Origin of the sequence: Rhodococcus sp. JG-3, assembly GCF_000482405.1 — a bacterium.
Classification (GTDB): Bacteria; Actinomycetota; Actinomycetes; order Mycobacteriales; family Mycobacteriaceae; genus Rhodococcoides; species Rhodococcoides fascians.
The window spans coordinates 4,160,325-4,217,995 of sequence record NZ_KI519398.1 but is presented as its reverse complement, the minus strand read 5'-3'; the positions used below and the strand labels follow the sequence as shown (position 1 = coordinate 4,217,995).

General features: G+C 64.3%; 52 protein-coding genes, 1 pseudogene and 1 riboswitch (2 of these 54 cut by a window edge). Of the genes and pseudogenes, 18 read left to right on the top strand and 35 right to left on the bottom strand.

Annotation, left to right across the window (positions count from 1 at the left end):
- The 5 genes from K414_RS0121245 to K414_RS0121225 all read right to left on the bottom strand — a co-directional run.
- Positions 1 to 546 carry the 5' portion of a GPR1/FUN34/YaaH family transporter gene (locus tag K414_RS0121245; RefSeq protein WP_051365212.1) on the bottom strand. 24 nt of this gene lie to the left of the window's left edge, so the window shows 546 of its 570 coding nt (coding positions 1–546); the start codon lies at positions 544 to 546; its stop codon lies off the left edge, out of view.
- Positions 547 to 815: 269 nt separating this feature from the next.
- Positions 816 to 1,625 carry an ABC transporter ATP-binding protein gene (locus K414_RS0121240; protein ID WP_027497770.1) on the bottom strand — a complete coding sequence of 270 codons (810 nt, stop codon included), beginning with the start codon at positions 1,623 to 1,625 and terminating at the stop codon, positions 816 to 818.
- Positions 1,626 to 1,634: 9 nt separating this feature from the next.
- The gene (locus tag K414_RS0121235; RefSeq protein ID WP_027497769.1) at positions 1,635 to 2,663 is read right to left on the bottom strand and encodes an ABC transporter substrate-binding protein; all 1,029 of its coding nucleotides are present in this window, start codon (positions 2,661 to 2,663) and stop codon (positions 1,635 to 1,637) included.
- 34 nt (positions 2,664 to 2,697) lie between these two features.
- Positions 2,698 to 3,567 (bottom strand): ABC transporter permease, encoded by an 870-nt coding sequence (locus K414_RS0121230; protein ID WP_027497768.1) that lies wholly within the window; start codon positions 3,565 to 3,567, stop codon positions 2,698 to 2,700.
- A 115-nt stretch (positions 3,568 to 3,682) separates the two neighbouring features.
- A complete protein-coding gene (locus K414_RS0121225) occupies positions 3,683 to 4,711 on the bottom strand; it encodes a LacI family DNA-binding transcriptional regulator (RefSeq protein WP_027497767.1) in 1,029 nt (342 codons plus the stop codon).
- A 211-nt stretch (positions 4,712 to 4,922) separates the two neighbouring features.
- On the opposite strand from K414_RS0121225, the gene K414_RS0121220 reads away from it, so the two are divergent.
- From K414_RS0121220 to K414_RS0121205, 4 genes are read left to right on the top strand one after another with little or no spacing between them, the layout of a single operon-like run.
- Positions 4,923 to 6,080 (top strand): Gfo/Idh/MocA family oxidoreductase, encoded by a 1,158-nt coding sequence (locus K414_RS0121220; RefSeq protein WP_027497766.1) that lies wholly within the window; start codon positions 4,923 to 4,925, stop codon positions 6,078 to 6,080.
- On the top strand, positions 6,077 to 7,258 hold the full coding sequence (locus K414_RS0121215) for a dihydrodipicolinate synthase family protein (RefSeq protein ID WP_027497765.1): 1,182 nt from the start codon (positions 6,077 to 6,079) through the stop codon (positions 7,256 to 7,258). Before K414_RS0121220 ends, K414_RS0121215 begins: the two co-directional genes overlap by 4 nt.
- Entirely contained in the window at positions 7,255 to 8,106 is an 852-nt protein-coding gene (locus K414_RS0121210; protein WP_027497764.1) for a sugar phosphate isomerase/epimerase family protein, read from the top strand. Before K414_RS0121215 ends, K414_RS0121210 begins: the two co-directional genes overlap by 4 nt.
- Positions 8,103 to 9,185 carry a glycerate kinase gene (locus K414_RS0121205; RefSeq protein WP_027497763.1) on the top strand — a complete coding sequence of 361 codons (1,083 nt, stop codon included), beginning with the start codon at positions 8,103 to 8,105 and terminating at the stop codon, positions 9,183 to 9,185. The genes K414_RS0121210 and K414_RS0121205 overlap by 4 nt, the downstream gene beginning before the upstream one ends.
- 447 nt (positions 9,186 to 9,632) lie before the next feature.
- Here the strand turns inward: K414_RS0121205 and K414_RS29790 are convergent, their stop codons facing one another.
- Entirely contained in the window at positions 9,633 to 9,764 is a 132-nt protein-coding gene (locus K414_RS29790) for a hypothetical protein (RefSeq protein WP_272913803.1), read from the bottom strand.
- Positions 9,765 to 9,926: 162 nt separating this feature from the next.
- Positions 9,927 to 10,223 (bottom strand): hypothetical protein, encoded by a 297-nt coding sequence (locus K414_RS28335; protein ID WP_152530457.1) that lies wholly within the window; start codon positions 10,221 to 10,223, stop codon positions 9,927 to 9,929.
- Between the two features lie 3 nt (positions 10,224 to 10,226).
- Here K414_RS28335 and K414_RS0121190 point away from each other — a divergent pair, with 3 nt between their 5' ends.
- From K414_RS0121190 to K414_RS0121180, 3 genes are all read left to right on the top strand, one after another.
- Positions 10,227 to 11,045, top strand: a complete 819-nt coding sequence (locus K414_RS0121190) for a DUF3558 domain-containing protein (protein ID WP_231578172.1) — start codon at positions 10,227 to 10,229, stop codon at positions 11,043 to 11,045.
- A gap of 13 nt (positions 11,046 to 11,058) precedes the next feature.
- Positions 11,059 to 11,460, top strand: a complete 402-nt coding sequence (locus K414_RS28330; protein ID WP_051365210.1) for a hypothetical protein — start codon at positions 11,059 to 11,061, stop codon at positions 11,458 to 11,460.
- 183 nt (positions 11,461 to 11,643) lie between these two features.
- A riboswitch (SAM riboswitch) is annotated at positions 11,644 to 11,762 on the top strand.
- Positions 11,763 to 11,789: 27 nt separating this feature from the next.
- Positions 11,790 to 12,218: a hypothetical protein gene (locus K414_RS0121180; protein ID WP_027497761.1), complete on the top strand. Its 429-nt coding sequence runs from the start codon at positions 11,790 to 11,792 to the stop codon at positions 12,216 to 12,218.
- A 78-nt stretch (positions 12,219 to 12,296) separates the two neighbouring features.
- On the opposite strand, the gene K414_RS27585 is transcribed toward K414_RS0121180, so the two are convergent.
- The 3 genes from K414_RS27585 to K414_RS0121165 form a co-directional block, all read right to left on the bottom strand.
- Complete coding sequence (locus K414_RS27585) at positions 12,297 to 12,674, bottom strand: hypothetical protein (RefSeq protein WP_032364353.1); 378 nt, start codon at positions 12,672 to 12,674, stop codon at positions 12,297 to 12,299.
- Between the two features lie 61 nt (positions 12,675 to 12,735).
- Entirely contained in the window at positions 12,736 to 14,046 is a 1,311-nt protein-coding gene (codB, locus tag K414_RS27580) for a cytosine permease (RefSeq protein ID WP_037219455.1), read from the bottom strand.
- The gene (locus K414_RS0121165; protein WP_027497760.1) at positions 14,043 to 14,507 is read right to left on the bottom strand and encodes a nucleoside deaminase; all 465 of its coding nucleotides are present in this window, start codon (positions 14,505 to 14,507) and stop codon (positions 14,043 to 14,045) included. Before K414_RS0121165 ends, codB begins: the two co-directional genes overlap by 4 nt.
- A gap of 144 nt (positions 14,508 to 14,651) precedes the next feature.
- On the opposite strand from K414_RS0121165, the gene K414_RS0121160 reads away from it, so the two are divergent.
- The 3 genes from K414_RS0121160 to K414_RS27575 all read left to right on the top strand — a co-directional run bounded on the left by K414_RS0121160 (position 14,652) and on the right by K414_RS27575 (position 18,254).
- Entirely contained in the window at positions 14,652 to 16,205 is a 1,554-nt protein-coding gene (locus K414_RS0121160) for a PucR family transcriptional regulator ligand-binding domain-containing protein (RefSeq protein ID WP_027497759.1), read from the top strand.
- Between the two features lie 117 nt (positions 16,206 to 16,322).
- Positions 16,323 to 17,666: an NADP-specific glutamate dehydrogenase gene (gene gdhA, locus K414_RS0121155; RefSeq protein ID WP_027497758.1), complete on the top strand. Its 1,344-nt coding sequence runs from the start codon at positions 16,323 to 16,325 to the stop codon at positions 17,664 to 17,666.
- A 261-nt stretch (positions 17,667 to 17,927) separates the two neighbouring features.
- Positions 17,928 to 18,254, top strand: coding sequence for a GreA/GreB family elongation factor (locus K414_RS27575; protein WP_051365209.1), 327 nt, complete (start codon positions 17,928 to 17,930; stop codon positions 18,252 to 18,254).
- 33 nt (positions 18,255 to 18,287) lie between these two features.
- Here the strand turns inward: K414_RS27575 and K414_RS0121145 are convergent, their stop codons facing one another.
- The 16 genes and pseudogenes from K414_RS0121145 to K414_RS0121070 all read right to left on the bottom strand — a co-directional run bounded on the left by K414_RS0121145 (position 18,288) and on the right by K414_RS0121070 (position 41,367).
- Entirely contained in the window at positions 18,288 to 19,124 is an 837-nt protein-coding gene (locus K414_RS0121145; RefSeq protein ID WP_027497757.1) for an NmrA family NAD(P)-binding protein, read from the bottom strand.
- Between the two features lie 9 nt (positions 19,125 to 19,133).
- Positions 19,134 to 21,050, bottom strand: a complete 1,917-nt coding sequence (locus K414_RS0121140; RefSeq protein WP_237606541.1) for a hydantoinase B/oxoprolinase family protein — start codon at positions 21,048 to 21,050, stop codon at positions 19,134 to 19,136.
- 14 nt (positions 21,051 to 21,064) lie between these two features.
- Positions 21,065 to 23,164, bottom strand: a complete 2,100-nt coding sequence (locus tag K414_RS0121135; RefSeq protein ID WP_027497755.1) for a hydantoinase/oxoprolinase family protein — start codon at positions 23,162 to 23,164, stop codon at positions 21,065 to 21,067.
- Between the two features lie 249 nt (positions 23,165 to 23,413).
- Entirely contained in the window at positions 23,414 to 24,079 is a 666-nt protein-coding gene (locus K414_RS0121130; RefSeq protein ID WP_027497754.1) for a carbon monoxide dehydrogenase subunit G, read from the bottom strand.
- Positions 24,076 to 26,556 carry an aerobic carbon-monoxide dehydrogenase large subunit gene (gene cutA, locus K414_RS27570; RefSeq protein WP_051365208.1) on the bottom strand — a complete coding sequence of 827 codons (2,481 nt, stop codon included), beginning with the start codon at positions 26,554 to 26,556 and terminating at the stop codon, positions 24,076 to 24,078. Before cutA ends, K414_RS0121130 begins: the two co-directional genes overlap by 4 nt.
- Positions 26,553 to 27,191, bottom strand: a complete 639-nt coding sequence (locus tag K414_RS0121120; RefSeq protein WP_027497753.1) for a (2Fe-2S)-binding protein — start codon at positions 27,189 to 27,191, stop codon at positions 26,553 to 26,555. The genes cutA and K414_RS0121120 overlap by 4 nt, the downstream gene beginning before the upstream one ends.
- On the bottom strand, positions 27,191 to 28,105 hold the full coding sequence (locus K414_RS0121115; RefSeq protein WP_027497752.1) for an FAD binding domain-containing protein: 915 nt from the start codon (positions 28,103 to 28,105) through the stop codon (positions 27,191 to 27,193). The genes K414_RS0121120 and K414_RS0121115 overlap by 1 nt, the downstream gene beginning before the upstream one ends.
- Positions 28,106 to 28,185: 80 nt before the next feature.
- A complete protein-coding gene (locus K414_RS0121110) occupies positions 28,186 to 29,646 on the bottom strand; it encodes a solute carrier family 23 protein (protein WP_027497751.1) in 1,461 nt (486 codons plus the stop codon).
- A 129-nt stretch (positions 29,647 to 29,775) separates the two neighbouring features.
- Positions 29,776 to 31,380, bottom strand: coding sequence for a helix-turn-helix domain-containing protein (locus tag K414_RS0121105; protein WP_237606251.1), 1,605 nt, complete (start codon positions 31,378 to 31,380; stop codon positions 29,776 to 29,778).
- 56 nt (positions 31,381 to 31,436) lie between these two features.
- Positions 31,437 to 32,579 carry an XdhC/CoxI family protein gene (locus K414_RS0121100; protein WP_027497749.1) on the bottom strand — a complete coding sequence of 381 codons (1,143 nt, stop codon included), beginning with the start codon at positions 32,577 to 32,579 and terminating at the stop codon, positions 31,437 to 31,439.
- A 141-nt stretch (positions 32,580 to 32,720) separates the two neighbouring features.
- A complete protein-coding gene (locus K414_RS0121095; RefSeq protein WP_027497748.1) occupies positions 32,721 to 34,097 on the bottom strand; it encodes an amidase in 1,377 nt (458 codons plus the stop codon).
- Positions 34,098 to 34,118: 21 nt separating this feature from the next.
- On the bottom strand, positions 34,119 to 35,837 hold the full coding sequence (locus tag K414_RS0121090; RefSeq protein ID WP_027497747.1) for a PucR family transcriptional regulator: 1,719 nt from the start codon (positions 35,835 to 35,837) through the stop codon (positions 34,119 to 34,121).
- Between the two features lie 42 nt (positions 35,838 to 35,879).
- Positions 35,880 to 37,328 carry an amidase gene (locus K414_RS0121085; RefSeq protein ID WP_027497746.1) on the bottom strand — a complete coding sequence of 483 codons (1,449 nt, stop codon included), beginning with the start codon at positions 37,326 to 37,328 and terminating at the stop codon, positions 35,880 to 35,882.
- A 105-nt stretch (positions 37,329 to 37,433) separates the two neighbouring features.
- Positions 37,434 to 38,540 (bottom strand): ring-opening amidohydrolase, encoded by a 1,107-nt coding sequence (locus K414_RS0121080; RefSeq protein ID WP_027497745.1) that lies wholly within the window; start codon positions 38,538 to 38,540, stop codon positions 37,434 to 37,436.
- A 78-nt stretch (positions 38,541 to 38,618) separates the two neighbouring features.
- A pseudogene (locus K414_RS27565) lies at positions 38,619 to 40,198 on the bottom strand (carboxyl transferase domain-containing protein).
- A complete protein-coding gene (locus K414_RS0121070; RefSeq protein ID WP_027497744.1) occupies positions 40,195 to 41,367 on the bottom strand; it encodes a CoA transferase in 1,173 nt (390 codons plus the stop codon). The pseudogene K414_RS27565 and the gene K414_RS0121070 overlap by 4 nt, the downstream one beginning before the upstream one ends.
- Positions 41,368 to 41,570: 203 nt before the next feature.
- On the opposite strand from K414_RS0121070, the gene upp reads away from it, so the two are divergent.
- The gene (upp, locus tag K414_RS0121065; protein ID WP_027497743.1) at positions 41,571 to 42,194 is read left to right on the top strand and encodes a uracil phosphoribosyltransferase; all 624 of its coding nucleotides are present in this window, start codon (positions 41,571 to 41,573) and stop codon (positions 42,192 to 42,194) included.
- Positions 42,195 to 42,339: 145 nt separating this feature from the next.
- On the opposite strand, the gene K414_RS0121060 is transcribed toward upp, so the two are convergent.
- Complete coding sequence (locus tag K414_RS0121060; RefSeq protein WP_027497742.1) at positions 42,340 to 42,600, bottom strand: helix-turn-helix domain-containing protein; 261 nt, start codon at positions 42,598 to 42,600, stop codon at positions 42,340 to 42,342.
- 293 nt (positions 42,601 to 42,893) lie between these two features.
- Between K414_RS0121060 and K414_RS0121055 the strand changes: the two genes are divergently transcribed.
- Both K414_RS0121055 and K414_RS0121050 read left to right on the top strand, forming a co-directional pair.
- Positions 42,894 to 44,639 carry a TerD family protein gene (locus tag K414_RS0121055; RefSeq protein ID WP_027497741.1) on the top strand — a complete coding sequence of 582 codons (1,746 nt, stop codon included), beginning with the start codon at positions 42,894 to 42,896 and terminating at the stop codon, positions 44,637 to 44,639.
- A gap of 130 nt (positions 44,640 to 44,769) precedes the next feature.
- Entirely contained in the window at positions 44,770 to 45,057 is a 288-nt protein-coding gene (locus K414_RS0121050; protein ID WP_027497740.1) for a hypothetical protein, read from the top strand.
- 2 nt (positions 45,058 to 45,059) lie between these two features.
- On the opposite strand, the gene K414_RS0121045 is transcribed toward K414_RS0121050, so the two are convergent.
- Complete coding sequence (locus K414_RS0121045) at positions 45,060 to 46,685, bottom strand: long-chain fatty acid--CoA ligase (protein WP_027497739.1); 1,626 nt, start codon at positions 46,683 to 46,685, stop codon at positions 45,060 to 45,062.
- Between the two features lie 106 nt (positions 46,686 to 46,791).
- Between K414_RS0121045 and K414_RS0121040 the strand changes: the two genes are divergently transcribed.
- Positions 46,792 to 47,190 carry a PPOX class F420-dependent oxidoreductase gene (locus K414_RS0121040; RefSeq protein WP_027497738.1) on the top strand — a complete coding sequence of 133 codons (399 nt, stop codon included), beginning with the start codon at positions 46,792 to 46,794 and terminating at the stop codon, positions 47,188 to 47,190.
- A 44-nt stretch (positions 47,191 to 47,234) separates the two neighbouring features.
- Here K414_RS0121040 and K414_RS28650 read toward each other — a convergent pair whose 3' ends face one another.
- The 5 genes from K414_RS28650 to K414_RS27560 all read right to left on the bottom strand — a co-directional run bounded on the left by K414_RS28650 (position 47,235) and on the right by K414_RS27560 (position 52,677).
- On the bottom strand, positions 47,235 to 47,861 hold the full coding sequence (locus K414_RS28650; RefSeq protein WP_237606249.1) for a DUF4352 domain-containing protein: 627 nt from the start codon (positions 47,859 to 47,861) through the stop codon (positions 47,235 to 47,237).
- A gap of 358 nt (positions 47,862 to 48,219) precedes the next feature.
- Positions 48,220 to 49,281 (bottom strand): alpha/beta hydrolase, encoded by a 1,062-nt coding sequence (locus tag K414_RS0121030; protein ID WP_027497736.1) that lies wholly within the window; start codon positions 49,279 to 49,281, stop codon positions 48,220 to 48,222.
- Positions 49,282 to 49,350: 69 nt separating this feature from the next.
- Positions 49,351 to 50,235 (bottom strand): tagatose-bisphosphate aldolase, encoded by an 885-nt coding sequence (locus tag K414_RS0121025; RefSeq protein ID WP_027497735.1) that lies wholly within the window; start codon positions 50,233 to 50,235, stop codon positions 49,351 to 49,353.
- Positions 50,236 to 50,306: 71 nt separating this feature from the next.
- A complete protein-coding gene (locus K414_RS0121020) occupies positions 50,307 to 51,662 on the bottom strand; it encodes an FGGY family carbohydrate kinase (RefSeq protein WP_027497734.1) in 1,356 nt (451 codons plus the stop codon).
- 10 nt (positions 51,663 to 51,672) lie between these two features.
- Complete coding sequence (locus K414_RS27560; RefSeq protein ID WP_037219450.1) at positions 51,673 to 52,677, bottom strand: LacI family DNA-binding transcriptional regulator; 1,005 nt, start codon at positions 52,675 to 52,677, stop codon at positions 51,673 to 51,675.
- Positions 52,678 to 52,751: 74 nt separating this feature from the next.
- Here K414_RS27560 and K414_RS28325 point away from each other — a divergent pair, with 74 nt between their 5' ends.
- Positions 52,752 to 53,324 carry an AAA family ATPase gene (locus tag K414_RS28325; RefSeq protein ID WP_051365207.1) on the top strand — a complete coding sequence of 191 codons (573 nt, stop codon included), beginning with the start codon at positions 52,752 to 52,754 and terminating at the stop codon, positions 53,322 to 53,324.
- Here K414_RS28325 and K414_RS0121005 read toward each other — a convergent pair.
- Positions 53,317 to 54,324 (bottom strand): LacI family DNA-binding transcriptional regulator, encoded by a 1,008-nt coding sequence (locus tag K414_RS0121005; protein WP_027497732.1) that lies wholly within the window; start codon positions 54,322 to 54,324, stop codon positions 53,317 to 53,319. The genes K414_RS28325 and K414_RS0121005 overlap by 8 nt on opposite strands.
- A gap of 30 nt (positions 54,325 to 54,354) precedes the next feature.
- On the bottom strand, positions 54,355 to 55,080 hold the full coding sequence (locus K414_RS0121000) for an SDR family oxidoreductase (protein WP_027497731.1): 726 nt from the start codon (positions 55,078 to 55,080) through the stop codon (positions 54,355 to 54,357).
- 407 nt (positions 55,081 to 55,487) lie between these two features.
- Here K414_RS0121000 and K414_RS0120995 point away from each other — a divergent pair, with 407 nt between their 5' ends.
- The 3 genes in view from K414_RS0120995 to K414_RS0120985 are tightly spaced (at most 54 nt apart) and all read left to right on the top strand, a layout consistent with a single transcriptional unit that may run on beyond the window.
- Positions 55,488 to 56,267 carry an ATP-binding cassette domain-containing protein gene (locus K414_RS0120995; RefSeq protein ID WP_027497730.1) on the top strand — a complete coding sequence of 260 codons (780 nt, stop codon included), beginning with the start codon at positions 55,488 to 55,490 and terminating at the stop codon, positions 56,265 to 56,267.
- Positions 56,264 to 57,361 (top strand): ABC transporter permease, encoded by a 1,098-nt coding sequence (locus tag K414_RS0120990; RefSeq protein ID WP_032364378.1) that lies wholly within the window; start codon positions 56,264 to 56,266, stop codon positions 57,359 to 57,361. Before K414_RS0120995 ends, K414_RS0120990 begins: the two co-directional genes overlap by 4 nt.
- Before the next feature lie 54 nt (positions 57,362 to 57,415).
- A protein-coding gene (locus K414_RS0120985; protein ID WP_037219444.1) for an ABC transporter substrate-binding protein crosses the window boundary here: on the top strand, positions 57,416 to 57,671 show its start. The gene runs 716 nt beyond the window's last position; 256 of the gene's 972 nt are visible here — the first part of the coding sequence; its start codon is at positions 57,416 to 57,418; the stop codon falls past the right edge of the window.

Below are 57,671 nucleotides of genomic sequence, written 5' to 3'. Positions count from 1 at the left end.
TGGCAGACCTCGTCCACCGGTTGCACGGCTCATCGAGTCGAGGAACAGGTACGCGCCCACCGCGACGAAGGAGAACACCAGGTAACCGCCGATGGATGTCTGAGTTGTACTGCTGTTGGCGGCACCGAGGAAGACGAAGAGCACGGCGAAGTCGATGAGGGTGAAGAGCAGGGTGAAGGCGAACGGGAGTCGGATGCTGGCGATGGTGAGGAGAACGATGATGATCAACCAGGTCAGCAGGAAGAGTTTCTGTGTTTGTACTGCGTCCTCGGCGACTACCCCGAACCAGTTGTTGGTCAGACCAAGTACGAGCAGGGCGTAGCTGATCCAAAAGCCGGTGAAGATACCGAACACGCTCGCTACGGCGTTCTGGTCGCGGCTGGCGGCCCAGATCGCGGCGACGAGCTGGCCGATTCCTGTCGCGGCCAGGATGATCGGGATCGACGCGCCGGTTGCCTCCACGGGCACATAGCCGATCAGTACGAGTCCCAGCGCGATGGAGCCGGCCAGGAAGGTCGGGACGCCGATCAGCGCGGGATCCGCCACCGGGGGTGGTTCGAGATTAGTTGTGGCGGTTGCAGATTCATGATCGTTCACGTGTGTAGTTGTCATGCGCGTCAACGTAACACCGCAGATCCCATAGCTGACCCCGCCGATACCTGGCCACAAGGATAGGTCGTGGGGGGTAGCTATTGCCGCGGATGAGGGATCGGACTCGAGGTACGACACATGACCGGCCTTCGATATCTGCCACCATGACGACGAAAGGCCCTGTAGACCGAACAGGTCTACAGGGCCGAATGCGGCAATGGCACTCAATCCGCGCTCGTCGTCGCTCCGAGTAGATCTCGCACAGTGTTCGCGACACTGATGAATTCGGGCTTCTCCATCGTTGCGCTGTAGTCCCGATGCACAGGAAGGTCGACGTCGAGGATATCGACTATTCGTCCGGGCCGTGGGCTCATGACGACCACTCGGTTGGCGAGGTAGACCGCTTCGGCGACGGAGTGGGTGACGAGCATGACCGTCGTCCCGGTTTCCCGCCAGATGCGGTGCAGCTCGACGTTCATCTTCTCGCGGGTGAGGGCGTCCAGCGCTCCGAAAGGCTCGTCCATGAGCAATACTTCGGGCTCGTGAAGCAATGCACGGCAGAGGGATACGCGCTGCTGCATACCGCCGGACAGCTCATGGGGAAGTGCCCCCTCGAAACCGGTCAACCCGGTCATCTCTATGAGCTGATCGGCCCTCGCGGCCGCCGCCTTCTTGTTCATCCCGCGCATCTCACCCTGCAGCAGAATGTTCTTCCGCACCGTCCGCCATTCCAGCAGGGCCGCGCGTTGGAAGACGTAACCGATGTTGCGCTGGGGGCCGTGCACCTCCTTGCCTGCCAGCTCCACCGAACCGCGAGAGGCACCGGTGAGACCGGCGACCACCTTGAGAAGGGTGGACTTGCCGCAGCCGGACGGCCCTGCGATGGAGACGAATTCGCCCCTGCCGACCTGGAGGTCGACGTCGGAGAGAGCGGTGACGTCACCTCGCTTGGAGGAGAACTGGACGGTCAGGTTGTCCACCGATACCGCGGTGTCGGTCATCGTTGTCGGCCGTTCACTGGTGATGGCGTTCATGATTGCGTCTCATTCCTCGTTGGAGGTGAAGCTGGAGTCCCAGTACGTCGACGCCTCGGCTCCGGTCTCGGTGAGTCCGGCATCGCTGAGGATGCTGATGGTGTTGGCCCAGTCCTGGTCGCTGTTGACGCCCGGTGCCATTCCTTCGGTGTTCTCGGTCGTGAGCAGTGGGATCGTCTCTTGCCACTGCTGCAGCAACACCGACTCCGGCGGAGTCTGCGGGTCCTTACCGACCATCGATGCCACGGCTGCTTCAGGATTGGCGATGGCTGCCTCGAACGATTCGCGGGTGGCGTCGACCATGGCCTGAACGAGTTCGGGGGAGCGTTCGATGGTCGACGTGTTGGCGATGAGGCCGTTGCTGTAGAAGTTCAGGCCCTCGTCGGAGTAGCGGAGATAGCGCATCTCGCGTCCGGACTTGTTCGCGATGTTGGGCCCTTGGTCGTGCGCGAAGCCGATGAGACCGTCGACCTGACCCGAGAGCATTGCGGCGATCTTGCCTGCGGAGTCCAGACTCTGCTGCTGAACCTGGTCCTCGGAAACGCCGGCGCGGTCGAGGAAGATGGGGAATGTGGTGGTGGGGGCGTCGCCGGCGGACACGGCGATGGTCTTGCCTGCGAGATCGGCGGTGGTCTGGATCGGTCCGTCCGCGTAGACCTGCACAGCCGACGGCGTCGTCTGCAGGAATACGCCGAGGCTCTTGACCTTCACGCCCTTGTCGATGTTGGACATCACGGCCGCGGTGTCGGCCCAGCCGAAGTCGGTTTGGTTCGAGCCCGCAGCCTGGGCTGTCTTGGTGGATCCTTGTCCGGCGGTGATGGTGAGGTCGATACCGTGCTCGGCGAAGATTCCCTCCTGCACGCCGTAGTAGAACGGGGCGTGCTCGCCGTAGGGGTACCAGTTGAGCATCAGCGAGGTCGCGGTGGTCTCACCGTCGGTGCCAGGGGCCTTTTCCTCGCCGCCACCTCCTCCGCTGCATCCGGCGAGTACCAGAGCGGACGACGCGACGGTCGCCACCAGAACGTTCTTGAGCTTCATGGAATGTGTCCTTCGATGTAGGGAGAGCATGCGGTCACACAGCGCCGACGGACGCGGTGGAGCGACGCGATGCGTGCCAGGGGATGAGGAATTTCTCGGCGATCTCGATGATCAGGAAGAGGAGAATTCCCAGTAGAGACATGATGATGAGTGCAGCGAAAAGCATTGCTGTGTCGATGTTTCCGTTGGCCTGGAGGATCACGTACCCCAGACCTTCGTTGGCACCGACGAATTCGCCGACCACCGCTCCGGTCACTGCGAGTGTTGCGGCGATCTTCAGGCCGGACATCAGCTGGGGCAACGACGCGGGAAAACGAACCTTGCAGAACGTCTTCCACTTGCTCGCACCCATGGTCGAGGTGAGTTCGAGGATCTCGGGATCGACGGAACGCAGTCCCGCCATTCCGGCGATGACGATGGGGAAGAACGCCATCAGAACGGCCACGAGGATCTTGGGGCTGGGGCCGAAGCCGAGCCACACGACGAAGAGGGGCGCGATGGCGATCTTCGGGATCACCTGCGCGAACAGGATGAGCGGATACATCGTCTTCTCGATCGAGGACGAGTAGATCATAACCACCGCGACGGCGATGCCGACCACCGAGGCGATGACGAAGCCGGCGATGGTTTCGTAGGTGGTCACCCAGGTGTGACCGGCGAGGTAGGACGCGTTGTCCACCATCGTCGACCACGTGTCACCGGGTGACGGAAGGATATAGGGCGCAACGAGTTCGGAGGCGGTGACGGCCCACCAGGCGGCGATGAGCACGGCCACGAGGGCCAGGGGTCGCCAGAGGCCGGACCAGGTATTGCGGAGCGAAGGGAACCGTCGACGACGGGTCGGTGCGGGTTGAGGAACCGACGCGGTGGCAGAACGGACTTCGACCGACGATGTTGTCGTCATATGGAGTCCTCGATCTAGTAGGAGGCGGGTCCGTCTACTCCCGCTGGAATGCGCTTTCCGAAGCTGACGCCCAACGTAGTGTGATCGCGCCCACAGTGTCAAGCAATTCGGACAATCAGCTGTTCAGAGCGGTGCTACGCCGCAGGACGACGGTGCCCGGTGCCCACTCCCGGCTTCCCGGGTGACTTTCCGGATCGAGGGCGAGTCGAACGGCTCGCTCGCCGATATCCACCAACGAGAGAGCGACGGTGGTCAGGCTCGGGGAGTGATCGCGCAGCGTGGGGATATCGTCGAACCCGGCTATGCAGACGTCTTCCGGCACGCTCAGGCCCAGCTCACGCCAGGCTGCGATTGCTCCGATGGCCATGACGTCGGTGACTGCGAATACGCACGGTGGAACGCCGTGGCCGGGGGAGAGCTCGAGTGCAGCCGCCAGGCGTCGCGCGGCGCTGTAGCCACCGTCTCGCGAGAAGTCCCCGGCCACTTCGATTTCCGGTGTAGCGCCGTATGTGCACAGCGTCTCGACGAAGCCGTTGCGACGATCGGCTGAGGTCCGGATGTTTCCAGGGCCGCCGATGATGGCAAAGCGACGATGGCCGTGCTCGTGCAGGGCCTGCGCCAAAGCTGCAGATGCGGCGAAGTTCTCCGGTTCGACCGCAGAGGCGAACGGCACCGGTTGTCCGATCACCACCACCCTGCCGCCGTTGTCGCGGTATGCCGCGAACTCCTGTCCCAACGCTCGGTCCAAGTCGCCGCTCTGCCTCGAGCCGGCCAGGATGATGGCATCGGCGCGGTGCGAGATGAAGGTGGCGACCGACTGCCGCTCGAGAGCGAAATCGCGCTCGGTACTGGCCAGGAGCACCAGTTTGCCTGCGTCGCGCGCCTCGTTCTGCACGCCGCGAACGATGGAGGAGAAGTACGGATCGGCCACATCGTGCACCACGAGCCCGATCAGTCCGGTCGACGACCGAGCCAGCGCCTGGGCCTGCGCGTTGGCGATATAGCCGAGATCCGCCGCCGCTGCACGGACGCGATCGGCCACACCCTCGCCGGGCACTCGTGACGAGCCGTTGAGCACCCGCGACGCTGTGGCCTGCGAGACGCCGGCCGCCGCAGCCACATCGCTGAGTCGTACTGCCGCCATAAACCCCTCACCCCCTGCGAAATCGTTGTGATCGACGGTCGCACTTGACCGATCGACATCGACAGCATAGCTTGGAAAGCGCATTCCGAAGCTGACTTTCCCTGACGACGCGTAGTGGACTTTCCGCCACACCGTCGCCGCGGCCCCATCCGTCATGGCTCGCCGTCGTCCCACGTCCTTCGTCATCAGTGCACAGAAAGGGCAATCTCTCATGCCCACACCCACCCGTACCTTGCGCATCGCCATGAACGGCGTCACCGGCCGCATGGGCTACCGTCAGCATCTTCTTCGCTCCATCCTGCCCATCCGCGACGCCGGAGGGCTCCTCCTCGACGACGGTTCGCGCATACAGGTCGAGCCGATCCTGGTCGGCCGCAACGAAGCCAAGCTCCAAGAGCTCTGCAGCCGACACGGTATCGCCGAGTACACCACCGACAGCGCATCGGTCATCGACGACGCGTCCGTCGACATCTACTTCGACGCTCAGGTCACTTCGCGGCGCGCCGAGGCGCTCTCGTCGGCGATGAAGGCCGGCAAGCACATCTTCACGGAGAAGCCGACAGCCGAAACGCTGACGCAAGCCATCGAACTGGCCCGCATCGGGCAGAACGCGGGCATCACGGCCGGCGTTGTTCACGACAAGCTCTACCTCCCAGGACTGGTCAAGCTCAAGCGGCTTGTCGACGAAGGATTCTTCGGCCGCATCCTCTCCCTGCGAGGTGAATTCGGCTACTGGGTCTTCGAGGGCGACGGTCAGCCCGCCCAGCGTCCCAGCTGGAATTACCGGGCCGAGGACGGCGGCGGCATTGTCGTCGACATGTTCTGCCACTGGAACTATGTGCTCGAAGGCATCCTCGGCAAGGTCGAGACCGTCATTGCGAAAACCGCCACCCACATCCCGACGCGCTGGGACGAGCAGGGCAACGAATACGCCGCCACCGCCGACGACGCCGCTTACGGCATCTTCGAGATGGAGAACGGCGTTGTCGCCCAGATCAACTCGTCGTGGGCAGTGCGAGTGTTCCGAGACGAACTGGTCGAATTCCAGATCGACGGCACGCACGGATCGGCGGTCGCGGGGTTGCGCAACTGCGTCGCCCAGCATCGTTCGCACACCCCGAAGCCTGTATGGAATCCAGATCTGCCCGTCACCGAACCGTTCCGCGACCAGTGGCTCGAGGTTCCCGCGAACGCGGACTTGGACAACGGGTTCAAGTTGCAATGGGAAGAGTTCCTGCGCGACGTCGTCGCTGAACGGCCGCACCGCTACGGTCTGCTCTCCGCTGCCCGCGGTGTGCAGCTGGCCGAGCTCGGTTTGCGATCCTCCGCCGAGGGCCGTCGCCTCGAGGTCCCGGAGATCGCGCTGTGACCGCCGTCGACTCCAGGGTGTCGATCACCCTCCCCGGCCGCGGGGTCTACGCGCTCGGCGAACCGGGTGAGTGGACCAAGCCCACCGCCCCCATCACCTCACGCGTCGCATATGCCGCAGCGCACGTGATCCCCAGGGCCACAGGAGACAACACCCCGGGGGCACCCGCCGACATCGACTGGGACGCCACCATGGCGTACCGCCATGAACTCTGGTCCTACGGATTGGGTGTCGCCGATGCGATGGACACCGCTCAGCGCGGCATGGGCCTGGACTGGGCCGCTACGTCCGAGCTGATCAGTCGCTCTGGAGCCGAGGCCGCTCGCGTCGGAGGATCACTCGCCTGCGGCGCGGGAACGGACCAACTCGACTTGAACGCGCTGCCGTCGGGCAAAGACGGTCTCGCTGCTGTGCTCGACGCCTACCGCGAGCAGATCTCGGTGGTCACCGAGTCGGGAGCAAAGGTCATCGTCATGGCTTCACGCGCCCTGGCTCGGGTGGCGACGTCACCCGACGACTATCTGCACGTCTACTCGACATTGCTCGACGAAGTCGAACAGCCTGTCGTATTACATTGGCTCGGAACGATGTTCGATCCCTCGCTCGCCGGATACTGGGGTAGCGCTGACATTTCGTCCGCTACGGGTACCTTCCGCGGGCTGATCGAGTCGCACGCAGCCAAGGTCGACGGAGTGAAGGTGTCGTTGCTCGACGCTCAGCACGAGATCGAACTACGAGCCGGGCTGCCCGCAGGCGTCCGCCTCTACACCGGCGACGACTTCAACTACCCCGAGCTGATCATCGGCGATGGACAGCATCATTCGGATGCACTACTCGGCATCTTCGCCGGCATCTACCCGGCGGCGTCGACGGCGTTGCAGGAGCTCGACCGCGGGAACACTGCACGCGCCGAGACCATTCTGCGTTCGACGCAGGAGCTCGGCCGCCATATCTTCGCCGCGCCCACCTATTACTACAAGACCGGGATTGCGTTCCTGTCGTGGCTCAACGGCAAGCAACCGGGCTATTCGATGGTGGGCGGTCTGTCGTCGGGTCGCAGTGTGGAACACCTGACCACGCTGTTCGTCCTCGCCGATCGCGCCGGGCTCTTGTCGGATCCGTCGCTGGCTGCGCATCGTATGGGGCTATACCTCGAACTGAACGGGGCAGCGTCGTGAGTATCGCACCGTCCGACCTCGACAACCCCTACGCTGCACTGTCTCTCAACACCAAGACGACGAATAGCTGGACGCTGAAGCAAGCCGTCGACGGGGCCGCGCGAGCCGGGCTGGGTGCGGTGGCCCCGTGGCGGGATCGGATTCAGGAGGCGGGCGTCAGCGAATCGGCCAAGCTCATTTCCGATGCCGGTCTGCGGGTGTCGAGCCTCTGCCGCGGTGGGTTCCTCACGGCAATCGACGACGACGGTCTCGATGACAACCGTCGCGCTCTCGACGAAGCCGCCGAACTCGGAGCGCCCGAGCTCGTGATGGTCATGGGTGGCATCCCCGATCGCGACCTCGTCGGAGCGCGGGCTCGGGTGGAAGAGAGGCTGGCTCTGCTCGTTCCGTATGCACTCGAGCGGGGGGTTCGCATAGCGCTCGAACCTCTGCACCCGATGTTCGCGGCCGACCGTGCTGTCATCTCCACACTGGGACAGGCTTTGTCGATGGCCGAGCCGCATCCGGTGGAAGCGGTAGGCGTCGTGGTCGACACCTTTCACGTGTGGTGGGATCCGGACCTGGAGTCATTGATCCGAACGGCAGGTGACCGTGGCCGCATCAGCTCGTACCAGGTGTGCGACTGGCTGGTGCCGATGGAGGCCGACCCGCTTCTGTCGCGCGGAATGATGGGAGACGGTGTGATCGACTTCGAATCCATCGGCCGATGGATTCAGGACGCTGGGTACCGAGGTGATGTCGAAGTGGAGATCTTCAACGCTGCCGTGTGGGCGACCGATGGAGACCAGGTGATCGAGACGATGAAGCAGCGCTACCGCGATCTGGTTCTTCCCAGTCTGATCGCATGAGAGTTCTCTTCGCCCCCGATTCCTTCAAAGGCACCATCGACGCTGTGGATGCCGCCGCGGCATTGATCGAGGGGTGGGCGGCTGTCCGCAAGGGTGACGACCTGGTGTCGATGCCGCAGGCAGATGGGGGCGAAGGGACGCTCGACGTGCTCGCAGCGTGCTCGGCAGACTCGACGTGGTCATCGGTGCGCGGTGTCTGCGGCCCGGACGGTCGGCCGGTCGACGCGCGATGGTTGATGCTCGACAACGGCCGGGCGGTGATCGAGCTTTCGGAGTCGTCGGGCATCGCGATGATGGAGTCGCTGAATGCATTTGCTGCGACCACCCGCGGGCTCGGTGAGGTCATTCGAGGCTGCGGTTCGGATCGAATTACGGTAGCGCTGGGGGGCTCGGCGTCGACCGACGGCGGGCTAGGAGTGCTTCGGGCGCTTGGCGTTCGGGTGCTGGACCAATCGGGTCAGGACGTTCCGGAGGGCGGTGCAGGTCTGGTGGCCGCCCGGTCGGTGGATGCGTCGGGCCTCGCGGGGGTGCCGTCCGATATCGAATTGCTGACCGATACGCGCGCGGTCTTGTTCGGACTCGACGGTGCCGCACACATCTTCGGGCCGCAGAAGGGTGCGTCGGCCGCTGACATCGAGTCTCTCGACGAAGCGTTGGAGTATTGGGCCGATCTGCTCGCCGATGCGGGCTTGCCGGCCGACCCGTCCATGCCGGGAACCGGTGCTGCGGGAGGGGTCGCATTTGGGCTGTGCGCGCTGGGGGCTCGTGTATCCGCCGGAGCGCAACGGGTGTCGGACCTGACGGGACTGTCGGCTGCTGTCTCTTCCGCCGACCTCGTGGTGACGGGTGAGGGCACCTTCGATCGCACGTCGCTGACGGGCAAACTGGTCGGATATGTAGTTCAGATGTGTTCGGACGCTTCGGTTCCGGTAGTGGTGGTCGCCGGGGCGGTGAAGTCGGACGTCGAGGTGCGGACCGTGTCGCTGACGGACCTTGCCGGCAGCAGTGAGGCCGCCATGGCGGATCCGCGACAATGGTTGATCGACGCTGGACGGCGTCTGGCACACGAAGTTCGATAGCGAGGGGCACCGAAAACGCCGTCGGATCGGATGGTGCCCGCTGCTGCGGCACCGGCGCTGAGGATGAAGTTGTGCCGTACTTCGTTGCGGAAAACCATCTGCATCGGCAGGAGCCAGAATCTATCCTCGTCGGTGAAGTCGGAACTGAGAATCTGGAAACCGCGTTGATTGACAGTGTCTTCGCCCTTGGCGTCGAGAACCCCCAGAGTCGCGGGAAGTCCTTACCGATGTCGTCGGGTCCCGGCTGCGACAGTGCGGCCAGCCGGCATTAGAGCCTGCGGGTTTCGTGTGGGACGGTGCAGGTTTCCGCCGAGGACGTCGAGCATGTCTGCACTGACTCGCGCCTACTTCGCGAAGAACAATCCGGTGATGATCATCGGCTCGCTCGCTCGCTCGTTCGTGAATTGCCCTCAGGCTAAACGATCTCGGCGGTAGATCTTCGAGCGCCTATGCCGTCGTACGCAACGCCCACGCCCGAGCGAGCGCGAATGTTGCCACGAGTACGCACAGCACCGCCACCATCACCGCGACGAAAGTGGATACCGTCGTGGAGAATCCGAGAATCCAGGCGGTCCCCATTCCAGCGAGGGTAGCGAGGACACCTCCGATCGGGAGAAAGACAGCTACAACCTTGGTTGTCCGAGACGACAACGGATCATGAGTTGCCCTGAGCAGCAACCGGACCGAGGCAATTCCAAGCACGTAAGCGAAAACTGCGGTGCCTGCATAGATCGGGAGCACTTAGTCGGTTGATAAGCCCGAACTTGAACCGAAGAAGCTCGTGCCGACGAGGATCAGCACTGGCATCATCCCCAGCGTCACTCCGACCAGACCGGCAACGACTACGAGCCCCACGCGCCGAGAGGGTTCGACGATGAATCGACAGCCACACAGGTGCAGCACCAGCCCTGCGAACATGCCGATCACCGCGCCGGTCGAAGCGGCGACGACGGGTCGCACCCATAGCCCCAGCGTGGTGTCGGGTCCATAGAACGATTCGCCGGAGACGTACGCCGCGTACCCCGAAGTTCCGGTCACTGCGTGACCCAGTACCGCGATCACAGCGCCGAGCAAAGCAAAACAAGTTGCCTGTTTTATCACGCATCAATGATGACGGATGTCCGATCTACGTCGAGAACCTCGGCCGGAGTGGTGCCCGTTCATCACTGGGATCATTCGGTCCACAGCGCGTCGCACCTATCGGCAAACGCAGGGCATGCTCGCCTCCGATCCAATGGAACCGATGCGTCGCTAGCTGCGTCCAACATCAAGGATGGCTTACCTGGATGGAGTGCTGTGAGCAAGATGCGATTGCTGATCGCGGGTGCGGTCGGGGTGATGCTGGCGGTAACCGGATGCGGACGGGCGACCGAAGGCATGCCTGTTGCGTCGCCGTTGACGACCTCGGTGTCGACAACCGCACCGGCAGATGGTGCATGGGATCCGTGCACTATCCCGGACTCGGCCATCGAGGACGCAGGCTTGGCAGTCGAGACGAAGTCCTCGAACTTGGTAGGAGATCTGCCAATTTCGGAAGACTGGATGACGTGCTTTTGGACGAACCCTCTGCCGACGCCGTGGTATCGCGTCGGCATCTTTTCTTCCACGGAAAGTCTGGACTACTTGCGTGAGCGGGGACCGTTCGAGAATTTCGAGCCCATCGAGGGTTCCGACGGCATGCGCTTCCAGCGGACCATCAAGTACGACGAGGTCAACTGCGGCGTCGCCTTCGGCCACCCGGGTGGCGTCGTCTACCTGAATCTCGACGGGTTGGTGATGACACCACCTCTTGAAAATCCGTGTGTTGAGGTCGAACGGTTGGCGCGTTCGCTCCGACTGTCCTTGCCGTCGGAAGAATAGGTGGATGTAATCGATGGGTTCGGAGACCAACGAGCTGGCGTCGTCGATGCAGCAGTGGCAGGCGCTGTCGATGCAGGCAGATTCCGGGCAGCTCGAGATTCCAGAAGGCGTGGCGTTCCGGTGTGACGAGGTGTGTGCTGCCTACATCCGGCACTTGAAAGACATGGTGGTAAAGACGCAAAACTTGGTCGACGTCAGGGCATTCGGCTCCTTGGATTCGGCCAGGCAGCTCGGCGAAAAGTTCGAGAGGATTGCCTACAGCGGTGATCGCTCGCTGCGCGTCGTGCTGACGCAGCACATCGAGGTCATCGAATTGATGCGGTCGGTGTTCAAGCGCTACTTCGATGAAGCCGAGTACGCCGATCAGCGGACGTTGACGTCCATCGCGGAGATCGGTGAGCGTCTGGGCAGGTGACCTTTCAGGTCCGAGGCCCAACGCGATCGGTGCCACCGGTCCGTCTGGACAGATACTGCGCCGCTGCGCAGTTGGTGTGCGAGCTGAAGTGCGGGTCCCGATCTGGATGCGAATTTCGTCGGAAGATGCTCCGCTGACCCACAGGATTGTCGCAGCCGTACCCCTCGGCTATTGTCGAGGAAGGTTCAAGAGCGACAGCCGTAGGTACCTGGCCGGCTGTCCGGCAACCCCGTCTCCATCGACAGGGTGCCCCAGGGGAAGAACCGGCGCATCTCGCGACCGCGGGTGCGCAAGTCGATGGAGGTCGCACCTCCAGGACGAGGTGAAAAATGTCTGCAGATGACGGACTCGCAGCAGCACAAGCCAAATGGGAACCCATTCCGCCGGATCGTCGTCGTGCCTGGTGCCAGACGCTGCTGAGCTATCCGCCGATATGGTTCGGGGTGTTCCCGATGCTCGAGACCCGGAGGCTGGTACTCGAGGGTGGATATGCGAACAGTGAAGCCTGGATCGACCTTGCGAAACGTGCTGAAGCAGTGGGTTTCTCACCGCGAACGTGGCTGATCTTTCGGCAGAGCCTCGAGCCGGCCTATTTGAAGGATCGGTTCCCGTCGCATCCCGAGAACAAGCCAAAGCGGCGGGGAAACGGCCGCGTGGAGACGGTAGTGGTCGATCCAGAGGACTTCTCCGAGTGGCCATGGCTGTTCGAGGCAGGATATCGCGCGGGAGAGGCGACCCTGCACGCGTTGTCCCGCTGAGTGGGTCGACTAGCAGTCAGGCGTCTTGTCCCGGCTGCGGGCGCTCTAGTAACTGACCGAAAGCCTCTTACCGCTCGATTAACCGAACGCGATGCGAAGCCCTACGCTCGCTGTGGCTTCACCGGCGCTGAGGATGAAGTTGTGCCGTCCTTCGTCGCGGAACACCATCTGCATCGGCAGGAACCAGAATCGATTCTCCCCGGTAAATCCGGCACCGGGGATCTGGAGACCACGTTGATTGACGATGTGTTCGCCCTTCGCGTCGAGCACTTCGAGCGTCGCGGGGAAGTCCTTACCGATGTCGTCGGGCCCCGTCTGCAGTAGCGCCACGAGACGGCATTCGAGCATTCGGGTGTCGCGAGGAACCGTGCAGGTATCCCATACACCGCCGAGAATGTCGAGCATGTCTTCGCTGACTCGCGCGTACTCCGCGAAGAACAATCCGGTGATGATCATCGGCTTCGGCCACCTCTTTCGCCCAACACTGGCCTCGGGGTTGACAGTCGTGTCGACAACCCTAAGCGGCCACGGAGCCACTTGCTGACGCCGCGGCACGTCGATGCAGAACCACCGTCAGCGCGATGGCGACCACGATGCCGATCAGGGGTGGTATTCCGAATTCGAGTTCCCCGGACAGCCACGCAAGGAATGCCGCGAAGGCGTAGACCGCGAGATGTCGCCAATGCACGAGCGGGGGAGTGTGCCCCTCGGGTATGCCCTGACGCCAGCGGCACAGGAAGTCCCCGATGAGAACACCGCCCAACGGGGGAATGAAGGTGCCGAGCAGGCTCAGGTAGTCGACCAGATGGTTGTGCACACCGACGAGCGCGAGCAGGGTCCCGATGACGCAGCCGCCGATGATGAACGGTGCCTTCCGGGGATGACGGAACATTTCCGCGCCGGCGACGCCGAAGGCATATGCGGTGTCCGCGTTGCTCTTCCACAGGTTACCGAAGAGCAGAATCAGGCCCCAGCCGACGAGTCCCAGGTTGTAGAGAACCAGAACGAAATCGCCCTCACCGAAGGTGATTGCTCCGATTGCTCCGAACAGAATCATCATTCCGTTGCCGAGAAGGAACCCGATGATGCACGCCCACGCCGCTTGCGACCCGGATCGTGCGAATCGAGTCCAATTGGGTGCCTGTGTCCCCGCGGAGACGAAAGTGCCGACGACCGTCGTGATGGCGAGCGTGACCGTCATGGTCGTCGTGGGTGCGATCGACGTCAGACCGGAGAACCCACCGACCTCGTCGAGAGAGCGGGAGACCACCCAACACGCCAAGGCAATAATCAATGGCGTCGACACGACCGAGACCCAGTACATCCCGCGGTATCCGTAGCAGGCGGTGATGCACATGAGGATGCTCGCACCGATCATGACCGCCGCCCGCGCGGCATAGGACTCCCAGCCCAATGCTTGCGAGGTGAGCTCACCGATGGTGCCGATGATGACGCCATACCAACCAATCTGCGTACCACCGAGGAGCAACGACGCGAGCTTGGATCCACGGGTGCCGAAGCTGTAACGCGCCATGAGCACGGTCGTCAAACCCGTACGTGCACCGGCAAATCCCATCATGGCCACGTACGCGCCCAGAATCGCCGAGCCGGCGACGATCACCAGGATGAGGGTCCAGAAACTGAACGCCGTGCCGAGTGCAGCGCCGGCCAGCATTGTCGGAGTGAAGATGGTGAAGCCCAGCAGCACGATGGCCAACGAGAAGAACGGCTTGCGGGCACTGCGGGGCACTGGCGTGACGGGGTAGTCCAGGTCTACCGGTTCGTCGGCCTTCTGTGCGGTGGACTCGTGATCGGCTCGGTTGCTCATGCCTCCTCGCCGATGTCTTCGAGCCACAGGCCCGGGCGCTCCGCCAACATGCGTTCCATGAGCTGCAGACAGGCGGGGTCGTCGACGACGTCGAGCTGTACCCCATGCTCGCGCAACAGACTCTCCGACATCTCGAAGGAGCGGTTCTCGCCGATGACGATTCGCGGAATCTCGTACAGCAATGCGGTTCCCGCACACATGAAACACGGGGACAGGGTGGTGTAGAGAACGGACTTGCGGTACACCGAAGCCGGTAGCCGCCCCGCTCGCTCGATGCAGTCGGTTTCGCCATGACGAATTGCGCTGTCCATCTGCACGCGCCGGTTCCGTCCCACCGCCAGTACTTGGCCGTCGTGCACGAGTGCCGCGCCGATGGGAACGCCGCCCTCCTCCCAGCCAACCTGTGCCTGTTCGAGTGCAAGTCCGAGGAAGTACTCGTCGGTGTGCGCGGGATCGGTCAAGGGGTCCTCCTGAAGCGTCTACGAACGGTGAGGGTGATGCGTGTCATCAGTCGACCAGGCCTCGCACAGATTGCCAAGGGACAACGTGTCACTCGAGCAATAGTCGATCTGGAGCACTGTGTCCCGTCGGCGGAGCATGAACGAATGCTGCCGACTCTGCGAAACGTTCTGGCGCTGCCGTCTTTCGAAGCGGCGGCTGTCGAGGTACTCACGGGCTCACCCGACACCGTGGTCGTCCGCTGGGTGCATTCGTCCGAGGTCTACGAGATGGGCGGCTTGCTGTCGGGCGGAGAGCTGTTGTTGACCACCGGACTCGGCCTCCAGGGACGATCGGCCCAGCAGCTGACCGCCTACGTCGACCAACTGGCCGACGCGGGATGTGCCGCTCTCGCAATGGAAGTCGGGCGCTCATTTCTCGTGGCACCGCCGGAATTGGTCGAGGCCGCGCGTCGCCGAGGGGTGGCATTCCTGACGCTGCACACGATCGTCCCATTCGAGCGGATGGTCGAGGACTTCCACGACCTCGTGATGAGGCGCCGGCTCGGAATGCAGCGCACCGGCGAGCCGGTCTGGCATCAGCTCATGGACCTCGTCGTGGCGGGGCAGGGTATGACTGCTCTACTCGACGCGATCGCACGGCTGGCCGGCTGTGGCGTCGATCTGCTCGACGCGGAGGGCCGCGTCGTCGAACACAACGCTACCGCTGCGCCGCGATCGGCCGATGAAAAAACGGCCCTCGACGTGCGCGGACCCGCGGGCTCGCTCGGTCGGCTCGTGCTGGCCGGACGGACCACTGCACGGCGCTCGGCCATCGGTCACTGCGCGGCCGTCGCGGTAGCTCTGGAACTCGGTCGACATCCCGGCCTCGGTCCCCGACAGTCCCGTGCACAGGCCGTGATCACCGATCTCGTGGGAGGCACGTCGACCTCACACGGTGACCTCGTCGAGCGCCTCGGCGCAGCCGGTTGGGCACCCAGCGAAGGCCACCATGTTCTGGTGGCCGCCGTCGACGTCGATCAACGAACTCCGGCGCGCGAGCTGTTGATTCCGGTTCGAGAAGCGGTCGAGTCCGTCCTCGGGCGGTGTTTGGTCGGGGTGGCTGCGAACCACGTCGTCGTGCTCGCGCAGGGCTGGGTGCAACCGTCGCCTGCGCGAGTTCGCTCCGCGTTCAACGAGATCGAGGCTCTGCTCCGCGGCGGATCTCATGGTTCAGCATTGCGCACGATCGGTGCGTCGGCTCCGGTCCTCGGGTTGTCTCACCTCTCCGATGCGATCGGCCGAGCGCGTGAGGTGGTCCAGATCGCGCGGCGCTTCGGAACTCGCACCGGTGTTCTGTGCGCTCGCGATGTCGGTGTTCAACGGTTGCTGGGCGCGTGCGTACCGGCCATGATCACGGAGTTCGTCACCGAACAGCTCGGTGACGTGATCGCTTTCGACACCGAACACTCTGCCGATCTCGTGCGAACCCTCGATGCCTTCGTGGCGAACGGCGGTAGTAAAGCCCAGACCGCGATCGGACTTGGCATCAGGCGACAGTCTCTCTACGCCCGGTTGTCGCGACTCGACACGCTCCTGGGCACCTCGCTCGATGACCCGACGCACCTGGCCGGTCTGGGACTCGCTCTGACGGCGTGGCGTATGCAGACCGGGCTCGACCCGCAGGCCGCATTCGCGCGTACATCGCGCTGCGGAAGCTGACCCCACTCGATCGGAAACGTCGTGGATCCAGTCCTGTGAGGCCCGAACCTGTGTGCCCATCTCTCGTCCGTCATTGTTACGGTCATATTTCACATTCCTCACATAGGAGACGCACGAGTGTCGACGCGAGACCAGATCGAGACGATCTACCAGCAAGTTCGCGCGCGGAACGCGGGGGAGCCCGAGTTCCATCAAGCGGTGACCGAGGTGTTCGACTCGCTTCGAGTGGTGGTCGATCGCAGTCCGGGTTACGCCGACGCCGGGTTGATCGAGCGTTTGTGTGAGCCGGAGCGTCAGATCATCTTCCGTGTTCCGTGGGTGGACGACGCCGGCGCAGTGCACGTCAACCGTGGATTCCGAGTGCAGTACAACAGCGCCCTGGGGCCGTACAAGGGTGGATTGCGGTTCCACTCCAGCGTCAACCTGGGCATCGTCAAGTTCCTGGGGTTCGAGCAGATCTTCAAGAACGCACTGACCGGGCTCCCCATCGGCGGCGGCAAAGGCGGCTCCGACTTCGACCCCAAGGGCCGATCCGAGGCCGAGGTCATGCGGTTCTGCCAGTCCTTCATGACCGAGCTGCACCGCCACATCGGCGAGTACACCGATGTGCCCGCCGGCGACATCGGCGTCGGTGGCCGCGAAATCGGTTATCTCTTCGGGCAATACAAGCGTCTGACCAACTCCTACGAATCCGGCGTGTTGACCGGCAAAGGCACTTCGTGGGGTGGTTCGCAGGTACGCCGGGAAGCCACCGGCTACGGCGTCGCCTATTTCGTCGCAGATATGCTCGAGACGCTCGGCACCTCACTGGATGGCAAGACCGTCGTCGTGTCCGGGTCCGGAAACGTCGCCATCTACGCGATCGAGAAGGTGCATCAACTCGGCGGCACGGTAATCGCATGCTCGGATTCCTCGGGCTACATCGTCGACTCCAACGGCATCGACCTCGAACTGCTCAAAGACATCAAAGAGGTGCGACGCGAACGCATCAGCGCGTACTGCGAGACCGTCGACGGAGCATCGTTCATCGAGAACGGCTCGATCTGGGATGTGCCGTGCCAGGTAGCAATGCCCTCGGCCACGCAGAACGAACTCGATGCCGACGCGGCGAAAGTCCTCGTCTCCAACGGCGTGAAGGTGGTGGCCGAAGGGGCCAACATGCCGACCACACCGGACGCCGTCCAGATCTTCCGCGACGCCTCGGTCGCGTTCGCACCTGGCAAAGCGGCCAATGCCGGAGGAGTGGCAACCTCCGCTCTCGAGATGCAGCAGAACGCATCTCGTGACTCGTGGAGTTTCGAGTACACCGACGAACGCCTCGCCGCGATCATGCACGGAATCCATCACCGAACCATCGCGACCGCCGAGGAGTACGGCAAGCCGGGCGACTACGTCCACGGCGCGAATATCGCCGGTTTCATCAAAGTCGCCGACGCGATGATCGCTCTCGGCATCGTCTAGAGCACCGCCCGCATCACCGACTGGCTTCTTATTTTCTTTCGGCTACAGTCGGCTGCACGAGCTCGAATCGAAAGAAGTTGTGTCGCTGTGATCCCCGATGGAGCAGAGGTGCGGTAGCGTTCGCGCTTTCGTCACCTCGTTCGATCCTCGGTCCCTCGACTCCGTCCTGGACCCGATTGCAGCGCCACCTCTTTCGGCCACCGGCCGTTCTGATCGCGCTCGGTAATACCCGTCCGTCGGCGCATCGAGAAACAGCGGTCAATGAATAGTCATCTCGAATCGGCGGGCGCAGTTCTGCGTCCGTACATCGCGCAATGCCGCATCGCAGAATCGGAAGCATCGAAAACTATCGACCGCGATATCGCCGGCCCCGGATCTGCTGTCACCGTCATGTTCGATGGTGACGAGAAGGACGTGGACACCTTCGTGCTGGTCGAACACATGATGGAGAGCAGCGGCCGAAGCTGCTCGACCTGTTCACCTTTGGGCGCTGCCTTGGACGGGAGTCGAGTGCATGACGTACGCACGTACTCGCTCCCCTCCGGTGCCGAGAGCACAGTGACAGTCCTGGGCATCACCTGGCCGTGAGGGTGTTGCAGTGGCCTGCTCGGCGGGAATCGACTAGCTGATCAACGCACGCACCGGCGTCGGCGCCCGGCCCAGCAGGGTTGCGGTGACGGCACTCCCGGCCAGAAAGTCTCGGTCGTCGTAAAACTCGAACATTGCCCCGAGTCGATGCTGCTCATCGGCGGACATCGAGTCGCTGTGCAGCCTCATCCATTCGTCGACACTCGAGGACCTGGAAGCGACCACACGACCGGTGGCCACCTCGACCAGACGAACCACGTCCCGGACGCTCAGCGCTTCCGGCCCACCGAGCTCGTACGTCGCCCCATGGTGCAGCTCGGTTCCCTCGATGAGGACCCGAGCTGCTATCTCGGCCACATCGTCGAGGCTGATGAACGAGAACGTGGTGTCCAGGCTGTAGGGCACAGCAAGATCGGCAGCAGTCCCGTCCAGAACCGCCTCGAAGTTCTGTGCATAGGCGCAGGGCTGCAGGATGGTCCAGTGCAAGCCCCGCTCCGAACTGAAAGCACGTAGCGCTTCCTCGCAGCGTGCCTTGTCCATGTGGTGCGGCATCCGCGGGCTGTACGGCCAGGCCACCGAGTGATACACGACGTGGTCGACCCCTGCCGAAGCCGCCGCGTCCAGCGCCCGCACGAGTAGAGCCGGCTCGTCCGGATGCACATTGGGCGCAATGAAATACACCCCGCGGCACCCGGTGAAAGCTTCGACCAGTCCATCGCCGGTCTCCAGGTCCACCGGAAAGTCCGGCGCAGAACGACTCAGCCTCCGTACCACCGCCACACCGTCGAGTGCAGCTGCGACGGCTCGTCCGGTCTTACCCGTGGCACCGACGATCGCGATATCGGTGCCACGGGAAACGTCGAGAGTCATCAGGTGATCTCAGCGATCGATGAAGTCGTACTCGGCGAACTTCGCGCCGCCGGAGAGGCGTTCGTAGCCCGGCCCACGATCGAAGAACGGCTCATCGAGGCCGCGCGCATTGCGCATCTCTGCACGCAGCTTCTCCGAAGCCTCCACATCCGCGGTCGCCGTGCCCTCGGCGATCACGACGCCGTAATCCTTGGCTGCGAACTCGCGAGAGACTTTGCCCCACAGCACGTCCTGCTCTACCGATTCGATAGGACGTTCCAGGGGATCGCCCCAACCGCCGCCGCCCGTCGTGCGGATTCGGATGGTGTCGCCCGCCAGGATCGGCTCGGCATCGGTCAACGCGTCGAACTCACGCTCGTTGGCCTGACCCGGATTCAGCGTCACCGAGAACGATCCGCCGGCCTTACCGCCCTTGACTCCCCAGCACGCGAGGATCGAACGGTCGGCGATGGACATGAAGTGCGCATCCTTGAGCATCCGGATGTGCTTCTCGTAGCCGAGGCCGCCGCGGTAGCGTCCGGCACCGCCCGAATCCTTGGCCAGGCCCAGCTTTTCCACGATGAACGGGAAGCGGCTCTCGGTGAATTCGGTGGGCAGGTTCCGCGAATCGGGCACGACGTGAATGGTGTCCTCACCGTCCGCGTAGTGCCGACCACCGGAGCCGCCGCCGAGCACCTCACGCATGAGGTACGAGTTGCCGTCGAAGTCGTCGCCGTACACGCCCGTGTAGCGAATGGTTTCCTGATCGGCAGGCATGTTGCCGTCCACGGCCTTTGCCACCACACCGGCGAGCACACCGAGCAGGCGCAGGATGACGAACGTACGAGCGTTGGTCGGGGCCGGGAAGATCGGGGTGATGAGCGTGCCCTTCTCCGGGAACTTCATCTCGATCAGCGGGATGACGCCCTCGTTGACGTCGAGCTCGGCCATGCGCTCGGGGGAGTCTGCGAGGTTGCGGAGCACCGGCGCAAGCCATTTGGCCAGGAAGTTGCCGTCGGCGTAATCACCGCAGTGGTTGATCGGGCCCTTGGCCTGTGGCCCGGTGCCGGTGAAGTCGAGGATGAGTCGCTCGCCGCGCTCGTCCTCTGGGCCGGTCTTGGTCAACGTGATGCGCTGAACGTGCAACATGGGCTCGTCGACGCCATCGTGCTCGGCGTAGTCCTCCCAGGTGTACTCGCCCTTCGGGATCTTGCTCAGGATCTCGCGGCGGTAGATCTCGGTGGTGGCATCCATCATCGAGTCGAAGCACGCCTCGACGGTGTCGCCGCCGTAGCGCTCGTACAGCTCCGTCATCCGCCGAGCACCCATGAGGCACGCGGAACATTCGGCGTCGAGATCGGCGGCCAACGCGTCGGGCATGCGGGAATTGCGCGTCATGATCGTCAACGCAGCCTGGTTGGGTACGCCCTGATCCCACAGCTTGATCGGCGGAACCATCAGGCCCTCTTCGTACACGGTGGTGGCACCGGACGGCATGGAGCCGGGGCAGCAGCCGCCGATGTCGTCGTGGTGGCCGAACGCCTGCACGAAGGCAACGACCGACGGCTCGGTGTCGCCGGGCTTGGTCGCGAACACCGGCACCGTGACGCAGAGATCGGGCAGGTGCCCGATGCCACCCTCGGAGAGATAGACGTCGTTGTGGAAGTAGACGTCACCCGGCTTCATCGTCTCGAGCGGGAAATCGCGAGCTACCGGATGCACCAGCGCGGAGTAGGAGCGGCCCGTCAGCTTGCGCAGGTTGCGGTCGTGGATTCCGGCGCGGAAATCGTGGGCATCGCGGATCATCGGTGACCGCGACGTTCGCGAAATGGCCGTCTCCACCTCCATTTCGACGCTTGCGAGGTAGCCGGCCACGATCTCGACGAGAACGGGATCAGGCGCAGGCGCGTCGACCGGAGAGAGCCGGTAGGGCTTGTTGTTCACCATGTCGATGACGGTCATCAGTTCGCTCCGTTCGAGTCGAGAGTGCGGGTGATGCGGACGTTGCCGAACGTGTCGATGCGAGCGGAGAAGCCCGGATCGATCGGCACGGTGGAGCTGAATTCTTCGATGACGGCCGGGCCGGTGATCGTGTCACCGGCACCGAGATCGGCGCGGCTGTAGATCGCGGTTTCGTGCCAGCCGTCGAAGTAGGCCTGACGCGTTCCGGTGCGGGCACTCTCGGCTCCGCTGCCCTCGGCGATCTCCGACAGCACCGGGCGCTTGATGGGTCCGATGCCGCTGACGCGCAGGTTCACCCACTCGACGAATTGGCTCTGATCTCCGCGGAAGTCGTAGCCGTACAGCTCGCGGTGTGCTTCGTGGAACGCTTCGGCGGCCTGATCGATGGTGGCCTGAGTAATCTCGCCGTCGGCGATCGGCACCCGAACCTCGAAGGCCTGACCGAAGTAGCGCAGATCGGCCGAGCGTGCGTAGCGACGATCCTCGGCCGCAAAGCCCTCACCGGCGAGTGCCTCGTCGGCCCGCGACGCCAGTACGGCCAGCTCCGATTCCAGATCTTCGACGCGGAGACGGTCGTGCCGGCTGACATGCGTCTGCACGTAGTCGTTGCGCACGTCGACGGTCAGCAAACCGAACGCCGACACGTTGCCCGGGTTGAGCGGTACCAGAACATCTTTCAGACCCAGGATGTCCACCAGGCGGCAGGCCAGCAGCGAGCCGGAGCCGCCGAACGTGACGAGCGTGAAGTCGCGAACGTCGAGACCACGCTTGACCGAGATCTGCCGCAGCGCATTGGCCTGGTTCCAGGCCGATACCTCGAGGATGCCGGTGCCACAGGCCTCGACTTCGAGCGAGAGCTGATGTGCGAGGTCTTCGATGCCCTTGCGCGCCAGATCCGTATCGAGGGGGATCTCGCCGCCGAGCAGGTGGGGAGGAATGCGGCCGAGCAGAACGTGGGCATCGGTGATGGTGGGAGCGGACCCACCGTTGCCGTAACACATGGGGCCGGGATCGGCTCCGGCAGAATGCGGCCCGACGCGCAGCGTGCCCTCGGGTGTCATCCAGGCGATCGACCCGCCGCCTGCACCGACGGTGACGACGTCGATCATCGGGATCTTCGACGGGTAGTTGCCGACGCGCCCCTCGGTGGTCAGAGCCGGCTCGCCGCGGACCACGACGGTCACATCGGTGGAGGTGCCGCCGCCGTCGCACGTCAACACCTGCTCGACGCCGGCGGCGCTGGCAACCAGGGCCGCACCCAGAGCGCCCGCAGCAGGTCCGGAGAGCACGGTGGTGATGGGCTGATGCACAACCTCTTTCGCGGACAGGACGCCGCCGTTCGACTTCATGACGTAGAACGGCACGTCGCGTGCATCGCCGGATTCGGTGGCGAACTCCCGCAGCCGGTTGGCGATGTTGTTGACGTAGCTGCGAATGTTCGGCTTGACGGCCGCGTCGACCAATGTGGTGATGGCGCGCTCGAATTCGCGGTACTCGCGCAGCACCTCGGTCGAGATGGAGACCGTCGCCTCGGGGTATTCCTCGAGCAGGATGTCGCGGACGCGCTGTTCGTGATCGGGGTTGGCGTAGGAGTGCACCAGGCACACACCCAGCGTTTTGACGCCCTCGGCCTTGAAGAATGCCGCTGCGGCGCGCACGTCGTCGTCGTTGAGGGGGCGAATCTCGTTGCCGTCGAAAGAGAGCCGGCCACGAATGGTGCGGACGCGGTGCGCGGGCACGATGCGATCGGGCTTGACCCAGAAGTAGGAGTTGCCGTAGCCGTCGGGTACCGACTGGCGCGCGATTTCGAGTACGTGCTCGTAACCCTCGGTGGTGATGAACCCCAGGTTCTCCACCTTGCCTTCGAGCAACTTGTTGGTGGCGACGGTGGTGCCGTGGCTGACGGCGCTGAGCGAATCGCCGGATACGCCGAGCTGGCGCAGTACCTTGTCGATGCCGGTCAGGAATCCCTCGGCCGGATCACTCGGCGTCGACGGAGTCTTGGTGGTCACCATGGCTCCGGACTCCTCGTCCACTGCCACGACGTCGGTGAATGTGCCACCGGTGTCGATACCGACCCGAATCTTTCGTGGTTCCACGCTTCCTCCTCGATATGGTTCGTAGGCCACGCGTCCGTTGATCGGATCGGCGGGTACCTGACGTGTACTCATATTCGACCCGTTCTGCTTCTCGGAATCTTTGTCACAAGGTGCCAAACTCCCGCCGGGCATTTGAGCTTCGCGCGCCGTGCAGCAGCTCCGAATTGGCAGTACTTGCAACGACAAAGGCCGCTCACCCGCGATCTACGGGGATGAGCGGCCTTTGTCGTGAGCCGAGACGGTGCAGAGTTACCGGTTACAGGACGAGCGAGTGAGCAGTCCGCCCAACACGACTCCGGCCAGTGCGAAGCCGGCACCGGCCGCGGCGGCCAGCAGGGTGCTGCGGACGGACTGCGCGGCAACGGGTGCACCGGCACTCACAGCGCGTCCGGCAGCGGCGACGGGCAGGGCGGTGGGGCCTGCACCGGTTTCGGTAGCGGCTACCTCCGCGGGAGCAGCAGCGGCCTCCGGCACTCCGTTGGCGATGACGCCGTCGAGGCCGTTGAAGAACACCCCGGCCATCTTCTTGGCGACACCGGTGATCATGCGCTGACCGACCCCGCCGACCATTCCGCCGACCACAGCGTCGGCGTCGTAGCTGAGCATCGTGCCGCCGCCCTCGGTGGGCTCGAGCTTGATGGTGACGTCGGCGCGCACCGTGCCCGGTGCGCCGGCACCGGAGGCGGTCATGACGAACGACTCGGGCCGGTTCTGTTGCGAGAGCACCACTTCACCGTCGTAGGTGCCCTTGATGGCCGCGACACCTGCGGTGATCGAGAGCTTGTAGTGATCATCGCTCAACTGCTCGAGCGATTGCACTCCGGGGATGGTCGCGGCCAATACTCGGCCGTCCTGCATGCTGTCGTAGACCTCGGCGGGCGGTGCGGCCAGCGTTGCGGTTCCTGCGATTCTCATGAAATCTCCTCGGTTGGCTGGGCGACCGCGTGGGTCAGCCGCAGCTCGTACAGGTCGGACGGTGAAATGGGCATCGAGGTGATCGAAAAGCCCTCGGCGTCTTCGACGGCGGCCGCGATCACGGCGCTGGTGGGGATGACGCCTGCTTCGCCGGCACCCTTCATACCCAACGGATTGAGCCCGGACGGGGTGACGGTGTGGTCCATCTCGATCGTCTCGGGAACTTCGGTGACGAACGGCATCAGGAAGTCCATGAACGAAGCGTTCAGTAGTTGCCCGTGCTCGTCGTAGGCGATCTTCTCGTACAACGCGCCGCCGATTCCCTGGGCGACGCCGCCGTGAATCTGGCCCTCGACGATCCGAGGGTTGATGACGTTGCCGCAGTCATGCACCACCGCGTACCGCTCGACGTGGATCTCGGCCGTCACCGGATCGGTCTCGACGATCGCCGCGTGGATGCCCGACGCGAACGTCGAGCGCGGGGGAGAGTAGTAACCGGTGGCTTCGAGGCCCGGCTGCTCGCCCTCCGGCACCGGCGGGATCGTCATGTCGGTGTCCATCTTCGCGAACCCGGTGGCCTGCCTCGACTCCTTGTCGAAGGCGTAGCGCAGCGGATTGGACAGCACGGCAACGACACCCAGTGAGATAGACGTGCCGTCGGTACCGGGTTCGGTGCCGATCTTGCAGACGTACCCGCTGCGCAATTCGAGCTCGACGGGGTCGAGATCGAGGGCACGCCCCGCGATGACCTTCGCTTTCTCGGCGACCATCTGCGCGGCCACGTGGAATGCCGAACCGGACATCACCGCACCACGCGAGGCGAATGTGCCGACGGCATAACCGAATCGACGAGTGTCGCCGGTGGTGATCTCGACGTCGGCGATGGAGACACCCAGGTCATCAGCGACGATCTGCGCGAACGTCGTCTGATGGCCCTGGCCCTGCGTCGTCAGACCCGTTGCACCCTTGATCTTTCCCGAGTTCTCGATGAGCACGTGCGCGCCCTCGTACGGCCCCGGGCCGGTGCCCTCGACGTACGCACCGACACCGATGCCGACGGTGCGGCCCTGAGCTGCGGCCTGCTTCTTGTATTCGGGGAAGCCGTCCCAGTCGATCAGCGCCTTGAGCTTGTCGATCCCGGCCTGGTAGTCGCCGGTGTCGTAGATCAACGGTCGACCGTCCTGGAACATCAATCCGAAGTCGTAGGGCATCTCCTCGGGCCGGATCAGGTTCTTCTCGCGGACCTCGAGTCGGTCCTTGCCGAGGTATTGGGCGATGGCATCCATCGAGCGTTCCATCGCGAACACACCCTGCGGGCGGCCTGCTCCGCGATACGGAATGACGATGACGGTGTTGGTGTACAGCGAATAACCGTTGCAGCGGAACGAGACCGGCTTGTAGGGCCCGAGCACCTGCGTCGCGGTGTTGATCAGCACGATGATGCCGTACGGCAGGTAGGCACCGTTGTCGTGCCAGACGGTGAAGTCGAAGGCCAGCAGCCGTCCCTCGTCATCGAAACCGAGGGTGACCTCTTGAACCTGCGCCCGCTCGTGCGCACTGGAGATGAAGTGCTCGCGGCGGTCCTCGACCCACTTGACCTCGTTGGAGATGCCGGCGCGGCCGAGCTGCCTGGCTGCCCACGTCACCATCACCTCTTCCGGCCACGGGTGCATGATCTTGACGCCGAAGCCGCCGCCGACGTCCGGGGCGATGCAGTGAATCTTGTTCATCGCCATGCCGAGCCGCGCGGCAACGGCGGCACGCACCGATGTGGAGGTCTGCGTGGACGACCAGAAGGTCAGCGTCTCCTCGTCACTGTCCCAGCGTGCGTAGACGCCTTTGCCCTCCATCGGCATTGCCGCTGAACGCTCGATGTTCAGGTCGAGGGTGATGCGGTGTGGTGCAGCGGCAAGTTCGGCGTCGATGTCTCCGAAACCGTGCTGCAGGTGCGCGGCCACGTTGTCCGGCACGTCGTCGTGTACTCGGCGAGCCGCGACGCGCGCGGTGTCGATGCCCACGACGGGGTCGAGGATGTCGTAGCGGACGTCGATGACCGCGCAGGCATCCTCGGCCACGTAACGGTTCGTTGCGATGACCATGACGATGGCCTCACCGACGTGGTTGACCTCGTCCTTGGCGAGTGGGAAGCCGTTGCGCGGAGCGATGATTGCCGGATGGGGAATCAGCAGCGGTAGCCCTTCGGCCATCTCGGCGGAGTCCGCTTCGAGATCGTCATAGGTGTACACCGCGTGCACGCCCGGCATGGCCAGCGCGTCGTCGATATCGATGGCGGTGATGCGTGCATGTGCGTGTGGGGAGCGCACGAAGGCGGCGATCAGCGCGCCGTGACCGAGGTCGTCGAGATACTTGCCCTTGCCGCTGAGCAGGCGCTCGTCCTCCGACCGCGACAGCGGCTGGCCGAACAGGGGAGCGGTGTTGGTGGGAGTGTGCGGCGGTGCGGTGCGGGTGGTGCTCATGCTCGGCCCATCCGTCCGCCGACGGGACTGGTGGATCCGCGTACCTTGCGGTCGAGTGCGGCACGACTCGACTCGTCGTCGGGACCGAGCGGAAACTCGCCCGCCCGTTCGCGTTTGATCTCGGCGGCGCGCAGCACCGAGGCCTTGATGTTCTGATAGCCCGTACACCGGCAGATGTTGCCGGCGATGGCCTCGGTGGCCTCCTCCTGCGTCGGTGAATCGTTTTCGTCGAGGAACGCGGCGATGGTGGTGACGAATCCCGGTGTGCAGAAACCGCACTGCAGACCGTGGCAGTCCTTGAAGGCCTGCTGCACGGGATGCAGAGTGCCGTCCGGCTCGACGAGACCCTCCACCGTGGTGACGGTCTGCCCCTCGAGGCTGGCGGCGAGCATCAGGCAGGCCCGGACGGGCTTGCCGTCGAGAAGCACGGTGCATGCGCCGCACACGCCGTGCTCACATCCGACGTGGGTGCCGGTCTGGCGTAGGTCGTGGCGGATGGCGTCCGACGCGAGAGTGCGGGCCGGAACGACGATCGTCTGCTTGGTTGCGTTGAGCGTGAACGTCACCTGTACGTGTTGTTCACCGGTCTCCGCCATCAGATCGTCCAACTGCTGTTCGATATCTGTTGTCTTCATCAGTGGTTCACTCCGGAATCGGCGTGCTGCGGGTGAGCGGACTTCGACGACGCGCCGTCGACTGCGGCGGCCATCACCACCCGTGCGGTCAGTGCTGCGACGAGTTGGGATCGGTACGCCGCGGTGGCATGAATATCGGACTCGGTCTCGACGCGTCGACGTGCGTCCTCCGACAACGCGTTCCACTTCGGATCACGTGCGTCGGACACCGCGGCCCCACCGATGACGTCGGTGTAGTCGACGACCTCGCCGAATTCTCCGGCGGACACATAGGTGACGTGCGCGGTGCGTACTGCGTTGTCGGCAACGGTGACGCGAGCCGCGACTCCGACGAGCGCGTAGTCACCGTGTCGGCGGGCAACCTCGTCGATGGCCGTGCCCTCGCCGGATCTGGCGGCGGGAACCGTTGCGGCGATCGCGATCTCGTCCGTCTCGAGCGAGGACTCCAGCGGCCCGAGGAACAGATCCTTCGCCGCGATCTCTCGGCGGCCGCGGACGGACTGCACCGTCACGGAACCGTCGAGCAACCGTATGACCGCGGGCATCTCGGCCGACGGGTCGGCATGCACGATGGATCCGACGGTGGTCCCACGGTTCCGGATGGTCGCGTGGGCCACCAGCTGCAGTGCCCGTCCGAGCAACGGCTGCGTCCGGGCGGCAGCCCGGTTCGACGCGAGCGACGCGTGCGTGGCCAGGGCCGCGAACGTGACGCCCGACTGGGTCGACCCGGTGATGTCGTCGAGACCGTCGATACCGGTGATGTCGATCAGGTTCCCGGGAGCGGCCAGGCGCATCGACAGCATCGGAATCAGGGACTGACCGCCGGCCAGCACCTTGCCGTCGACCTCGGCCAGGATTCGGCACGCCTCCTCGATCGACCGCGGCCGATGGTATTTCAATGGAGAAGGTTTCATATCCCGATCCTGCCTGCCTGTGCCTGGAAGTGTTTCGTCAAGAGGTGACAAACGTCACGCCCCAGTGTTGCAATCGCTCGTTACCGCAACGGCTTCAGGGTGTCGACCTCGCCGGCAACCCCGTCTCCGTCGCTGCCGTCGGAACGTGCTGTGGTAGAGGAGGTTCGATGCCGAGGCGACGCGTCGACCGGTGTCTTCATGTGGGCCGGGGCAATGCGAGCGCACAGGTGGTAGAGCCCGATAACGACGATCGTGCCGAGGGAGATACCGCTCAACGAGAACGAATCGCTGAATACGAGCGAGGTGTCGCCGATCGCGATGATCAGACCCGCGGCAACCGGCATCATGTTGAGCGGGTTGCCGAAGTCGACACCGTTCTCGCGCCAGATCTTGGCACCCAGCAGGCCGATCATGCCGTAGAGGACGACGGTGATACCGCCGAGTACGCCGCCGGGGGTGGCGGAGATCAGCGCGCCGAACTTCGGCGAGAATCCGAGGATCATCGCGATGATTCCGGCCGCCGTGTATGCCGCGGTCGAATAGACCTTGGTCGCCGCCATGACGCCGATGTTCTCGGCGTAGGTCGTCGTCGGTGAGCCACCGACCGAGCTGGCCATGACCGTTGCGATGCCGTCGGCAGCGAGTGCCCGGCCCATCATCGGGTCGAGATCGTCACCGGTCATCTCCGCGACAGCCTTGACGTGGCCCGCATTCTCGGCGATCAGAGCGATGACACCGGGGAGGACGAGAACGATGAACGCGAGACTGAACGACGGTGCGTGAATGCCGACGATGCCGTTGGCCTCGTCGCTGAACGGCGGGAGTCCGAACCATTGCGACGCCTCGACACCCGACCAATTGACGCGGAAGTGCTCGGTGACCTCGCCGGCCGCGGCGTCGTAGGACGTGATGGGCCCGGATACGAGGTCGAGGATCCAGGACAGCGCGTACCCGAACACCAGCGACAGCAGAATCGCGATCCGTCCGAGGAACCCGCGCAACGCCACGCTCATGACGATGAGCACGAACATCACTGCGAGAGCGACCCATTGGTCCTGTGGCCAATAGGTGCTGGCGACGACAGGCGCGAGATTGAAGCCGATCAACATGACCACCGCACCGGTGACGACCGGGGGCAGCACCCGCACCACGACGCCGCCGCCCATGAAGTGGATGGCGAGTCCGGCCAGAGCCAGGACGAGACCCGATACCAGGATGGCACCGGTGACCTCCGCCGACGTTCCACCCTGCGCTCGGATGGCGGCGACGCCGCCGACGAACACCGCGGACGTGCCGAGGTAGCTGGGGATGCGGCCCTTGACCATGAGCAGGAAGAAGATGGTGCAGAAGCCCGACATCAGAATGGCGAGTTGAGGATTGAGCCCCATGATGATGGGGAAGACGAACGTGGCCCCGAACATCGACACCACATGCTGGCCGCCGAGACTGATGGTGCGGCCCCAGTTCAACCGTTCGTTCGGCGCGACGACGTCACCCGGTCGAACATTCTTTCCGTCTCCGTGAATCTTCCAGATAGGCATGTCGAGCCTTTCTCCAACGTATCGAACCGGGGTGGTTTGCGGGATGGGTAAAGCATTGTCCTGCAACGTTACTGACGCATTTCCGAATCGCTACGAGCGCAATTTGCCAAGCGCTCGATGGCGGGTCCGTCACATGTGGTGGTCGGTTCCGCGCATGGCCATGATTTTCAGCGCAAGGGAAAGATCCAGGCGTAGATCGGCGCGATCGGTGAAGGGGCCCAGTATCTTTTCGAGTTTCGTTATTCGGTATCGCAAGGTGTTGTAGTGAAAGTGCAGTGCCCGAGCGGTTTCGGCGATGTTGATGTTGGTGGCCAGCAACGTGTCCAGGGTTCTGCGCATGTCGCGTGCTTCGTCGTCGTGCCCGGCGAGGTCGTGCAGGGTTTCCCGGGTGAACGATTCGAGCTCGTCGACGTTGTCCACCAGGCTCAGTAGTCGAAACACGCCGAGTTCGTCGAACGTGGTGACGGCCCAGTCCCCGGATACCTGGCGGCCGACCTTCAACGCGGTACGCGCCTGGCCGTACCTGCTGGGGATGTCGGCCACCGTGGTGCACGGACGCGAGATCCCGACCGTGAACGGTTGCCGACCACCGCCGCCGTCTCCGTGCACTCGTTCGACGATTTCGTGCACGTCCGCGACCGTCGTGGGACGTTCGCCCATGATGATGACGGTCTCGGTGCCGAGGGCGGCGATGGCGGCCTGCGGATCTCGTTGTGCCAGAGCCCCTGCGAAAGCCGACATCTGCCGATCGACGAGTGGCCTGCGGCCGGGCGTCGGTTCGTCGTCGAGGTGTGGGATCGGTTCGATCGCGACGATCACCACCGGCCTGCCGAGATTCCAGCCGAAGCGTCGTGCATGCGCCACCGCGTGTGCGTGCTCGCCGCCTCGGCCCAGGAGAAGATCGCGCAGGAAATTCGATCGGTGTTTCTCCTCGACTGCCGACAGCGCGAGATCGCGAGTGACGACCATCGCCAACACGCCTGCGGCCGCGTCGGCAGTGTGCAGGTCCGATTCCGTCAGAGGGCGACGTGAGGAGAACAGGACGATGCGTCCATGGTCGATTCCGTTGGCAGTGATGGCGCATACCGCGATCGAATTGCCCTGTTGCGAACGGAGACCGAGGCCGCCGTCGACGGAGTCGGTGCGCAGTCTTCCGGTGGGATCGAGGGCGGTGCTCGCGCGGAGGGCACACAGTTCGACGTCACTGCCTGCCGAGGCAAGTTCGCGTCCGTCCACCGTGGTGATCGACACTGCCACATCGCATTCGACCGAGGTTGCGAATGCCAGTTGTGCTACCCCGCCGCCGGCGAGCGTGATGTCGGTCAATGCCCGGCGCAGACGTTCGGACCGAAACATCGCTCGTGCCTGCGTCTTTGCGTTGACGCGTAGGCCCGCGGTGAGATCGTGCCCGGGGTCGAGTTCGCCGCAGACCTGAACCAGCGGCAGGCCCAGTGCCTCGGCACTCACGCCGACGCAGTCCGGAACGGCGATGTCGTCGTCCACCCGCACCAGAATCCCGGCAACGCCGAGGGAATGGGCTCGGGACAGCAGCGCGTCCGTCGGCTCCGTCAGGTGCGTGAGGGCCTCGCTCGTCGTGGACAACAGGTCGCCCGGCCGAATCCAGAACCGAATGCCGGCGGGGTCGTCGACATGATTGATTCTGCGTACCGGCCGGCCGAGGCCGGCGCGACCGGCGAGCAACGTGGCGTGCGCCAGCAGGTTCGAGCCCAGCACGGTCTCGACGGTATGGGGTACCTCCGTGGTGGGCGAGCGTCGCTCGTCGTGCAGTGTCAGCACCTGACGGCCGATCGAACGGGTGATGTCGCGTCGATCTGGGCTGCAGCATCGCGGTGGATCGGCCCACTGAGACTTCGCAATTCGAGCCCGGTCGTCTGCCGTGAGACCTTGAGGATCTCGGCCACGATGGATATCGCTGTTTCCGGTGGAGTGGAGGCACCCAGATCGAGCCCGATGGGGGAGTGCAACCGAGCCAGCTCGCTCTCGGTGACCCCGCGCTCGCCGAGCAGTTCCACCCGGCGGCGGTGGGTAGATCGACTGCCCAGCGCGCCCACGTAGGCGGCACCACTGCGCAGCGCGACCTCGAGCAATGGAATGTCGAACTTCTCGTCATGGGTGAGAACGGTGATGACGGTGCGCTCGTCCACCGGCGTAGTAGCGAGGAACGTGTGCGGCCACGCCACCACGACGTCGTGCGCGTCGGGGAATCGTGCTCGGGTGGCGAACACCGGGCGGGCGTCGACGACGGTGACGGCGAAGCCGGCGAACGTGCCCAGGCGGCACATCGCGGCGGCGAAATCGATGGCACCGAACACGTACATCCGGGGCGGTGGTCCGAACAACTCGACCAGGACGGACCGCGCGCCGTCGTCGGCGATGCGAATGTCCAAGCCGGACTCGCCGCGGTGCAGTCGGTCGAGAACGGCGAGACTCACGCTCGAACCGTCGGACTCGATGTCGGTGAGACCGTCGGGATCGACGGTTGCCTCCGTTCCCAGAACCGCCAGCCGCGTCGGGGCCTCGGTGGTGAGATCGGTGAGCACGGCCACCGGCTCGCCGCTTGAGACCAGACGAGCGACGTCTTCGAGTGCCGCGCACCCGTCGCTGTCGATGAGACGAACGAACACCTCGATGGTGCCGCCGCAGGTGAGGCCGACGCCGATCGCGTCGTCGTCCGCTACCCGGTAGGTCTCGCTCCTGGCCATGCCGTCGGCGAGGACGTCGTTCGCCAGCTCGTACAGGGCACCTTCGATGCAGCCGCCGGAAACGCTGCCGACGACCTGACCGGACGTAGCCACTGCCATGGCCGCACCCGCGGGGCGCGGCGACGACTGCCACGTACGTACCACCGTGGCCAGGGCGAACGGCTCACGTTCGCGCAGCCAAGGGGCCACGTCGTCGAGAATGTCGCGCATGCCGCCGCCTTTCGACCGGATGAGTGATGCCCATCACGCTAGTGGCTGGCGCGGGCCGACCGTGAAACACATTTCGACCAAATCGACAGCGGGTCGTTGTAAGAACCTGCCGTCGCGGTACGGATGGACGGACCGAGCGGACTACGTCAGAGCAGCGGCGACGGCGAGAGCGTGATGCTCGTGCCACGGCTTGGCGATGATCTGCACTCCGATCGGCAGACCGCTACTGGAGGTGGCAACGGGAATCACCACCGAGGGCACCCCGAGGATGCTGATCGCTCGGCTACTCGCCAGCGCCTGCGACCACGACAGAGATGCGCCGTCGACCTCGAAGCTCGTCTCACCGAGCGGCGGAGCGAGAATCGATGCAACGGGAAGTATCAGGACGTCGCCCATCGTGGACAACAGCTGGTGCTGCATCTCGGCGCGTCGAGCCCACAGTGCCTCGACGTCTGCGGCCGTGGTGGTTCCGACCGCAGCCAGAATGGCCCGAATGTTGGCGCTGAACTCGGCGGGGCCGTATTGCTCGATGTCCGTTTGGGTTTCGCAGCCCCGCATCCGAGTGAACAGCTCATGAGCGCCGTGTAGTGCGGTGCCCTCGTACGGCGTCACCGATCCGACGAACGGCTCTGTGCGCAGGGCTGCGGCCTCGACGGCAGCGCGGATCTCCGCATCGACCGGAATCGTGCCTTCTCCTGTGGCCCAACGAATATCGAGCTCGCGGAGGTTCACGCTCGCAGGGTCGGTCCAGGTGTACTGCGGCGACGACAGCACGCGCAGCAACAGGATCACGTCGTCGAGAGTGCGTGCCATGGGTCCGATGGTCTGCACGGTGCCGTGCATGGTCGCCGGATTCGTCAGCACTCGGTTGTCGCTTATGACACCGGGATACTGCCCCTCGGAGTCGATTCGGCCCGGTGTCGGCCTGATCGAGCACAGACCGGTGCAGTGCGCGGGCCACCGCACCGAGCCACCGAAATCGGTGCCCAGTCCCACCACGCTCATGCCCGACGCGATGGCCGCCGACTCACCGCCGCTGCTCCCGCCCGGTGACAGCTTCGTGTCGGCGGGGGAGAGCGGGTTGACGGTGTAGCCGAACAGGTCGTTGTGTGTCAGCCCGCTGGCACCGAATTCGGGTGTGTTGGTCTTACCGATCAGGATTGCGCCCTCGGCGCGCATCCGAGCAACGGCGGGAGCGTCGACGCGAGGGACGTTGTCCGCGAGCGCATGTGAACCCGCCGTGGTGCGAACTCCGGCGGTGGCGATCAGGTCCTTGACCGTGAACGGCACTCCGGCGAGGTCGCCGACCCGCTCGCCGCGGGCGATGCGGGCATCGATTCCGTCGGCTGCCAGCAGTGCCGATTCGGCAGCGACGGTGACGATCGCATTCAGCTCGGTGTTGATTCGGCCGATGTGTTCGAGGTGCTGCTCGGTCACCTCGCGTGCGGACACGGTGCCGGCCTGCACTGCTGCCGCGAGTGCGATGGCGTCGGTTCCGATCGAATTGCCCTCAGGCACTGAGTGTCTCCTCGGGTGGTGTCACAGCCCCTTCATCTCCGCGACCCGCAGTGCCAGCGCTACATCCAGGCGCAGAATCGGATCGGTGGTGAACGGGCCGACGATGGACTCCAGCTTTCCGATGCGGTAGCGGAGCGTGTTGTAGTGGAAATGCAAGACGCGGGCGGTTTCTGCCACGTTGCAGTTGGTGTCGAGCAGCGCCTGCAACGTCTGGCGCAGGTCGACGGCATCGGCGTCGTCGCCGGCGAGTGAGCCCAACACCTCGGTAGCGAAGGCCTGCAGCTCGGCTCCGTCGGTGACCAGTGACAGCAGTCGATGCACGCCGAGGCCGTCGAAATGCGCTACCGAGCCGTTTCCGCGCATACGGCGTCCTACGACGACTGCTTTGCGGGCCTGATCGTAGGCGCGCGGAATGTCGGCAACGGAGTCGATGACGCGGCTCACGCCCGCGCCGAACGAGTTTCGTCCGCCGCCCTTGTCTCCGGCGACGGAGGCGATCAGATCCTCGACGACGTCCCGTTCGGTGCCGGGTTCGGCCGGCATCAGCGTGACGACCTCGTTGCTGAACCCGACAACGGGAGCCCGTCGATCGCGCCTGCGCACCACCTGCTGCCACGCCGCGGTCAGCCGCTCCTGTGGCAGGCGGCCGGACACGGCCGGCTTCACCGAGTTGCTCACGGCCACTTCGGCTATTTCGTCCAATTGGGCAACGATGACGACCATGCTCCGGTCCACGTCCCAGTCGAGCTGGGCGCAGTACTCGATGATCTGTTCGGGGGATTCGGTTGCGCCGTTGAGGACGTCCCGCAGGAAGTCGCCGCGAAACTTGGACTCGACGGCAGAGACCGCGAGCTTCTTGATGACCGCCAACGCCACGACGGTGGCCGCGCGTTCGAGGGACTGCATCGTGACGGGACCGAGTCGCTCGGCCGCGGCCACCGCCACGATCAGTCCGTGGTCGGTGCCGCCCGCGATGATCGGTGCGACGGCAATGCGGTGCCCGCTGTCGCCCGGTACCGGTTGCAGGCCTTCGTGGAGTCGTTCGGTGAGCAGGCGACCGGACGGGTCGAACAGCGGCATCTCTTCCAAAGCCGCGAGTTCTGCGTCTGCTCCTGCTGTGGCCTGGACTCGACCGTCCGGAGTGCAGATGAGTACCGTTGCCTCGAACAGCGTGGCGACCTCGTCGGCGATCTGCGGTAGATCGCCGCCTTCGAGCACGATCGAGGTCAGGGCTCGATGCATGCGATCGGCGATATCCAACGCCCACGCCTGCCGGTCGACGAGGTGGGTGAACACCTCGGAGATGACCTCGTCGAAGCCGACATCTCGGCGAATGAGGAAGAGCGGCAGGCCGAGTCGATCTGCTGCCTCGATCATCGCAGCGGGCACGTCTCCGAAGTAGCGTCCTTCTTTGACTCCGAGCGCGGCCGCACCGCGTTCGGCAAGTCCTTCGACCAGCTCCACCAGGGCACCGGCATCGAACGGGCGGCCCGAATCTGCATGCCGCAGTGGGAAACCCGTTGTCAACAGCAGTTCGTTCGGTTTCACCCACGGCAGGATGTCGGGAACTTCGATGACGTTGACGCGTCGAACCACATTCTCGAGTCCCTGCTCGCCCGCAACAAGAGTGGACCCGGAGAGGCTGGGGAGTGCAAGCAATTCTGCGACGGTGAGCGCGTAACTCGCCGACGCCGGGAAGTCTCGTACTCGTGGCCGAAGCGCACCGACCATGTCATCCATTGTTCAACAATACTGTGTAGGGCATGTCGCGACGGCGGGGGATCAGCCGACGTGCAGTGCCGGCGGGAGAACGCGCTCGACCCACCGCGAGGCCTGCTCGTAGGCATAGGCGAGCTGCAGAACCGCCCGGTCGGCACCGTGCCTGCCGATGATCTGAACACCCATCGGCAGACCGCGATCGTCGAACCCGACCGGGACGGCGGCGGCAGGAACACCGGTCATCGTCCAGGGCACCACCGTTTCCATCCACCGGTGATAGGTGTCCATGGGTCGACCCGCGATGGACTGCGGCCAATGTTGGTCCTTGTCGAACGGGAACACCTGAGCGGTGGGCGCGAGAACGAAGTCGTAGGTCTCGAACAATGTCGTCAGTGCGCTCTGCCAGTCGTTGCGAGCCTGCGCTGCCTTGGTGACATCGAGTGCGGTCAATGCGACGGCATGCTCCATCTCCCACAGCATTTCGGGCTTCATCAGCTCCCTCGTGCGCGGGTTCTCGTACAGATCGGCCATCCCGAGCTGCGCCCACCACCGCCACGTCAGGAACGAGTCCCAGATTTTCGCCGGGTCGTACGACGGCACGGTGCTCTCCACTGCGCAGCCGAGGTCCTCGAAGACGGTGAACGACGACTCGCACAGATCGAGGACACCGGGTTCGGTAGCCAGGTGACCGTTCCAGTCTCCGACCCACGCGATGCGGGCACCGCGGAAGCTGCGTTCGAGAGTGCGGGTGAAGATCTCCGGATCCTCGTCGATTCCGAGGGGCGCGTTGGCATCCGGGCCCGCCATCGTCGACAGCAGATGTGCGACATCGGTGACCGATCGGCCCATCGGTCCGGCGACCGCGCCCTGGGCGATGAAGCCCGGCTCGGGAATGCGTCCCCACGACGGGCGAAAACCGACCACATTGTTGAAGGCTGCGGGGTTGCGCAGCGATCCCATGTAGTCGGTGCCGTCGGCGACGGGCAGCATGCGTAGTGCCAAGGCTGCCGCCGCACCTCCGCTGCTTCCGCCTGCAGTGCGCGAGGTGTCGTAGGGCGAGACGGTGGTTCCGTACACCGGGTTGTACGTCTGAGATCCGAACCCGAATTCCGGTGTGTTGGTCTTGCCGATCACGATGGCACCGGCCGCTTTCACGCGGGCGACGAACAGATCGTCCGCCTCGGCGATGCGATCGGCGAAGATCGGTGACCCCGATGTGAACGGTAGCCCTCGGGCTGCCGACAGATCCTTCACCGCATGGGGAAATCCGTGCATCCACCCGAGATACTGCCCGTCCGAGAGCTGCCGATCCCGCTCGCGTGCCTCGGCCAGCAGCTCGTCGCGATCACGCAGGGCGACAATGGCATTGACCGTCGGATTGTGTGCCTCGATGTGGTCGAGGTACGCCGTCATGGTCTCGACGCACGAGACCTCGCGGCGCTTGATCTTGCCGCTGAGCTCGACCGCGTCGGACATCAGAAGTTCGGCAGCGGGTCCGACGGTGGTTGCCATGGTGGTTCCTTCGTTCGAGAGAGACGCAGAAGCAGGGAGGGCCGGACGCCGCGCGAACCCGAGACTGTCGGGTTCGCGCGGCGCTGTTCGATATCGAAACCAGCGCTATCCGAGGTCGACGATCGCGGCGACGGGGCCGCCACCTTCGGGGCCCTGGTGCGCTGCCGAGACCGACACGAAGACCGCTGGGTCGCCGGTCACTGCTGCGGTGACGCCGCCGACGCACGCCTTGATCTGGCGGTGCCAATGGACGTCGGAATCGTCGAGCATGGCGTTGCGCCGTCCACGGACCGTACCGTCCTGGCTTGCTTCGCATTTGAGGAAGACGTTGACGAGCTTGCCGTCGAGATCCTTGGTGTGCGGCCGTTCGGGGAGTTCGAGACCGGCATCCTTGATCGCGTTCCAGATGCCGTCCTGATCGAGCGCGTCGTTCATCACGCTGTGTCCGATGCGGTACCGGCCGCCGATTCCGCGAGTGTTACCCACGACGACGATCTGCGCACGGTCCAACTCGACGCCCGAGGAGCACGACGCCACCGAGGAGTACAGCTCACGACTGTGCATGACGTCCTCGTCGGTCGGCATATCGATCTCACCGAGCGCGACAGCGATACCGAGAGCGGTGCCGCCGTTGGACAGATCCATCGACTCGTGTGTCTGCTCGGTCCAGACGGTCTTGCCGCGGCTCTTGGCGTCACGGATGGTGTGGATCGTCAGCAGCGGGGTCTTGGTCTGCACGTAGTGCACGTCTGCGGGATCGGTGATGCCGGCGTTGGCCATCGCATCCTTGACTGCCGCAGCCACTTTGGTGATCATCGCGGTGCGGCCGATGTCCTCGGGCATCAACTGCTCGCTCATCGCGACGCCGACCGTCAGGCGCGGCTCCTCGGTCTGCACTGCCTTGTCCGACGGGACGGTCGCGAAGATGGTGGCGTGGGGGCTGATGACTCCGTCGGTGCCACCGGACCAGACGATCGGAACCTCGCCGACGTCGTGTGCGCTGCGAGTTCCTTTCGCGGACAACACTTCGCGGAATGCTCGGTCGGCGATGATGCGGGTGTAGTCGTTGACTCCGCCGTTGCCTTCGGTCTTACCGATGACTGCAATGACCCGGTCGGCGTCGAGCACCCCGTCGTCGATGAGCTTCGCCAGCTCGCTGGCATCGGACACGTTGTGGAGCGGGACCTTGCGGACCTCGATTGCGTCGGGCACTGAAATCTCCTTCATCGGGATCTGTGGGTACTGCAGAGTCGGCCGGCGTTCGCGCGGCGGGGGCTCGCCCCACGAACGTTATCGACCGGTGGACCGGGGGTGCACTGGCAAGCTTTGCCCAATCAGCGCACTTTTTTGGTTATCGGACATCCCCAGGTAGCGGTAGCGCTGCAGCCGGGAGGTCGCCAGGGCGGCCGGGTCGGCGGCGAGGAGTACGGCCAACTCGTGTTCGAGCACGGTACCGAGGCGAGACAGGAACGCCGCAGGTTCGTCGGAGGCATCCGGCCGTTCGGCCACGATCCGGTCGATGACGCCGTTACGGAGCAGGTCCAGGCTGCGCACGCCCTGCTCCTCTGCCATCTCGGCTGCGCGGTCGGTGGTGTGGAACTTGATCGCCGATGCGCCCTCCGGCGGCAGTGGCGACAGCCAACCGTGCTGAGCACACAGCACCCGATCGGCGGGGAGCAGTGCGAGTGCGCCGCCGCCGGCTCCCTGGCCGAGCAGCAGGCAGATCGTCGGTGCCTTCAGTGTCGTGAGTTCGACCAAGCAGCGGGCGATCTCGCCCGCGAGGCCACCCTCTTCGGCCTCCTTGCTCAACGCGGCACCGGCAGTGTCGATGACTGTGACGAGGGGTAGTTGCAGCTCTTCCGCCAGCCGCATTCCGCGTCGCGCTTCCCGGAGGCCGGCGGGACCCAACGGCTGATCGGCGAAAGTGCGGTCCTGGCCGAGAAGGACACACGCCGAGGCCCCGAACTTGGCCAGGGCCAGAAACAATCCGGGCTCGATCTCACCGGCTCCGGTGCCCTGCAACGTCGTCACCGTGTTCGCGGCCGATCGCACGAGGTGGCGTACTCCCGGCCGTTCCGGCCGTCGAGAACGACGGATGGATTCCCACGCAGGCACATCGTCGAGGTGCTCCAACGGGATGTTCGGAACCGGCGGAGGTGGCTCGTGTGGCGCACACAGGACGGCGAGGGCCGAAATGGCAACCTCACGGAGTTGTTCGGGAGGGACCACGCGTCGACGAGGCCACGGGCGGCGAGGTTTTCGGCTGTCTGCACTCCCTCGGGAAACTTCTCGCCGTACAGCGCCTGGTACACGCGCGGACCGAGAAAGCCCAGGAGCGCACCCGGTTCGGCCGCAGTGACGTGGCCGAGAGAGCCCCACGAGGCAAGTGCTCCTCCGGTCGTGGGATGGCGAAGGTAGACGGCGTAGGCGAGACCCGCCGACTTGTGCGCAGCGATAGCTGCCGAGATCTTGACCATCTGCAGGAAGGCGACCGTGCCCTCCTGCATCCGCGTTCCGCCGGAGGTCGGCGAGGCCAGCAGCGGAAGCTGTTCTGCCGTCGCCTTTTCGACGGCCTGTACCAATCGTTCGGCGGCCGCCGTTCCGATGGAGCCTGCGAGAAACCCGAACTCGCACAGGACGAGTGCCACCCGGCGCCCTGCGAGGGTGGCTTCGCCGGTCAGCACCGACTCGTCGCAGCCGCTCGTTCGGCGGGCCGCGGCGAGCTCGTCGAGATAGCCCTGATCCGCCGGTCCGTGCACCCCGATCGGAGGAAGCGGGTCGGTGTCCCACCGGACGAAACTGCCGGCGTCGACGACCATCTCGACGAGTTCGAGCGCGCCGAGCCGTGCCGGCGCGCCGGTGCGGGTCATCGCGTCGTCTCGAGCCAGGCGCGGATCGAGTCGCCGTGCTGGTCGAGGGTCGGCGGGGCTGCGTGCGTCGTGCGCATCGCGGCACCCTCGCAATCCTCGTCCATGCGCAGCGGTGGGCCGGGCAACGTGATGGTGCCCAGGGCCGAATGGTCGACGTCGATCATCAGTCCCTGCGACCGGGTCTGTTCCCAGGTGTAGACCTCGGCCAGATCACGGACGCGTCCGGCCGGTATGCCCAGCTCACCGAGTAGTCCGAGAAGTTTGTCGGTCGGCCAGTCCGCGAAAACGGCATCGACAGCGGCGATGACGGCCTCTCTGTCGTCGACCCGTTGGGGGTTGGTGGCCCACTCCGGACGGTCCAATCCGAATGCGGGAGCGAAGCGCTGCCACAATCCCTCGCTGCCCACGGCAATCTGAACCAGCCCCTCGGACGAGTGGAACAGACCGTACGGGCAGATCGACGGGTGATGTCCGCCGGTGGGGCGGGGCACTTCGCCGGCCACGGTGTAGCGAGTGCCTTGAAACGCGTGCACCCCGACGATGGAGGCCAGCAGGCTGGTACGCACGACGCGGCCGCGGCCGGTGGTGTTGCGCTCGTGCAGTGCGGCCACGACGCCGTACGCGCCGTTCATTCCAGCGAGCAGATCACCGATGGGAACGCCGACCCGAGTGGGCTCGTCCTTCGACGGCCCGGTCAGGGACATCAATCCTGCTTCGCCCTGAGCGATCTGGTCGTAACCTGGGCGCGTGCCTTCTGGGCCGTCGTGGCCGAAACCGGTGATGGACAGGATCACCAGACGCGGGTTCAGCTCGTGCAAGGCCTCCATGCTGTAGCCGAGGCGAGCGAGAACGCCGGGGCGAAAATTCTCGACGAGTACATCGGCGCGGCGGATCAATGCGGTGAGCGTTTCTCGGCCGTCGACAGCTTTCAGGTCGAGTGCGATGGATTCCTTGTTGCGATTGCACGAGAGGAAGTACGTCGAGTGCCGATCGCCCTCGTCGTCGGCGACGAAGGGTGGGCCCCAACTGCGGGTGTCGTCACCGCCGCTGGGTGACTCGACTTTGACCACTCGCGCGCCGAGGTCCCCGAGCATCATCGCGGCATGGGGTCCGGCGAGTGCCCGCGACAGGTCGACGACCAGGCAGTCGGAGAGCGGTCCGACCGTCATCGGATTGCGTTCCGAGACAGGGGAGCGATGTCGGTGTCGAACTCGAATCGATCGTTGCGAAGCGTCATGCGTCCGAGTCAACGTGCCGGTCGCGGCCCCGTCGTGGGCAAAAGTTGCCGACGCTGAGGGGTCGCTTTCGGACAGTTCGAGCGAGCGCGAGCCGTGTGGACGGATGGCCGACGAGGGGCCCATAATCTGCGACCATGGATACCCACGTAGTCGACCATCCCTTGACCGCAGCGCTTTTGACGACGATGCGCGACGTCCACAGTGACAACGCGACCTTCCGTTCGGCGCTGCGGCAGCTGACACACACGTTGGTGTACGAGGCTTTGCGTGATGCCCCGGTGGACACTTTCGAGGTCGACACCCCGGTTGCCCGCACCACGGGTGTGCGGTTGGCGAACCCACCTCTGCTGGTTCCTGTTCTCCGGGCAGGGCTGGGCATGGTGGAGCAGGCGAGTGCGCTCATTCCGCGATCCGGTGTGGGATTCATCGGGATGGCACGAGACGAGAAGACACTGCAGCCGGTGCCGTACCTCGAGTCTCTCCCCGCAGATCTCGCCGGCACGCCTGTGTTCGTTCTCGACCCGATGTTGGCCACAGGCGGGTCCATGACCGCGACGATCGACTTGCTCGTCGCTCGCGGGGCAACCGACGTGGTCGTCGTGTGCGTTGTCGTGACACCCGAAGGCCTTGCTGCGCTGGAGAAGTCAGGACATCCGGTCCGCGTGGTCTGTGCCGCCGTCGACGATGAGCTCAACGATCAGGGCATCATCGTGCCCGGACTGGGGGATGCGGGAGACCGTCAATTCGGGCCTCGGTGACGATCCGACGCAGAGGAGTCGTCGAGGTAAGTGCTGTCGTATCGAAACACCATGTCGTTTCCCGAGCGGGTCAGTCAATCGGGAAGAAGGGGTCTTCCCTGGTAGGCATCGGCTGCATCGACCTCTCGTAGTTCGAATGCTTGAATCATGTCGAATCCAGCGGTGGCACAAACGATCCGGCGCGCGTGAGCAGTGCGATATCGCACCCCAGAGCATCCACGACCGCGACCACGCTGTCGAGCTGCACTGTGTTCTTTCCTCCTTCGAGTGCTTCAACGGTGGAACGACCCACCCCGGCGAGCAACGCCAACTCGGCTTGGGTCATGCGCAACTGATGGCGACGCGCGACCAACGTTTCGGCAAGTTCTCCCGAGTGCTTACGGGCTCGTCGTCGCGGTTCCGCCATCATCGCTCCTTGTGCTTGCCCTGGCATGCATATTGGAACTTATCCGAAGGTCCCGCCGACAATGGGCCTTTATGCCTGCTCTAGCAGGCAGAAAGTGTGGAAACGTCGTCTCGCAGAAGGGCTCGCTATGCGTGCGTTGGCGAGCGCACTGATGGTCCGAGGTACGCCAATGTGCTGTGGAACGGCCGTCGGTGGCCAGGAACCGTAGGTGTTGGCCCGAAGTCGACTCGCGTGCAGCATCTCGTGCGGCATAGTGGCCTCCATTGTCCGATGCGGTCGAAAGCGGTAATCCTGTGAAGAATTCGGTTAGAACCGGCAGCGACAAATGGGTCGTCGTCGATGTCGAGACCTCGGGTCTGAAGGCATCCCGTGATCGAGTGCTCAGTGTGGCCGCTCTGACGGTCGACGAGGACGGACGTGTCGGACGCGAACTGTCGACTCTGGTCAACCCGGGTTGCGATCCTGGCCCGGTGCACATTCACAAACTGACGCCCGAACGGCTTGCCGGTGCGCCGACGTTCGACATGATCGCTCCGCAACTCATGGATCTACTGGATGGTCGAACCTTGGTCGCGCACAACGCGAGTTTCGATCACGGGTTCTTGAAGCTCGAATCGATGCGTGCGGGCATCGACATGCCGACGAAGCAACGGTTGTGCACCGTGGCATTGTCGAGGCGACTACAACTCGATACTCCCAACCACAAGCTGTCCACCCTGGCCGCGCACTGGAAAGTGCTGCAGTCCAATGCGCACGACGCCTACGACGATGCCCAAGTGCTGGCGCAGGTGTTCACCCACAGCGCTCGGCTGGCCAGGTCGCTCGAACTTCCCCTTCCAGTCGTCACGTGCACCGAGCGTCTGACGCTGTATCCGGATACCGTTCCCCGCACACATTGCCCGTGGGAGAACCCAGGTCCACTTGCCGAGGACGGCGGTCTCGTTCAGGGCATGCGAGTCGTGATCAGCGGCGTCACGCGAATCCCGCGATTGCGCTTGGCCGCTCAGCTCACGGAAGCCGGACTGGACGTGATGAATTCCGTCAGTCGATTTACGAGTGTGGTGGTGTGTTCGGATCCCACAACGGAAAGCGGAAAAGTCGAAAGGGCACGCGCCCATGGCCTTCGCATCATCTCGGAGTCGGAATTGCTCGACTTGCTCCGGAATGTGCAGCCAGGAACGCCGAAAGGTATTCGGCCGCAGACCCAGCCGAGACCAGCCGAGCAGCAGCCCGATCCAGTCGTCAAGCCCTGGCAGACAAGAAGGGTCTTGGTCATGGGCGGTTCGCACGCCGAGTCGGTACTCATGCGGTCGCGCCTGATCCAACTCGGTGCGACACCGGCTGTGAATCTCAGCGCCGGCGTGACCGACATCCTGATCTTGGACGGCGGCGATGGAGACCCGCGGATGCCGAAAGTGAAGGAACGGGATCTCACGTTGCTGACACCGGCAGCGATCGACCGAGAACTGAATATCGAAGTTCCCGCGCCGCTCCCTGCTCGGCGGTCCCGAATCGCTCTGTTGGTGCCACGGGGTGGCGTCGTCGACCTCGACCCTGATCAGGCAGTGCTGACGGTCAACAGTTCCTGGCGTGCCGACGACTCCGATCGGGTCGGTGTAGATGTAGTCGCGTTCTTGCTGTCCGACGATGAATTGGTCGCCAGTGACGAGGATTTCGTGTTCTACAACGCTCCGGTCACCTCGGACGGTGCCGTCTCGATGTCGATCGATGGTGACAGCGAACAGGGTGTGCGGATCGACCTTTCACTCGTTCCCGAGGATTGCGTGCGTATCACCGTCGCCGCAGCAATCGACGGTGACCACACATTCGGTGACCTAGGCGCGGTATCGGTGTCGCTCGATGGACTCGATTCGGCGGTCGCGACAGCGGTGCTGGATGCCGCGACCACGGAACGATCGATGCTGCTCGCAGAGATCTACCGCCGCGGGAGTGGCTGGCGCTTCCGGCCGATCGGTCAGGGCTACGACGACGGATTGGCAGAATTGGCGGTGCGGTTCGGCGTGGAGGTCGATGGGTAGTCGCGCTGCGTCGCGTCGACCGGTAACGCGACTCGGCCGTCGAGCGACGTCACCAATGAACGGATCGAGTCGGTGGCCGGACCACGGCCGGCGACGTTGTGCAGGACGTGCCGCCACGAAAGGCCCTCGAATGAACCGCACCAGCCGACGCATTGCAGTATTGACCGGACTTCTGGCGCTTCCGCTCGCCGCCGGCACCACCATGGGGGCTGCGACCGCCAGTGCCGACGAATGGCATTACGGTCCTGTCTATCGCGCCGAGCAGTCCGGGGAAGGCGCGCAATACTTTTGCAACAAGGCGCTGTCACTCGAGAAGGCGTCGCAGTACTACATCGTGGTGCCGTGCACCAACGTCGAGAACACCGATACCTGGTACCGAATCGTGGTGAACCCCTACAACTGGGGTTGGAGCAGTTAGTCCTACACCAGTTCGATGACCTCCAACGCCCCGTCGGCGTGGGAACTCCGCAGCCTTTTCTTGTCGTATTTGCCCACGCTCGTTTTCGGGACCTCGTCGATGAAGGTCCATCGTTCCGGCAACTGCCAATGCGCGACGCGGCTGTCGAGGAACTCCTTCAATTCCTCGGCCGTCACCGACGCACCCTCGCGCACGACGACAGCGACCAGTGGCCGCTCGTCCCACTTCGGATCGGGCACACCGATGACCGCGGCCTCGCGAACGGCCGGGTGTCCCATCACCTGGTTCTCTAGTTCCACCGAGGAGATCCATTCACCGCCGGACTTGATGATGTCCTTGGAGCGATCGGTCAGGCGGAGGTAGCCGTTCTCGGAGATGGTGCCCACGTCACCGGTTCGCAGCCAACCGTCGTCGAACTTGTCGTCCGCGTCAGCGCGGTAGTAGCTGCCGGTGATCCACGGGCCACGGACCTCGAGCTCGCCGACGGTCTTGCCGTCCCACGGCAACACCGTTCCGGCGTCGTCGACGAGTCGTGCCCGAACTCCGGCAACGAATCTGCCTTGTGTGCAACGCAAGTCGAACTCGTCCTCCGGCGACAGTCCCGCGTCGGGCCTACCGGAGGTGCCGAGCGGTGAGGTCTCGGTCATGCCCCATGCCTGCGAGATGTGTACGCCGTACTTCTCGTGGAAGGCTTTCATCAGACTCGGTGGGCATGCGGCACCGCCGACCACCACATCACGCAGACTCGACAGATCCGCCGGATGCTCGTCCAGATGAGCGAGCAGGGCCTGCCAGATCGTCGGGACAGCAGCCGCCGCCGTCGGACGAAGCGTCGACATCATCTCTGCCAACGGAGCCGGCTGCAGAAACCTGTCGGGCATGATCAGGGACGCACCGACCATCAGCGCCGCATACGGGAGCCCCCACGACATCGCGTGGAACATCGGCACGATGGCCAACACCTTGTCGGACTGCGCAATTGCCATCGCGTCGGTCATGCACGCCTGCATGGAATGCAGGTAGATCGAGCGATGCGAGTACACGACCCCTTTGGGATCGCCGGTGGTGCCCGAGGTGTAACACATTGCGGCAGCTGATCGTTCGTCGAGTTCGGGCCAATCGAACTCCTCCGGTTTGCCGGACAACAGATCCTCGTAGCCGAGCACCTCGATACCGTCGGGTGCAGTGACCTGCGCCGGGTCGACCCCGACGACCACGAGATGTCGCACGGTCTCGAACGTCGGCAGCAACGGCGTCAGCAGGGGGAGCAGGCTGGCGTCGGCAATGATCACTTGATCTTCTGCGTGATTGACGATATAGGTGAGCTGCTCGGGGAAGAGTCGAATGTTCAGGGTGTGCAGCACTGCCCCCATCGCCGGAATCGCCATGTAGGCCTCCATGTGCGGGGCGTTGTTCCACATGAATGTCGCGACTCGCTGATCATCGTCGATCCCGATGGACCGCAGGCCGTGAGCCAATTGTGCTGCCCGCCTGCCCAGCTCCCCGAATGTCACCGTGGTAGGCCCGGTGTCGGTCCACGTGGTGATCTCGGCCGAGGAGTGGATGGACGTCCCGAATCGAACCAGCTGGCCGATGGACAGTGGGGTGTCCTGCATGGTGCTCTTCACGACGATCTCGCTTTCGATGTCCCGGCGCGGCTGCACGTCGTTGTGCTCCGCGTCACAACATTCACACTACGGACTCGACGCGAGGAGGGTGCGTAACTTGGTACTCATGGCCACTACTTCGAATGACGCTCGTGCCCTCGGCGACGAGGCATTCGTTTCGCTCACCACCTTCCGTCGATCTGGTGCGCCGGTATCGACGCCGGTGTGGATCGCCCGAGACGGCGACAACCTGGTCGTCATCACTCCCGCGGACAGCGGCAAGGTCAAGCGCATCAGGAACTCCGATCGCGTGGAGCTCCGCCCGTGCAGTCGGCGCGGATCGGTGCCCGATGACGCTGTGGCGGTGACCGGCTCGGCAACCATCGTCACCGGAGACGCCGCCTCGAGACCGACTTCGGTATTGAAGAAGAAATACGGCATCGAATACCGCATCGTCATGCTCGTCGAACTGATCATTGCTCGACGCCGCAAGCCGCGGGTGATTCTGTCGATCACCACCGACTAGTGGCCTGGATCGTTCATTCGATCCATCCATTTGCCCGCCAGTTGTCACCCCAAGGGGACGTCGACACCGCCCGAGAATATCGAGTCGTGCAATTCCAAGCGATCGGGGACGGCGCCACTGAGGATGTAGCTCAGACTCCCTGAGACTGCTTGCCCCGGGTTCAGGTCAGCAAGTGCGAGGTCTGATGTCCAATCGAACTCGGGCTCGAACTTTCTGTCTGCTTTGTCAAGCAGATACTGGGCCGAGACAGCCACAGACTGTGGACGGTCGCCGATGTTGGTGACCGTAAGAAATGCCGTGGATGTTGTGGCATCCCAAGAGGAGACGACGAACTCGAACTTCCCGTCCCTCACTGGTTTTCCAATCCCCGAGACGGGGGGCGCTGGCGGGGTGACCTGCACGGGGGTGGGGGCCGGCTTTAGAGCTTCGGCGGGCTTGATGGCCGCAGTCGTTGGACGCGGTAGCGGTGTCGTTCGTTCGGTTGTCGTCCGTGATGCTGCAGTGCTCGTCGATTTGTCATCGTCCCCCAACCCAGAAATGAGATTAGCGACGACGAGGAATGCCACAGCACCGCCGCAGACTTTCCAGACCACAGTGTTTTTGCCCTTAGGTGAGTGTCCAAAATTGTTGGGCGCCGCGTTGGACTGAAGACCTACTCGGTCGGTCTTCAACTGAGTCGACGGTGTCCATTGCCCGCCGTCCCAAAATCGATTGATGGAGGGGTCTACAGGATCCGGGTACCAGCCCTTCGCGGTCATAGGGGTAAGAGATATCAGAAGAAACCGATAGGTCCAGTGGGTTCCCGGCCACGGTGCTCAAACCGCATCCGTTCGAATGACATTGTTCTGGCGCTGGCAACACCTACCCCAGCGTCAATCTGAGGAAGGTGCTGAACCGAGGGTGACGCAGACGGGTTGATCGGTGGTCGACCGCCTGTGTGGTGTCGATACGACGTGAATCGACACCTGAACAGGCCCTCGCCTTTGCGTGCACTGCGAACCAGTGACTCGTACGTATTGGTCAAGGTCCTCAGGCTGGGCGGAGGGCCGCGTCTACCGCCGCAACGATGTCGACCCAGATCTCTGACGTGGGATCGACGACGGCGAAGTGCCCGCCCGGTCCTTCGACCGAAGCAACGGAATCGGAAGCCGCGGATGCGGCGGCGTAGTACGCGCGGCTGATCTCGAGGAGATTGGGATCGTCGCCCACTGCGGACACCACCAGCTGTGGAACGCCGAGGGGCAGCCGAGACATCGGTGACGACTCCTCGTAGATGCGTCGCGCCTCCGCATAACGGGCACCGATCGCGTTCGATACCGCACCCTCCCCGAGCCACCGCTCGTCGCCGACTTTCAGGTCGAGCACCCCGGCCAGACTCAACGCCAGGGCAGGGGCCACAGGTTTGCCGACGGAATCGGCCGCAAGCCGCAGGGCGAGTTGACCTCCCGCGGAATGACCCATCAGGACGATTCGAGGCAGATCCAGCGAGGCGGGTGCCGTCTCCAGCGCGGCGAGAGCAGCCGCGACATCTTCGGTCGTCGCATCCCACCCGTGTTCGTCGGGTCGGCGATATTCGACATTCCAGGTGGCGTAGCCGCGTGCGGTCAGATCGACCGCCATCGCATCCATCAGGTCGAATTCCCACCGCGAACGCCAGTACCCGCCGTGAATCAACACGGCGACGGGGAACGGGCCATCGCCTTCGGGCACCCGCAGTTCGACGCGTTGCTCGGGGTGATCTCCGTACGTCACGATCGTGCCGGGGTGGAAGCGGTGATAGTAGACACTGTCGATCGCGAACCGGAGACCGTCGAGACCGCGGCCCCGGATATGGGCGCGAATCCCCTCGGACCGATCCGGCGCGCACTGACCGAAGTCGACGCGAACGACGCTGCTGTACAACGACGTATCGACCTGCGCTCCATCGCCGGGAACGACGACAACCTCATCGGAACCGGTTGCAGCGTCGACAATTCCGCCCGACAGACCGCGGGCGGACAGCGCCCTCGCGACCAGCTCTTGCGCGGTCTGCAGGTCGGCGAACACTCCGGGCGCGGCAACGATATCGATGTGCTTCGAGTCTTCCGTCATGGGTTCACGCTACCCAGACGGCGTCGACCGAGCCCGTGTTCGCCCACGGGCCCGGTCGAAAGACGCGGATCAGGCGTCGACGGCCTCGTTCAGCTCACGCAGCCGGGGGAGTGCGCGGTTGGTGAGCAGATCCTCGCGGGTCTCGGCAGAGACAGCCATGCTGTCCTTCCACAGTGACCGGCCTGCCATCGCTCCACGTGCACCGTTGGCGACGGCGATGCGGACCTGCTCGATGAACGTCTCGTGATCGACGCCCGCCGACAGCACAGCCCACGGAACACCCTGTGCCGCTTCGGTAACGGCAGCGCAGGCCTCGGCGGAACCGGGGTAGGGGAGCTTGAGCACCTTGGCGCCGCACTCGACCGAAATGCGCGCGGAATCGGCGATGATCTTGCCGAAGCCGGCCTTGTAATCCTCGTCCGACTCGCCCTCGAGCTGGTAGGTCAAGATCTCGACGATGAGCAGCAGGCCCTCGGCGGAGCAAGCCTTGACGAGGTCGCGGATCTCCTCGGCAACACGGGAATCGACGCCCTGCTGCTCGGGACGCATGTAGAACAGCATCTTGGCGACGTCGCCGCCGAGATCACGCACGACGCGCGGGGTCACGCCGTCGACGAAGCGGGTGTAGCGCAGACCGTCGGTCTCCTCGAAGCCCGACGCATCCATGCCGACCACCAAAGCGGTGCCCCGCGAGAGCACACCGTCGTCGACGATCTTCGGCAGTGCCACCTCCGGGTCCAGCAGGATCGCCGGCGCGTGGTTCCCGAGGTAGCGAACAAGATCGGCCTTGGCCTCGGCGAGCTGCTCGACGGTGATCGAGCCCGGCCCGTCGACGGCGTCCTTCATGACGGCCTTCATGCCGTTGCGCTGATCGCCAGCGACGATGAGCATGTTGCCGCCTTCGGTGGAGATAGCAGCCATTCCGCGACGTTCGAGGGTGGTGAGTTCGTTCATCTTCTTCTCCTGGTGGGGTGTTGGGGTCGAGAGCAGCAGAGACAACGTTGTCTCACTGCAGAAATGTGGACTCAGATTTCTATGAGCGTCAGTAGTCGGGCCGCGAACAGTGCTGCGCCGTAGGCAGTGTCCTGGGATCTGGTCGAGACCGAGACATCGGGCAGCACCTGAGCCCGGGCATCTCGTACGCTGGCCATGCCGGCCCAGCCGCCGGTGAGCAATGTCGTCCTGGCGGGCGGCACCTCGGCGTCGAGTGCCTCGATAAGGCGAGCCACTTCGTTGTTGCCGTGCAACAGAATCGAGCGGAACAGCTCGGCCGAATCGATCCCGTCTGTACGGACCGTGATGGACAGCACGCCGTCGTCGTTGCGGGCACCGGCGATGTCGATACCGCCGTCGGTGAACGGTCCGCCTGCAGGCAGGGCGCACACTCGCTGGTCCAGTAGGTCGCGACCGGCGCGATCGCTGATGTCGCACAGCTGCAACGCCCGTCGCATCAGCAAGCCGGTCTTCACTCCCGCGACGAGCACATGTTGGCCCGGAACCACGTGGCGCACCGAGTTGATGAGGTGTTCGGCCAGCCTGCTCCGTGCGTCGGTGGTCAGTGGGGTGTCGAGTACCCGCAGCAGCACCTCGGCAGTGCCCATCGACACGTGGTAACGGTCGGGCGGGATCGCTCCGCCGGACACCGCGGACACGAGATGATCGTGACCGGCCACAGTCAGACGAGCTCCGGCGATGGACTCGGGAAGTGTTGGTGTGTCGGCAGTTCCGAGATCGGTTCCGGCGTCGACCAGCGGCGGTATGAAGTCGGTTCCGACACCCAAGTGCGCCAGCATCTCCGACCAGGGTTCGCCGCTGTCCTGATCGAGTAGCCCGGTGCGCGAACTCAGTGAGTAATCGGCCACGGCACGACCGCCGAGGGACAGGACGACGAACTCCGGCAGGTTGAACCATCGCAGCCCGTCGAGGCTCAGTCCGTTGTCACGTAAATGAGCAATCTTGACGACGGAGACCTGAACGCCGACGGGAAGTCCGGTCTTGCCGGCGAATTGATCGCGCAATTCGGCCGGCAGGTTGTCGACCTGCTGCTGACCACGCGGATCGAACCACGCGAAGGCCGGTGCCCGGACAACGTTGTCTTCATCGAGAAGAAAGCCCGTCTCACCCATGCCGGACACCGCGATGGCGTCGATGCGGGCGGCCGGGTCGCCGGTTGCCTCGGGCAGTCGGCGAGCGACCTCATGAAGTAGGTGCCCGATGGTGGACAACAGATCCTCGGCGGCCAGGTCGGTGGTTCCGCCCGGTCCGTGCCGCCACGGTGTGGGACTCTGCTCGATGAGCAGCTCGGTGCCTGCATCGTCGGTGACGAGTACTTTGACGCCGGTGCTCCCGAGGTCCAGTCCCGCAACAAGTCTGGGGTTCACGGAGTAGTTCTCATTTCTCTACGGGTAGGGGGAGTGCATGTGAAAGTCGTTCGACGAGAGTGGTCGGCGCAATCTGCTGTTCGGGTTCGAGATAGGGATCGTCGAACCGCTGCACCAGGCGGTCGAATGCGAGGGTGCCGATGCGATAAGGGTCTTGGTCGATGCAGGTCACTGACGGGCTGACGGCGTCGGCGAGCGAGAAATTGCCGAACGACACCATGGCTACGTCGGTGCGCCCGATCTCGTGCAGAACCGACACCACGGCGGTCGCGTGTCGAGCGTTGGCGACGAAGAACGCAGTCGGTGGATTGCGCTGCGCCAGTAGCGTCTTCACCACCGGTCGCACCGAATCTGCGGCGTGGGATACCGGAGGGGCGAGCGCGGCCTCCGGCTCTTGGCCGAGATCGGCGAGAACGTCGAGGTACGCCTGCCTGCGCAACTGCGCGGTTTGCAGGCGATCGTCGAAGCCGAGCAAGGCGATTCGCGTGTGCCCGCCTGCCACCAACTTCTCGACGGCTCGCTTGGCGGCACCGTAATCGTCCACGATGACAGAATCGAAACCGGCGATCGAGCGGTCGATGGTGACCGTGGGCAGTGTGCGACGCCGAGGTACGAGGAAGTCGCTGTGGTCGCCGACCGGCGCGAGGATGATGCCCCGCACGTGTTGTCCGGCCAGAAGGGCCAGCTGATCCCGTTCTCGCTGGGCATCGAAGCCGGTGCTGCCGACGATGACGGCGAGCCCGTGTTCGAGTGCGCGATCTTCGACGGCACTGACCAGTGATGCGAAGAAGACATCGTCGATGGAGTCGACGACGATCCCGATGGTGTTGCCCGACCCCGATTTCAGGGACCTGGCGGCGGAGTTCGGAACGTAGTTCAGTGTCTGCACCGCAGCCTCGACCCGCTCGCGCAGCTCCGGCAGGACCGTATCCACGCCGTTGACGACGCGTGAGACGGTCTTGAAGCTGACGCCTGCCAGTGCGGCGACGTCTTTGATGCTGGCGCGCTCGGTCACGTGAACTCTCGATCGGAGGAAGTGTGTCGCTGTAGCACGTATGCGAGACAACGTTGTCTTGTATGATTCCCGCTATGCCTCATGTCTGTCAAGACGTTCTCGGAATCGAACGGGAATCCCTGCCGGTCCTGGTGGTTGCCGGCGCGGCGGGCAGTGGCAAAACGACGCTGGGTAGGGAGCTGGCGCGCCGTCTCGGTACTGCTCTGCTCGACCTGGACACCCTCACCAATCCGCTACTGGACGAACTGGATTCGCTGATCGAAGGCCCGCACTGGAACAGTGCCGGTCCACATTCGGAGCGGATTCGCGCCGGGCGTTACGCCGTGGTGCGCGCCGCTGCCCGGGATCTCGTACAACTCGGTCAGCGGCCCGTCCTCGTTGCGCCCTTCACCCGCGAGTTGACCGGTGCGCCCGAATGGACGCTACTGGTGAACGAATTGTCCCCTGCTGCAACGAAGGTGATCCACGTCGACGGATCGCCGGAACTCCTGGCGCGACGCCGGGCCGCTCGTGGGGCGGATCGCGATGCCCACCGGCCGGTGGATCCGCCCGCTCGGACGCCGCGCATTCCGCACCTACGCGTCGACGCCGAACTGACGACCGCGCAGCAAGCCGATCTCGTTGCCCGAGAACTCGGGCTCAGCTGATGGTGTGAGTGGTTCCGGGAGTGCAGGATTCGCGCTCGATCAGCTCGACGCCGAGGATGTTGCGCCGTTTGTAACGGCGCCCGGGATTTTCGATTCGACCCAGCAGTCGTTCGATGGCCAGATGGCCGAGTCGAGCCGGGTTCTGATCGATCACCGTCACCGGTGGCATCACTGCATCGGCGAGGGGAAAGTCGCCGAATCCGACGAACGCCAGATGCAGCAAGTTCATCTGCTGTAGAACAGGTACGCAGGCCATTGCCACTCGCGCGTTCGACAGAAACAGTGCAGTAGGGGGACTGTCGAGTGCGGTCAAGTCGGTCAGTGCCACACGGGCGTCCTCGCGGTCCAGCACACCCAGAGCGACGAGAGCCTCGTCGAACTCGATTCCCCGTGCCTGCAACGACTCTCGATATCCGACCAAGCGATTGCGGCTGGTCGGGATCCCGGCACTGTCGCCGATCACGGCGATGCGGGTATGACCCAGATCGAGGAGATGATCGGTGGCCAGTACCGCCCCGCCGTGATCGTCGTCGACGAAGCTGTCGGCTTTGAGGCCGTCGGGTGCGCGGTCGACGAACACCGTCGGAGTCTTGTCGATCCAGCGCTCCAGATATGCGTGGTCCGCACCCGTCGGCGCGATGATCAAGCCGCTCAACTGTCTACGCAGCAGCGACTCCACCAAAGCCTGTTCCTGATCTCCGTCGTGACCGAGGCTGGTGACGAGAACTGCCATGTCGTCCTGGCGGGCCCGTTCCTCCACTGCGCGTGCGATGGAGGAGAAGAAGGGGTCGTCGATATCCGGGACGGCGACACCGATGGCCGCCGTCTGGCCGTTGCGAAAGGAGGTCGCCATCGTGTTCGGCACATAGTTGAGCGACTCGAGCGCTTCGGCAACGCGGGCACGAGTATCGGGATCGACGTGCGGGTCGTTGTTGTACACCCGTGAGACGGTCTTGGCACTGACCTTGGCCAGCGCCGCGACGTCTTGCATGGTGGTCATGATCTACCCCGTCTGCTCGTCCTCGTCCCGTCAGCGACTGGTGTAGCCGCCGTCCACCGGCAACGACACTCCGGTCACCATGGAAGCATCATCGCTCAGCAAGAAGGCAATCGGCGCGGCAATCTCGTCTTCGGTGGCCCAGCGTCCCAGCGGCATCTGCGCCAGGAACGGCTCCTCGATCTCCGGGCGACCCCAGTAGAACGCGGACATCTCCGTCATGACGACCGTCGGGTTCACACCGTTCACGCGGATGCCGTGGCGGCCGAGTTCGAGTGCGGAGACCCGAGTGATGTTGTCCAAGGCTGCTTTCGAGGATCCGTAGGAGATGTGTCCGGTCAGAGCGACGAGACTGGCCTGGCTCGAGACGTTGACGATGGCTCCGGTGCCCGCGGCGATCATGGCGGGGACGGTGTACTTGATGACCAACAGTGCGCCGCGCGCATTGATGGCGATGACCTTGTCGAAGATCGAGATGTCGGTGTCCTGAGGCGTGGCGATCTCGCCGCCGAATCCGGCGCAGTTGACGACGCCGTACAGCTCGAGGCCCGCGACGGCGTCGCGAACACTGTCCTCGGACGTCAGATCGAACGCCAGGGGCGTTGCCCCGGTCTCGTCGGCCAGCTTGTCGAGCGCGTCCACGGATTGGCCCGCCGCGACGACGTCGGCACCGTCGGCCACCAATCGTCGAACGGTTGCCGAGCCGATGCCTCCGCTGGCACCTGTCACCAAGATCTTGCGGCCGTCGAACTTCGCCATGGGGGTCTACCTTCACTGTTCCGAGTGGTCATGTCATCGGTGTCATCCGTCCTGGAGTGGACGCGTATGTCATCGGTGTCATGGACGGTACCGCAGCGCGTCGTTCCCGTCGCGAAAACGGTGTAGATCGTCCATTTGTCCAGTTCAGAGACGGTACTCCGTGGTCGGATATCGGCCTCGTACTGCGGCGGAATGACTGTCGGGCCGACAGGCCATGTCACCGGTGACATGAATTTTCGCGAAACACGTGACAATGCGAGTTGTGTGGGTCACACTCGTTAACACAGCGAGCCCCGCAGGGAGCTCGACATGCCGCGCAGGCCCAGTTCTCGAACCGTGCTGCACCGGCGTCGGCGGGGGGCGTCCTGTCCCACACCCGAACGTTTCCATTCGACCGAGGAGTACCCATGGCCACCGTTGCACCTGCTGCGACACCGATCCTCGAAGCGAGGGGATTGTCGAGGAGCTTCGGAAACGTGCGCGCCCTCGACGACGCCGACTTCGACATCTACCCGGGTGAGGTCGTCGCCCTCATCGGCGACAACGGCGCAGGCAAGTCCACGATGGTCAAGGCTCTTTCGGGCAGCCTGGCCGTCGACACCGGAGAGATCCTGTTCGACGGCACAGCAGTCGATCTCGACAGTCCGACGGTGGCGGCAGAGCTCGGAATCGAAACGGTGTTCCAGGATCTCGCGCTCGCTCCGCATCTCAACGCGCAACAGAACATGTTTCTCGGACGCGAACTGCCGGCCAAGGGGCCGCTCGGCCGCCTCGGTTTCCTCGACGTCTCCACGATGCGCAAGCAATCACAGGATGCGCTCGACGAACTCGGTGCCACCGTCCGTAGCCTCACCGTCCCGGTGGGATCGATGTCCGGCGGCCAGCAACAGGCCATCGCCATCGCGCGTGCCGTCGCCTGGGCCAAGGGCGTCGTCTTTCTCGACGAACCGACCGCCGCCCTCGGTGTCGTGCAGACGCGCAACGTCCTCGACACCATCCGTCGGGTCGCGGACAGGGGAGTGGCCGTGGTGTTCATCAGCCACTCCATGCCGCACGTGATGGAAGTAGCCGACCGTGTCCAGGTGCTGCGGATGGGCAAGCGCGTGGCCACCCTCGACGCCAAGAACACGACCATGGAAGAACTCGTCGGTGCGATGACCGGCGCAACCACCGGAGCAACACAATGAGCAACCAGACCATCTCCCCATCGCTCGAGCCGCTGCCTCCCGGCGACAGGCCGTCACGGCACACGTTCGATCTCGTCGAATCGCTCGGAAAGCTGGCGCGAGTTCAGGTCTTTCAGATCGTGCTCGTGCTGGCCGCGATCTGCCTGGTGTTCTCGATCATGGCCCCCGGCAGCTTCCCCGAATGGGGCAACATTCGGCAGATCATCCAGAACGTCTCCATCCTGGCCGTTCTCGGTATCGGCATGACGTTCGTAATCGTCACCAGCGGCATCGACCTCTCGGTCGGCTCGGTGCTCGTCTTCTCCGGCGTGGTGTCGGCGAAGACGATGGCCGCGATCGGCGGCGACGGCTGGGGAGTGGCGGCCGTCGGCATCGTGGTGGCGCTGGGATGCGGCCTGTGCTGGGGCCTGCTGAACGGATTTCTGATCGGTAAGGCGAAAGTGCCTCCGCTGATCGTCACACTCGGCACACTGGGCGGGGCGCTCGGTCTGTCGCAGGTCATCACCGGCGGCGTCGACATCCGCGACGTACCACCGGTTCTCGTCGACACGATCGGCTACGGAAACCTGCCTGCCACCACCATCCCGTTGATCTCGAGCATCGCCCTGGTGCTGGTCGTCATCTTCGGAATCGTTCTGCACCGCACCAAGTTCGGCCTCTACACCTTCGCCGTCGGGTCCAAGGAGCAGTCCGCTCGCCGCGTCGGCATCAAGGTGGACATGCATCTGGTCAAGATCTACGCACTCTCCGGCACCCTCGCCGGGTTGGCGGGCATACTGTCGCTGTCCCAGTACGGCACCACCGCGATCGCCGGCCAGTCCCAGACCAACCTCAATGTCATTGCGGCAGTGGTCATCGGTGGAACGAGCCTCTTCGGCGGCATCGGCACCATGTTCGGCACCGTCGTCGGATTGTTCATTCCGGCCGTACTGCAGAACGGCTTCGTCATCGTCGGAGTACAGCCCTTCTGGCAGCAGGTCGCCGTCGGTGCGGTTCTCATCGCCGCGGTGTACTTCGACCAACGTCGACGCGACGCCGCAAGTCGAGGCCAATCGCCCAGCTCCCTCAAGAGACTCTGGTCTCGAAGTCCCTAGCTTCGGACCGGCCCTGAACTCCCTCGCTCGCAACCCCTTACAAGAAAGTCGACCATGATCACATCACGCACCGCCGTCGTTGCACTGAGTGTCGCTTCGGTCTCCGCCATGTTCCTGGCGGGTTGTTCGTCCGACTCCGGAAGCGGTGGCGGCAGCGGCAAGATCGCCTTCATCCAGGGCGTCAGCGGCGACGAGTTCTACATCAGCATGCAGTGCGGAATCGAGGCCGCGGCCAAGGAGGCAGGCGTCACCGTCGACACTCAGGGGCCGGTGAAGTTCGACCCGACGCTGCAGAAGCCGATCGTGGATT

Coding starts and splice junctions, on each gene's coding strand:
- K414_RS0121060 (WP_027497742.1), bottom strand. CDS start 42,600: ATGGCGGAACCGCGACGACGAGCCCGTAAGCACTCGGGAGAACTTGCC.
- K414_RS0121005 (WP_027497732.1), bottom strand. CDS start 54,324: ATGACCACCATGCAAGACGTCGCGGCGCTGGCCAAGGTCAGTGCCAAG.
- codB (WP_037219455.1), bottom strand. CDS start 14,046: ATGAGCAACCGAGCCGATCACGAGTCCACCGCACAGAAGGCCGACGAA.
- K414_RS0121040 (WP_027497738.1), top strand. CDS start 46,792: ATGGCCACTACTTCGAATGACGCTCGTGCCCTCGGCGACGAGGCATTC.
- K414_RS0121030 (WP_027497736.1), bottom strand. CDS start 49,281: ATGACGGAAGACTCGAAGCACATCGATATCGTTGCCGCGCCCGGAGTG.
- upp (WP_027497743.1), top strand. CDS start 41,571: ATGGATACCCACGTAGTCGACCATCCCTTGACCGCAGCGCTTTTGACG.
- K414_RS0121050 (WP_027497740.1), top strand. CDS start 44,770: ATGAACCGCACCAGCCGACGCATTGCAGTATTGACCGGACTTCTGGCG.
- K414_RS28330 (WP_051365210.1), top strand. CDS start 11,059: ATGGGTTCGGAGACCAACGAGCTGGCGTCGTCGATGCAGCAGTGGCAG.
- K414_RS0121235 (WP_027497769.1), bottom strand. CDS start 2,663: ATGAAGCTCAAGAACGTTCTGGTGGCGACCGTCGCGTCGTCCGCTCTG.
- K414_RS0121000 (WP_027497731.1), bottom strand. CDS start 55,080: ATGGCGAAGTTCGACGGCCGCAAGATCTTGGTGACAGGTGCCAGCGGA.
- K414_RS0120995 (WP_027497730.1), top strand. CDS start 55,488: ATGGCCACCGTTGCACCTGCTGCGACACCGATCCTCGAAGCGAGGGGA.
- K414_RS28325 (WP_051365207.1), top strand. CDS start 52,752: ATGCCTCATGTCTGTCAAGACGTTCTCGGAATCGAACGGGAATCCCTG.
- K414_RS0121180 (WP_027497761.1), top strand. CDS start 11,790: ATGTCTGCAGATGACGGACTCGCAGCAGCACAAGCCAAATGGGAACCC.
- K414_RS0121025 (WP_027497735.1), bottom strand. CDS start 50,235: ATGAACGAACTCACCACCCTCGAACGTCGCGGAATGGCTGCTATCTCC.
- K414_RS0121130 (WP_027497754.1), bottom strand. CDS start 24,079: ATGAGAATCGCAGGAACCGCAACGCTGGCCGCACCGCCCGCCGAGGTC.
- K414_RS0120990 (WP_032364378.1), top strand. CDS start 56,264: ATGAGCAACCAGACCATCTCCCCATCGCTCGAGCCGCTGCCTCCCGGC.
- K414_RS0121160 (WP_027497759.1), top strand. CDS start 14,652: ATGCTGCCGACTCTGCGAAACGTTCTGGCGCTGCCGTCTTTCGAAGCG.
- K414_RS27585 (WP_032364353.1), bottom strand. CDS start 12,674: ATGATCATCACCGGATTGTTCTTCGCGGAGTACGCGCGAGTCAGCGAA.
- K414_RS0121085 (WP_027497746.1), bottom strand. CDS start 37,328: ATGGCAACCACCGTCGGACCCGCTGCCGAACTTCTGATGTCCGACGCG.
- K414_RS0121225 (WP_027497767.1), bottom strand. CDS start 4,711: ATGGCGGCAGTACGACTCAGCGATGTGGCTGCGGCGGCCGGCGTCTCG.
- K414_RS0121120 (WP_027497753.1), bottom strand. CDS start 27,191: ATGAAGACAACAGATATCGAACAGCAGTTGGACGATCTGATGGCGGAG.
- K414_RS0121100 (WP_027497749.1), bottom strand. CDS start 32,579: ATGCGCGACATTCTCGACGACGTGGCCCCTTGGCTGCGCGAACGTGAG.
- K414_RS0121220 (WP_027497766.1), top strand. CDS start 4,923: ATGCCCACACCCACCCGTACCTTGCGCATCGCCATGAACGGCGTCACC.
- K414_RS0121110 (WP_027497751.1), bottom strand. CDS start 29,646: ATGCCTATCTGGAAGATTCACGGAGACGGAAAGAATGTTCGACCGGGT.
- K414_RS29790 (WP_272913803.1), bottom strand. CDS start 9,764: ATGGGGACCGCCTGGATTCTCGGATTCTCCACGACGGTATCCACTTTC.
- K414_RS0121140 (WP_237606541.1), bottom strand. CDS start 21,050: ATGGTGAACAACAAGCCCTACCGGCTCTCTCCGGTCGACGCGCCTGCG.
- K414_RS0121115 (WP_027497752.1), bottom strand. CDS start 28,105: ATGAAACCTTCTCCATTGAAATACCATCGGCCGCGGTCGATCGAGGAG.
- K414_RS0121230 (WP_027497768.1), bottom strand. CDS start 3,567: ATGACGACAACATCGTCGGTCGAAGTCCGTTCTGCCACCGCGTCGGTT.
- cutA (WP_051365208.1), bottom strand. CDS start 26,556: ATGAGCACCACCCGCACCGCACCGCCGCACACTCCCACCAACACCGCT.
- K414_RS0121090 (WP_027497747.1), bottom strand. CDS start 35,837: ATGGATGACATGGTCGGTGCGCTTCGGCCACGAGTACGAGACTTCCCG.
- K414_RS0121205 (WP_027497763.1), top strand. CDS start 8,103: ATGAGAGTTCTCTTCGCCCCCGATTCCTTCAAAGGCACCATCGACGCT.
- K414_RS27575 (WP_051365209.1), top strand. CDS start 17,928: ATGAATAGTCATCTCGAATCGGCGGGCGCAGTTCTGCGTCCGTACATC.
- K414_RS0121240 (WP_027497770.1), bottom strand. CDS start 1,625: ATGAACGCCATCACCAGTGAACGGCCGACAACGATGACCGACACCGCG.
- K414_RS0121145 (WP_027497757.1), bottom strand. CDS start 19,124: ATGACTCTCGACGTTTCCCGTGGCACCGATATCGCGATCGTCGGTGCC.
- K414_RS0121070 (WP_027497744.1), bottom strand. CDS start 41,367: ATGACGGTCGGACCGCTCTCCGACTGCCTGGTCGTCGACCTGTCGCGG.